54 protein-coding genes and 1 other annotated feature (2 of these 55 only partly in view) are annotated in these 57,671 nt (G+C 43.8%); of the genes, 44 read left to right on the top strand and 10 right to left on the bottom strand.

The annotated features are described in order from the left end of the window. The 6 genes from JOC33_RS20560 to JOC33_RS10140 form a co-directional block, all read left to right on the top strand. Positions 1–311: the 3' portion of a Na+/H+ antiporter NhaC family protein gene (locus tag JOC33_RS20560; protein WP_338054504.1), read on the top strand. The gene continues 628 nt to the left of window position 1, outside the view; 311 of the gene's 939 nt are visible here — the last part of the coding sequence; its start codon lies off the left edge, out of view; its stop codon occupies positions 309–311. 461 nt (positions 312–772) lie between these two features. Beyond that, positions 773–1,438, top strand: coding sequence for a reverse transcriptase-like protein (locus tag JOC33_RS10160; RefSeq protein ID WP_205092362.1), 666 nt, complete (start codon positions 773–775; stop codon positions 1,436–1,438). A gap of 94 nt (positions 1,439–1,532) precedes the next feature. Further along, on the top strand, positions 1,533–2,141 hold the full coding sequence (locus JOC33_RS10155) for a metallophosphoesterase family protein (protein WP_205092361.1): 609 nt from the start codon (positions 1,533–1,535) through the stop codon (positions 2,139–2,141). 111 nt (positions 2,142–2,252) lie between these two features. Then, the gene (locus JOC33_RS10150; RefSeq protein WP_205092360.1) at positions 2,253–2,450 is read left to right on the top strand and encodes a hypothetical protein; all 198 of its coding nucleotides are present in this window, start codon (positions 2,253–2,255) and stop codon (positions 2,448–2,450) included. Between the two features lie 251 nt (positions 2,451–2,701). After that, positions 2,702–3,820, top strand: a complete 1,119-nt coding sequence (locus JOC33_RS10145; protein WP_205092359.1) for a TolB-like translocation protein — start codon at positions 2,702–2,704, stop codon at positions 3,818–3,820. A 15-nt stretch (positions 3,821–3,835) separates the two neighbouring features. Continuing rightward, a complete protein-coding gene (locus JOC33_RS10140; protein WP_338054503.1) occupies positions 3,836–4,528 on the top strand; it encodes an alpha/beta hydrolase family protein in 693 nt (230 codons plus the stop codon). 199 nt (positions 4,529–4,727) lie between these two features. Here the strand turns inward: JOC33_RS10140 and JOC33_RS20555 are convergent, their stop codons facing one another. Continuing rightward, on the bottom strand, positions 4,728–7,151 hold the full coding sequence (locus JOC33_RS20555; protein ID WP_275576985.1) for an arabinan endo-1,5-alpha-L-arabinosidase AbnB: 2,424 nt from the start codon (positions 7,149–7,151) through the stop codon (positions 4,728–4,730). 376 nt (positions 7,152–7,527) lie between these two features. Here JOC33_RS20555 and JOC33_RS10130 point away from each other — a divergent pair, with 376 nt between their 5' ends. The 17 genes from JOC33_RS10130 to JOC33_RS10055 all read left to right on the top strand — a co-directional run bounded on the left by JOC33_RS10130 (position 7,528) and on the right by JOC33_RS10055 (position 29,152). Further along, positions 7,528–9,441, top strand: a complete 1,914-nt coding sequence (locus tag JOC33_RS10130) for a glycoside hydrolase family 127 protein (protein ID WP_205092502.1) — start codon at positions 7,528–7,530, stop codon at positions 9,439–9,441. Positions 9,442–9,526: 85 nt separating this feature from the next. Continuing rightward, positions 9,527–10,711: an MFS transporter gene (locus JOC33_RS10125; RefSeq protein WP_205092357.1), complete on the top strand. Its 1,185-nt coding sequence runs from the start codon at positions 9,527–9,529 to the stop codon at positions 10,709–10,711. A gap of 46 nt (positions 10,712–10,757) precedes the next feature. Next, on the top strand, positions 10,758–12,263 hold the full coding sequence (locus tag JOC33_RS10120) for an alpha-N-arabinofuranosidase (RefSeq protein WP_205092356.1): 1,506 nt from the start codon (positions 10,758–10,760) through the stop codon (positions 12,261–12,263). Continuing rightward, positions 12,260–12,520 (top strand): DUF6171 family protein, encoded by a 261-nt coding sequence (locus JOC33_RS20305; RefSeq protein ID WP_239534080.1) that lies wholly within the window; start codon positions 12,260–12,262, stop codon positions 12,518–12,520. The genes JOC33_RS10120 and JOC33_RS20305 overlap by 4 nt, the downstream gene beginning before the upstream one ends. Before the next feature lie 229 nt (positions 12,521–12,749). Beyond that, entirely contained in the window at positions 12,750–13,856 is a 1,107-nt protein-coding gene (locus JOC33_RS10115) for a GntR family transcriptional regulator (RefSeq protein WP_205092355.1), read from the top strand. A gap of 1,099 nt (positions 13,857–14,955) precedes the next feature. Continuing rightward, positions 14,956–16,467, top strand: a complete 1,512-nt coding sequence (gene arfA / locus JOC33_RS10110) for an arabinosylfuranosidase ArfA (protein WP_338054498.1) — start codon at positions 14,956–14,958, stop codon at positions 16,465–16,467. 134 nt (positions 16,468–16,601) lie between these two features. Beyond that, positions 16,602–17,549 carry a carbohydrate ABC transporter permease gene (locus JOC33_RS10105; RefSeq protein ID WP_205092500.1) on the top strand — a complete coding sequence of 316 codons (948 nt, stop codon included), beginning with the start codon at positions 16,602–16,604 and terminating at the stop codon, positions 17,547–17,549. After that, the gene (locus JOC33_RS10100; protein WP_205092354.1) at positions 17,549–18,388 is read left to right on the top strand and encodes a carbohydrate ABC transporter permease; all 840 of its coding nucleotides are present in this window, start codon (positions 17,549–17,551) and stop codon (positions 18,386–18,388) included. The genes JOC33_RS10105 and JOC33_RS10100 overlap by 1 nt, the downstream gene beginning before the upstream one ends. A 44-nt stretch (positions 18,389–18,432) precedes the next feature. Then, positions 18,433–19,077, top strand: a complete 645-nt coding sequence (locus JOC33_RS10095; protein WP_205092353.1) for a YesL family protein — start codon at positions 18,433–18,435, stop codon at positions 19,075–19,077. A 120-nt stretch (positions 19,078–19,197) separates the two neighbouring features. Continuing rightward, positions 19,198–20,538 (top strand): ABC transporter substrate-binding protein, encoded by a 1,341-nt coding sequence (locus JOC33_RS10090; RefSeq protein ID WP_205092352.1) that lies wholly within the window; start codon positions 19,198–19,200, stop codon positions 20,536–20,538. A gap of 101 nt (positions 20,539–20,639) precedes the next feature. Beyond that, entirely contained in the window at positions 20,640–21,353 is a 714-nt protein-coding gene (locus JOC33_RS10085; protein ID WP_205092351.1) for an HAD family hydrolase, read from the top strand. A 315-nt stretch (positions 21,354–21,668) separates the two neighbouring features. Then, positions 21,669–22,358, top strand: coding sequence for an L-ribulose-5-phosphate 4-epimerase (araD, locus tag JOC33_RS10080; protein WP_205092350.1), 690 nt, complete (start codon positions 21,669–21,671; stop codon positions 22,356–22,358). A 21-nt stretch (positions 22,359–22,379) separates the two neighbouring features. Then, a complete protein-coding gene (locus tag JOC33_RS10075; protein ID WP_205092349.1) occupies positions 22,380–24,071 on the top strand; it encodes a ribulokinase in 1,692 nt (563 codons plus the stop codon). Between the two features lie 29 nt (positions 24,072–24,100). Then, positions 24,101–25,594 carry an L-arabinose isomerase gene (araA, locus tag JOC33_RS10070; protein ID WP_205092348.1) on the top strand — a complete coding sequence of 498 codons (1,494 nt, stop codon included), beginning with the start codon at positions 24,101–24,103 and terminating at the stop codon, positions 25,592–25,594. A 96-nt stretch (positions 25,595–25,690) separates the two neighbouring features. Continuing rightward, entirely contained in the window at positions 25,691–26,830 is a 1,140-nt protein-coding gene (locus tag JOC33_RS10065; RefSeq protein WP_205092347.1) for a GntR family transcriptional regulator, read from the top strand. Between the two features lie 132 nt (positions 26,831–26,962). Further along, positions 26,963–27,946 carry a glycoside hydrolase family 43 protein gene (locus tag JOC33_RS10060; RefSeq protein ID WP_205092346.1) on the top strand — a complete coding sequence of 328 codons (984 nt, stop codon included), beginning with the start codon at positions 26,963–26,965 and terminating at the stop codon, positions 27,944–27,946. Between the two features lie 3 nt (positions 27,947–27,949). Further along, positions 27,950–29,152, top strand: coding sequence for a sn-glycerol-1-phosphate dehydrogenase (locus JOC33_RS10055; protein ID WP_338054497.1), 1,203 nt, complete (start codon positions 27,950–27,952; stop codon positions 29,150–29,152). A gap of 94 nt (positions 29,153–29,246) precedes the next feature. On the opposite strand, the gene guaC is transcribed toward JOC33_RS10055, so the two are convergent. After that, positions 29,247–30,230, bottom strand: coding sequence for a GMP reductase (guaC, locus tag JOC33_RS10050; protein ID WP_205092345.1), 984 nt, complete (start codon positions 30,228–30,230; stop codon positions 29,247–29,249). A 693-nt stretch (positions 30,231–30,923) separates the two neighbouring features. On the opposite strand from guaC, the gene nagA reads away from it, so the two are divergent. Beyond that, positions 30,924–32,102 carry an N-acetylglucosamine-6-phosphate deacetylase gene (gene nagA / locus JOC33_RS10045; protein WP_239534079.1) on the top strand — a complete coding sequence of 393 codons (1,179 nt, stop codon included), beginning with the start codon at positions 30,924–30,926 and terminating at the stop codon, positions 32,100–32,102. Positions 32,103–32,183: 81 nt separating this feature from the next. On the opposite strand, the gene JOC33_RS10040 is transcribed toward nagA, so the two are convergent. Further along, positions 32,184–32,939, bottom strand: a complete 756-nt coding sequence (locus JOC33_RS10040) for a GTP cyclohydrolase II (RefSeq protein ID WP_205092343.1) — start codon at positions 32,937–32,939, stop codon at positions 32,184–32,186. 312 nt (positions 32,940–33,251) lie between these two features. Between JOC33_RS10040 and JOC33_RS10035 the strand changes: the two genes are divergently transcribed. The 9 genes from JOC33_RS10035 to ddlA all read left to right on the top strand — a co-directional run bounded on the left by JOC33_RS10035 (position 33,252) and on the right by ddlA (position 42,313). Beyond that, positions 33,252–33,791: a helix-turn-helix domain-containing protein gene (locus JOC33_RS10035; RefSeq protein ID WP_205092342.1), complete on the top strand. Its 540-nt coding sequence runs from the start codon at positions 33,252–33,254 to the stop codon at positions 33,789–33,791. A gap of 153 nt (positions 33,792–33,944) precedes the next feature. Then, positions 33,945–35,012, top strand: a complete 1,068-nt coding sequence (locus tag JOC33_RS10030) for a branched-chain amino acid aminotransferase (protein WP_205092341.1) — start codon at positions 33,945–33,947, stop codon at positions 35,010–35,012. Positions 35,013–35,051: 39 nt separating this feature from the next. After that, a complete protein-coding gene (locus JOC33_RS10025) occupies positions 35,052–35,261 on the top strand; it encodes a hypothetical protein (protein ID WP_205092340.1) in 210 nt (69 codons plus the stop codon). Between the two features lie 23 nt (positions 35,262–35,284). Next, positions 35,285–35,872, top strand: a complete 588-nt coding sequence (locus JOC33_RS10020; RefSeq protein WP_239534078.1) for a TetR/AcrR family transcriptional regulator — start codon at positions 35,285–35,287, stop codon at positions 35,870–35,872. A 2-nt stretch (positions 35,873–35,874) separates the two neighbouring features. Next, a complete protein-coding gene (locus JOC33_RS10015) occupies positions 35,875–36,774 on the top strand; it encodes an ABC transporter ATP-binding protein (protein ID WP_205092339.1) in 900 nt (299 codons plus the stop codon). After that, positions 36,774–38,378 carry an ABC transporter permease gene (locus tag JOC33_RS10010; RefSeq protein WP_205092338.1) on the top strand — a complete coding sequence of 535 codons (1,605 nt, stop codon included), beginning with the start codon at positions 36,774–36,776 and terminating at the stop codon, positions 38,376–38,378. Before JOC33_RS10015 ends, JOC33_RS10010 begins: the two co-directional genes overlap by 1 nt. Before the next feature lie 121 nt (positions 38,379–38,499). Continuing rightward, positions 38,500–38,715, top strand: a binding site (T-box leader). Between the two features lie 120 nt (positions 38,716–38,835). Continuing rightward, positions 38,836–40,518: an arginine--tRNA ligase gene (gene argS / locus JOC33_RS10005; RefSeq protein WP_205092337.1), complete on the top strand. Its 1,683-nt coding sequence runs from the start codon at positions 38,836–38,838 to the stop codon at positions 40,516–40,518. A gap of 34 nt (positions 40,519–40,552) precedes the next feature. Further along, positions 40,553–40,975, top strand: a complete 423-nt coding sequence (locus tag JOC33_RS10000; protein ID WP_205092336.1) for a GNAT family N-acetyltransferase — start codon at positions 40,553–40,555, stop codon at positions 40,973–40,975. A 240-nt stretch (positions 40,976–41,215) separates the two neighbouring features. Further along, complete coding sequence (gene ddlA / locus JOC33_RS09995) at positions 41,216–42,313, top strand: D-alanine--D-alanine ligase (protein WP_205092335.1); 1,098 nt, start codon at positions 41,216–41,218, stop codon at positions 42,311–42,313. A 436-nt stretch (positions 42,314–42,749) separates the two neighbouring features. Here the strand turns inward: ddlA and JOC33_RS09990 are convergent, their stop codons facing one another. Then, entirely contained in the window at positions 42,750–43,061 is a 312-nt protein-coding gene (locus tag JOC33_RS09990) for a hypothetical protein (protein WP_205092334.1), read from the bottom strand. Between the two features lie 156 nt (positions 43,062–43,217). Here JOC33_RS09990 and JOC33_RS09985 point away from each other — a divergent pair, with 156 nt between their 5' ends. Beyond that, complete coding sequence (locus tag JOC33_RS09985; protein ID WP_205092333.1) at positions 43,218–43,658, top strand: YndM family protein; 441 nt, start codon at positions 43,218–43,220, stop codon at positions 43,656–43,658. Between the two features lie 209 nt (positions 43,659–43,867). Further along, entirely contained in the window at positions 43,868–44,224 is a 357-nt protein-coding gene (locus JOC33_RS09980; RefSeq protein WP_205092332.1) for a SpoIIAA family protein, read from the top strand. Position 44,225: 1 nt separating this feature from the next. On the opposite strand, the gene JOC33_RS09975 is transcribed toward JOC33_RS09980, so the two are convergent. The 4 genes from JOC33_RS09975 to JOC33_RS09960 all read right to left on the bottom strand — a co-directional run bounded on the left by JOC33_RS09975 (position 44,226) and on the right by JOC33_RS09960 (position 47,153). Then, positions 44,226–44,969: a YqjF family protein gene (locus tag JOC33_RS09975; protein WP_205092331.1), complete on the bottom strand. Its 744-nt coding sequence runs from the start codon at positions 44,967–44,969 to the stop codon at positions 44,226–44,228. Positions 44,970–45,051: 82 nt separating this feature from the next. Further along, complete coding sequence (locus JOC33_RS09970) at positions 45,052–45,234, bottom strand: YjzC family protein (protein WP_205092330.1); 183 nt, start codon at positions 45,232–45,234, stop codon at positions 45,052–45,054. Positions 45,235–45,582: 348 nt separating this feature from the next. Beyond that, entirely contained in the window at positions 45,583–45,957 is a 375-nt protein-coding gene (locus tag JOC33_RS09965) for a hypothetical protein (protein ID WP_239534077.1), read from the bottom strand. A gap of 2 nt (positions 45,958–45,959) precedes the next feature. After that, positions 45,960–47,153: a ParM/StbA family protein gene (locus JOC33_RS09960; RefSeq protein WP_205092328.1), complete on the bottom strand. Its 1,194-nt coding sequence runs from the start codon at positions 47,151–47,153 to the stop codon at positions 45,960–45,962. A 195-nt stretch (positions 47,154–47,348) separates the two neighbouring features. Between JOC33_RS09960 and JOC33_RS09955 the strand changes: the two genes are divergently transcribed. The 3 genes from JOC33_RS09955 to JOC33_RS09945 all read left to right on the top strand — a co-directional run bounded on the left by JOC33_RS09955 (position 47,349) and on the right by JOC33_RS09945 (position 50,355). After that, the gene (locus JOC33_RS09955; protein WP_205092327.1) at positions 47,349–48,122 is read left to right on the top strand and encodes a CsxC family protein; all 774 of its coding nucleotides are present in this window, start codon (positions 47,349–47,351) and stop codon (positions 48,120–48,122) included. A 253-nt stretch (positions 48,123–48,375) separates the two neighbouring features. Further along, on the top strand, positions 48,376–49,161 hold the full coding sequence (locus JOC33_RS09950) for a CsxC family protein (protein WP_205092326.1): 786 nt from the start codon (positions 48,376–48,378) through the stop codon (positions 49,159–49,161). A gap of 102 nt (positions 49,162–49,263) precedes the next feature. After that, positions 49,264–50,355, top strand: coding sequence for a hypothetical protein (locus JOC33_RS09945; RefSeq protein ID WP_205092325.1), 1,092 nt, complete (start codon positions 49,264–49,266; stop codon positions 50,353–50,355). Between the two features lie 47 nt (positions 50,356–50,402). Here JOC33_RS09945 and JOC33_RS09940 read toward each other — a convergent pair whose 3' ends face one another. After that, positions 50,403–51,191: a CsxC family protein gene (locus JOC33_RS09940; protein ID WP_205092324.1), complete on the bottom strand. Its 789-nt coding sequence runs from the start codon at positions 51,189–51,191 to the stop codon at positions 50,403–50,405. A gap of 407 nt (positions 51,192–51,598) precedes the next feature. Between JOC33_RS09940 and JOC33_RS09935 the strand changes: the two genes are divergently transcribed. Next, a complete protein-coding gene (locus tag JOC33_RS09935; RefSeq protein WP_205092323.1) occupies positions 51,599–52,750 on the top strand; it encodes a DEAD/DEAH box helicase in 1,152 nt (383 codons plus the stop codon). A gap of 3 nt (positions 52,751–52,753) precedes the next feature. Then, positions 52,754–54,106 (top strand): D-serine ammonia-lyase, encoded by a 1,353-nt coding sequence (locus JOC33_RS09930; protein ID WP_205092322.1) that lies wholly within the window; start codon positions 52,754–52,756, stop codon positions 54,104–54,106. 71 nt (positions 54,107–54,177) lie between these two features. On the opposite strand, the gene desB is transcribed toward JOC33_RS09930, so the two are convergent. Further along, positions 54,178–55,242 (bottom strand): Delta(10) desaturase DesB, encoded by a 1,065-nt coding sequence (desB, locus tag JOC33_RS09925; protein ID WP_205092321.1) that lies wholly within the window; start codon positions 55,240–55,242, stop codon positions 54,178–54,180. A gap of 264 nt (positions 55,243–55,506) precedes the next feature. Between desB and JOC33_RS09920 the strand changes: the two genes are divergently transcribed. The 4 genes from JOC33_RS09920 to JOC33_RS09905 all read left to right on the top strand — a co-directional run. Next, the gene (locus JOC33_RS09920) at positions 55,507–55,683 is read left to right on the top strand and encodes a hypothetical protein (protein WP_205092320.1); all 177 of its coding nucleotides are present in this window, start codon (positions 55,507–55,509) and stop codon (positions 55,681–55,683) included. Positions 55,684–55,743: 60 nt separating this feature from the next. Continuing rightward, positions 55,744–56,142: a secondary thiamine-phosphate synthase enzyme YjbQ gene (locus JOC33_RS09915; RefSeq protein WP_205092319.1), complete on the top strand. Its 399-nt coding sequence runs from the start codon at positions 55,744–55,746 to the stop codon at positions 56,140–56,142. A gap of 507 nt (positions 56,143–56,649) precedes the next feature. Further along, a complete protein-coding gene (locus tag JOC33_RS09910; protein WP_205092318.1) occupies positions 56,650–57,267 on the top strand; it encodes a DUF2651 family protein in 618 nt (205 codons plus the stop codon). A gap of 228 nt (positions 57,268–57,495) precedes the next feature. After that, positions 57,496–57,671 carry the beginning of an RNA polymerase sigma factor gene (locus tag JOC33_RS09905; protein ID WP_205092317.1) on the top strand. It continues 376 nt past the right edge of the window, so only the first 176 of its 552 coding nucleotides appear in the window; its start codon is at positions 57,496–57,498; the stop codon falls past the right edge of the window.

Genomic DNA, 57,671 nt, shown 5'->3' with positions numbered 1-57,671 from the left:
TCTCCGTGTTCCTGATCTCTGCTTTCGTTTCATTCTCCATCGGTACTTCTTTCGGTACTTGGGCAATCATGATGCCTATTGCTGTCTCCCTGATGCTCGCAACAGGTGGGGATCCGATCCTGGCTGCTGCGGCGGTATTATCCGGCGGGGCGTTTGGAGACCATTCCAGCCCAATTTCTGATACTAGCCTGATGTCGTCGATTGGTGCAGATGTAAAGCATATGGATCACATCAATACGCAGTTACCTTACGCATTGACTTCGGCTGGTATTGCGGCAGTTTGTTTCTTGATTGCAGGGTTTATTATTTAAGTAAGTTTTTTTGAGGCTGTCCCAAAGACCTCTTTGAATGAAATACCACGAAGAGTTGATTGAAGTTTTTTTCGTATATGATAAAGAAGAATTTTTGCATTGTTGTTTGCTAGCTTGGGCAGGGAAACGATGAGACTCCTGCATGAGAGACAAGGCTGACGAGGCCCGAGGAGACTTGTCGTCTTCCCTGCGGAAAGGGAATCGTTTCCCAGCCATACTTTTCCGGTATCAACAATTAGAAAAAACTTGGCTTATAGCCAATTTCTTATGGCGAAAGCCTTAGTTTTACTTATACTTTAATCCTTTAACAAAGTTAAACTTTTTAGAAGTGTGAAAAACAAAGGGCTGCCCATAAGTCTATTTAGATTTATGGGACAGCCCTGTTTTTATGTTTCAGAAAATGTGAATAATACATATTATGGTAGGCTTTAGACAACGAAAGGAAAAGGGGTGCAAGTGGAATGAAAGTGAGAATAGAGATGACATATAAAACGCCGAAAGGCACAGAAGCGTATTTCAAATCAGAAGATATACGTGCCGGGGAAGCAGTCCTGTTGGCGGAGGATTTTGAACGAACAGGTCGGATCAAGAATGTGGTCTTTCTTGATAAGTATGATACAACGTGGACGCTTAAAGATCTAAATGAATATATCAAAGGAATAGAAACCGAGCCTCACGATATCACGGTTTATTTTGATGGCGGCTATGATTTGAAAACAAGGGAGTCAGGGCTTGGCTGTGCGATTTATTATACGCAAAACGGAAAGTCCCTGCGTCTGAGGAAGAATGCACTGGTCGAGCAGCTCGGTTCCAACAATGAAGCAGAGTATGCTGCTCTTCTCCTTGCCCTGCAGGAGCTGGAGGATCTTGGCGTCCATCATCTCCCTGTCCGGATAGTCGGTGATTCCCAGGTGGTCATCAACCAGCTGAACGGAGAATGGCCTTGTCTGGAAGAAGAACTGTCCAATTGGGCTGATCGAGTGGAGACAAAGCTTGACCAGCTTGGTATCGAACCTGAATATAAAGTTGTTTCAAGAAAGAAGAACAGAGAAGCTGACCGGCTGGCGACGCAGGCATTGGAAGGAACTGAAATAACAAGCACCAGTGAAACAAAGCACGAAGGATAAATCACGGATATATTTTCCAGACATGCTATTGATGTTTTAACACCTATTAAAAAAGAAATAGTATATAGGAAGACTTCAATAGGGGGGAGCATCAATGAGACATTTAATCGTATCCGATATCCACGGGGAAATCGGCAAGCTCGAAAAGGTACTGGGTCAGGCCGATTATAATCCGGAAGAAGATTGCCTGGTTTTACTTGGCGATTATGTGGACCGCGGCCCCCATTCAAAAGAAGTGGTCGAAAAAGTGAAAGAGCTCGTTGAGAACGATGGAGCGATTGCCATAAAAGGGAACCATGACGACCTGTTCATTCGCTCACGAGAAGATGGGGAAGCTTTGGAGTTATGGAAAATGAACGGGGCAGCAAGGACATGGAAATCTTATGAAGATTCTCCTGAAAAACTGGAGGAGCACCGGCAGTGGATGAAGCAAAATTTAAGACTATACTATGAGTCGGATGATTATATCTTTGTCCATGCTGGTCTCGAACCGAAGATAGCAGTGGAAGACCAAAAGGAGGATACGATGCTGTGGACGAGACATATGGAGCCAATCGGGCTTGGCAAAACAGTCGTTCACGGCCATACGCCAGTGGAAGAGGTCGCTTATTACAATGACCAGATCGACATCGATACAGGTGCCGCATATGGCGGTAAGCTGTCCATGCTTGAGCTGCCTAGTCATGAAGTATATCGTGTATAGCTTATTGCTTGGAAACAATTTAACTTCAATAGTAAGGAAGGAGTGAAGTCTGTGATGGGCTTCGCTTTTTTGTGTTAAGAAACATAGTGCTTGCAGGGGGATTGCTCTACTGTGCGGGACTTACTCGCTGGAAAGCCGAATATGCTCGCACAACCGCCAAATATGCTCGCCGGTAAGCCGAATACGTTCCCCAAGCCGCAATTTATGTTTGCCAGTAAGCCGAATACGCTCGCCCAGCCACAAAATACGCTCGCCCGTCCGCTTATTATACTCACCATTGTGGTTAGCTTCACCCCTGATTATCTGTAAGGAAGTAAGGCTTATGGTACAATTATCTCAGAAATAATTCAGAAATTTCGGAAGTTATCATCTTTGTGCTGAATACCTTCATGGGAAAGGAGGCTTACTAATCATGTTTCTGTTATTAAATCTTAAAAAGTATAATTATCTGCTGCGTTTACATAAAATCACGCATTATCAAAAAATTGTTTCCATCTATTTTCGACACTCCTCTTTCGAATCAGAATTAGCATAAAAAAGTACCGGAAAGAGGGGAAAACATGAATAACCAGTTTAATGAAATCACGCTTGATCATTTAATGGATACAGAAAAAATTACGAATCATGTCTGGTCATATGATGATCGCTATGTGCTTTATTCGAGTGATAAGTCGGGATGTCTGAATGCTTACCGGATAGATGTCGCCACTGGAGAAAAGAAGCAATTAACATTCCAAACAGATAATGCTGTACAAATCGCTGCATCTTTTCCTAACGATTATCGGTTCTTGTTCCACAGTGATTTAGGCGGAAATGAGCGGAGCCATATTTACATGTGGGAGTCGGATGGTACCATTACGGATCTCACGCCTTGTGAAACGGAGACAGCGGAATTTTATGACTGGAACAAGGATGGAACCAAGTTTCTATATGGTTCCAATCGCAGAAACGCCAAATTCATGGATATCTATGAAATGGATATCGAGAACTTTCAATCTAAGCGAATCTATGAAAATGACCAGGCTTACCAATTTGGCTGTGCGTCGGATGATTTCCAATATCTTGCTTTTAATAAACTGTATTCCGTCAGTGATACGAATATCTTTTTGTTTGATCGTCAGTCAGAAACGGAAACCTGCCTCAGTCCCCATCAGGGTGACGTCTTTTTTGATGCGAAGACATTTTCTCCTGATAAACGGTATCTCTTTTACCGAACGGACGAAAACTCGGAATTCACTTATCTCAACAAATACGATTTGATTACCGGGCAGGCAGAACAGTTTCACCAGGAAGTATGGGATATTTGGTATGTCCAGTACTCTTCCAAAAGCAGGTATATGTATATGGGAATCAATGAAGATGCACAAACTGCAGTGAGACTATGGAATACCGTGACGGGGGACTGGGTGGAGCTGCCGGACTTTCCAAGCGCCCAAATGACCAATGTCAAAATCTCCCCATCAGAAAAATATTTCAGCTTTTTACTTAACGGCTCCACTTCGCCTAACCATTTATATATGGTGATGCTCGCTGATGGGCAAACGAAAAAAATGGTGGATACGCTTCATCACGCTGTGGCTTCCACCGATCTAATCGAGGCAGAAGTTATCCGCTACCCATCCAGAGATGGGGTGGACATACCAGCGATTTTCTATCGCCCAAAATCGTATGACATCTAACAAAAAGCCCCTGCAATCATTTGGGTGCATGGGGGGCCTGGCGACCAGACGCGAGTGGATTACAATGCACAGTTCCAGTATTTGGCTTTACACGGCTATGCAGTGTTGGCTGTCAATCACAGAGGAAGCTCCGGTTACGGCAAGACATTTTTCAAAGCTGCAGACTTAAGACACGGGGATTTGGACGTGGCGGATTGTATCGATGCCAAACGCTTCCTCGCAGATACCGGCATCATCGATGAACAGAAAATTGGCATCATGGGACACAGTTATGGCGGGTATATCGTGTTAGCAGCTCTCGCTTTTCAGCCGAATGCTTTTCAAGTCGGAATCGATATTTGCGGAGTTTCGAACTGGGTCCGGACTTTGAAAAGTCTGCCGCCATGGTTTGAAGTAATCAAAGAAGCATTTTACAGGAAAGTAGGTAATCCTTATACGGATGAAGCTTATTTGCGAAGTATTTCTCCACTTTTTCATGCGGAAAATATCTGCAAGCCGCTACTCGTTTTACAGGGAGAGAACGATCCGCGGGTATTACAAATTGAATCAGATGAAATAGTGAAGGTGGCAAGGGAAAATAATATCCCGGTAGAATATAAGGTGTTTGAAGGAGAAGGGCATGGGCTGAACAAGAAAAAGAGCCAATTGGAAGCAAACCAGGCAATCTTGGCATTTTTAAATAGACATTTGGGAGAGCATTCCCGTTAAGGGGAAACGAGGATAATAATATAAGAAGAATAAGAGGGAGATTTATTCCAATGATTCCTTGGGGAGGGCACAATTGAAGGATAAAATATCTCCCTCTTATAATTCATTACTTCTTATAGTTAATAATTTATCATTTTTCAAACTTGATTTCTTCCAACAAACGAAGGGGATTTGTTACGACTTTAGACGGAGATTTAGTTTATTCTTCCCCAGCCAGCTCGTTAACTTGTTTCTGAGAAAGCGCACCATTATACACACGTACTTCATCCATTAAGCCTTGATAAGGGGAATCCCACCAGTTTACCCCGAGAGTGAAAATTCCATCAGAAGTAGTAAAGACATCAGGGAATCCACTTCCGGAAAAAGCTGCGTCGCCATTGATATAGATGGTTATATCCCCGTTATCAACCGTAAAGGCTACGTGGGTCCATTTATCTGCAGGTATTTTAAGTCCAGCATTCGCATCATACCATCCATTGGCAGAGGCTGCCCAGACCATGGTATTGCCGTTAACACCACTATGTCCTTGTGGTAGCAGGCTTATCCAGTTATTACGATCCGATGCCCCAAAGAACGTAGTGGTATACGTTGAAAATTGTTCCGGTTTTAACCATAAAGCCACGGAGTAGCTGCCGCTAGAAATCAATCCATCGGGTAGCTGTACACCAGATGAACCATCGAACATAGCGGCCTGTCCGGCTGTTCCGTTCACGTAGGTGATATTCCCGCCTTTCTGATCAATCCGTTCCCCAATAACAGAGCCTGTTCCAGTATTACCAGTGATATCTGCCAGGTTACCATCGAAAGGAAAATGAGCGGTTAATCCAACGGGTTTTCTAGGTAATACGACGATGGAAAAGCTCTTCGTTGCGGTGACCTCTCCGTTTGTGATGGTAGCTGTCAGTGTCGCAGAAGCTTTTTCCTCACCAGCCTCCGGGCGAGTAACAATCCCATCTTCAGTAATCACACTTGGATCAGAAGTTTCCCAGGAAATTTGTGTTTGTCTCATGCCTTCTGTAGGCAGGGAAAGGTCGTTAACAACCTCATCTGTATCTTCGAGAGTTAAGTCCTCCTTAACTGCCGCTACGATTTCTTCTGGAGTTTTCTCTTTCATTCTGCTGCCCCAGATGGACACTCCTTTTTTTGATTGTGCTGTGAACGTCATGACAAAAGATTTGGAGGTCGGATTCCATTGCCGGAGGAACACCCCCGTATATCGTTCGCCGCCGTAAAACAGTTCGGCTTTGTTATGGCCGGTTTTTTTCCAGGTGCCGTTCACTGCACCGGTAATTTTATTGTTTTTTGTCAGTCGTATGGTTTCATCTTTTTTAATAGCGGCAGAAATATCTTTGCCATGGTTGATGTATTTATAGTCGCCAATTAAGTCTTTCCTGTATACTTTATCCAGACTTTCACCGGCATAGCGATAAGGAGCTGCCACAGGCCAGCCTTCTTCATTCATGAACATCTGATGCACACGAATCTCATGCATTTCGCCTTTTTGAGGGAAACGAGAATGAAATATCAGAAATTGCTGATCTGTCTCGGAATCATAATATACGGAGTTATGTCCTGGGGAAACTTTTCCGGATCCGATACCCGTTCCTGGCTCGCCTACTTTTCGTTCGAACAGATAGTTGCCCATCAGTTTCACCCCGTATGGTTCGATGGAACGGTCATCAAACAGCGGCAGGGAAGGGTCAGCTTTCACATTTATCATCGCATTTCCTTCGGCATCATAATATGGCCCATCAGGGTTTTTCGAACGGACGACTCTCATGTTATATCCACCATGGGCATCAAGTCCACCGAATGACAGATACATATAATAATAGTCTGTTTCTGGGTTATATTGAATGTACGGGCCCTCGATCCTGCTGTGGTTTCCCCCGATAAGCTTTTTGCCATATCCTTGCCCGGGAAGGGGCTTTCCTGTCTTCGGATCCATTTCTAAAATGAAGATACCTCCGGAGTAAGAACCGTATACCATCCACAGGACACCTTCTTCATCATAAAAAACGTGCGGATCTACTGTATTGGGATGCACTTTGGCATCATAGATGGTGCCATCAGGACTGGTTTCTCCCCACATCCCGGATTTCAGAATGATCCCCAGATCTTTATATGGCCCTTCAATGTTATCGGCGACAGCCACTCCTAACGCCGATCTCGGGGAATCTCCTTTACAAGCATTGTAATACATATAAAACTTACCGTTCTCCAGCTGTGTGACATCTGCTGCCCACAGTGTATCTGTCTGAGCCCAGTCAAATGTCTCCTCTAATGACTTGGTAACATCTTCAAACAGGGGATTCTCCTTATCTGCTCCCGTAGCGACAAGCTCCCATTGCATAAAGTCTTTTGTTTTTGCTGCGGCAAGGTGAGATCCGAAAACATAAAAGGTATCTTCTACTTTAATGACAGATGGATCGTGCACGGACGCATCTTTAAATACGGGCGGAGGTTCTTCTTGGGATGGTTGTGGTTTCTTGCCGGGGGGATCTTGATGGTTATCGGCTGCATAAACAAAAGTACCAGGAAAGTTTGTAAACATTACCAATGAAGCGATTACGAAAACAGCGGAAAAGTAACTCATGCACACTTGTAAGTTGTTTCGTTTCATATTATTCTATTTTCCCCTTTCTACGGTTAAACAGGGTTTGTTTCCATACCTGAAACAGAATACGACCGTACCAATTCTTAGAATAATAAAGTTAGAGAAATTTAATTTATTTCCTGCGCTATCCTCCTTTCCTTCATTGTAACCATTGGCTTATAGGGATATAACGATAGAATCAAACTACTATAAATATTCAAAATTATCAATAAATTAACGAAAATTTGTGGTAAAATAATTAAATGTACGTATATGTTGTTGGTTTTAGGCTCCGGAAAATAGGAGGATGATAGCTTTAAAGTCTTGCAGTTCGTTTTATGGATATTTATCAAAACAAATGGAGGGTGGAGGAATTCAATTGCAAAACGTCAGCACTTACAAAATGAAGGCTGCCGAAGTTACCGATCCATTTTGGCAGAAGTATATGGAAATTGTTCGTGAAGAGGTTATCCCCTACCAATGGAAAGCGTTAAATGACGATGTCCCAGATGCTTCTCCAAGCCATGCTATCGAGAATTTTCGAATTGCTGCAGGGGAAGCAAGCGGTGAATTTTATGGAATGGTCTTTCAGGATAGTGATGTCGCCAAGTGGCTGGAGGCGGTTGCCTACAGCTTAGAAAACCATCCCGATCCTTCCTTGGAGGAAACGGCGGATGAAGTGATCGATTTGCTGGAGAAAGCCCAGGGGGAAGACGGATATTTGAATACGTATTATACGATCAAAGAGCCGGAGAAAAGATGGACAAATTTGCGCGATAACCATGAACTATATTGCGCCGGCCATTTAATGGAAGCTGCGGTTGCGTATTACCATGCAACAGGTAAGCGGAAGTTTTTAGACATCATGTCCAAGTACGCCGATTATATCGATTCCGTTTTCGGGAGAGAAGGGGATAAAATACCGGGTTATCCTGGGCACCAGGAAATTGAACTTGCTCTGATAAGGTTATATCAAGCTACCGGGAAGGATAAATATTTGAAGCTGAGCCAGTTTTTTATTGAAGAAAGAGGGAAGACACCGCATTATTTTGACATAGAAAAAGAAGCACGGGGAGATACCAGCCGATTTTTCTGGGACAACAGCTATGGATACCATCAGGCCCACCTGCCTGTAACTGAACAGCAGTCTGCAGTAGGACATGCCGTAAGAGCTGTATATATGTATTCCGCAATGGCTGACTTGGCTGCGATTACAGGCAGCAGTGAACTTACGGACGCTTGCAAAACCTTATGGAAAAATGTTGTGCAGAAACAGATGTACATTACTGCTGGTATAGGTTCCATGGAGTTCGGCGAAGCATTTTCGTCTGACTATGACTTGCCCAATGATGCCTCTTATACCGAAACCTGTGCGTCCATCGGGTTAGTATTCTGGGCTAAGCGGATGCTTGGCGTGGAAGCCGATGCCCAATATGCGGATGTGATGGAAAGAGCCTTGTATAACGGGACCATCAGTGGCATGGATCTGGACGGCAAAAGATTCTTCTATGTCAACCCACTTGAAGTGACGCCTGAGATGAGTCGAAGAAAAGATAAACGGCATATAAAGCCTGTCAGGCAAAAGTGGTTTGGCTGCGCTTGCTGCCCGCCAAATTTGGCCAGATTAATCTCTTCCCTTGGCCATTATATCTACTCGCAAAAGAATGACATTGTCTATGTTCATTTGTATATCGGAAGTAAGCAGCAGGTAGATGTTCAGGGTCAGAAAGTAGATATTGTCCAGGAAACCAACTATCCATGGGATGGGGAGATTAATCTCACTGTAAATCCGGAACAAGAAGAAGTGTTTACGCTGGCATTACGACTCCCTGGCTGGTGTAACGATGCAAGCCTTACGGTGAACGGGGAAGAAATCAGGCAGGATGCTGTCCTTGAAAAAGGTTATTTCTATCTTCGCAGGGAGTGGAAAAGAGGAGATCATGTCCACCTGAAGCTGGCCATGCCAATCGAGCGTATCCAAGCTCATCCAAACGTAAGGGAAAATGTCGGGAAAATCGCCCTGCAGCGTGGCCCGTTGGTTTACTGTGTGGAAGAAGTGGATAATGGCGCCAATCTGCACAATCTTTTTCTTCCTAAGAACGCAAAGCTTTCAACTTCTTTTGATCCGGATCTTTTAGGAGGGATTACGGTCATCCATGGAGAAGCGGAAAGGCGTGATGAGGCATCCTGGGGTGAGGATCTTTACAGTAACACACATGCTTCCACCATACCCGCCCCCATAAAGGCAATCCCGTATTACTCGTGGTGTAACAGGGAGCCTGGAGAAATGCTGGTTTGGATGAACGAAACCATATGAATATAGTGTGTTTGCTTACCAAATGAATGTATAAGCGGAAAAAGGCCACCTGGATTGTTTTCTGGTGAGCAAAGGATGGAATCAGATGAAAGGGAATAAACAAATTGCCTTTCTCAAGGCATTGCAATTTATGCATTTTGGGGGAAAGGCAGTCATCCTGCCTTATCTTCCTCTATTTTTACGTGAGCAAAGTTTCTCTTCCGTGGAAATAGGAACAATTATGGGGGTCGCGCCGCTGATCAGTATCGTAGCCCAGCCATTTGTCGGCTTTGTCAGTGACAAATACAAAACCATAAAATACTTGCTCATTATTATGTATATGGGCGTGATAGCCGCCAGCTTTGGCGTTTTCTTTCAGGAGAATTTCTGGATCGTATTTCTTTCCTTCCTCTTGTTTCATTTTGCTTTGTCTCCTTGTACCCCGTTAATTGACAGCATGACGATAAAAACACTAGGTCCTGATCGGAAGCAATATGGAAAAATCAGGTTGTGGGGTTCCATTGGGTTTGCATTAACGGCGATCACATCCGGTCCGATTCTGATGTTGGCAGGTATCGGTAATCTCTATTTGCTGTTATGGGCGAGCACGTTATTGACTGTTTTTTTAGTCTTATTTTTAAAAAATACCAGACAGTCATCGAATAAGGTCAGTCTGAGAGGAATTGGTGAAATACTGCGAAACGCTCCGTTCCTTACGTTTTTACTATTGTGTTTGTTGATCATCATTCCGCATCGTACCAATGATACGATGCTTGTATTGCATTTGGAACATTTAGGTGCTGCAGCCACGATGATAGGTATGGCATGGGGATTTGCAGCAATCAGTGAGGTACCCGTTTTTTACTTTTTGTCCAAAAGGGTCATGGATTACCATCCTCTCCTTTTACTTGGAGTCATTGCTTCTCTCTACACGATACGCTGGCTCCTGTATGGTTTGATCGATTCCCCGGCTATCATTACACTGCTCCAGTTCTCCCAGGGAATCACGTTCGGACTTTTTTGGCTGGTGGCTCTGCAGACGACTGTCAGTTACATCCCGGATCACCTGAGAAGTACCGGCCAGGCTATTCTGACTTCCGTCTGTTTTGGACTTGGAGGGGCACTGGGTGGAACAGTCGGTGGAAGCATTTTCGATCATTTCGGCTCTTCGGTGTTGTATCAGCTGATGGCATTGGTGACCTTTGGAGCTGTTATATTAATTGTCTTTCACTACCGTGCCGCTGTTCGTCCGAAGACATCCATGAAAGTAAAACACATGCACCACCGGTGAATTATAAGTTTTAAAAATATAAACTTTGTGAATATGGAGGAGAAAAATGAAAAATACGGTTTATATTAATACGGATATCCGTAAAGGGAAAATAAACAAAAACATTTATGGACATTTCTCAGAACACTTAGGGCGATGTATATATGAAGGTATTTGGGTCGGAGAGGATTCTCCTATTCCAAATGAAAACGGAATACGGACAGATGTCTTAAACGCATTGAAGCAAATACAGGTGCCTGTCTTACGGTGGCCTGGAGGATGTTTTGCCGATGAATATCATTGGAAAGACGGAGTAGGACCAAGGGAAGACCGGAAAAGAATGGTCAATACACATTGGGGAGGCGTGGTGGAAAATAACCACTTTGGAACGCATGAATTCATGATGCTGTGTGAAATGCTCGGCTGTGAACCTTATATATGCGGAAATGTTGGAAGCGGGACCGTCCAGGAGATGTCAGAATGGGTCGAGTATATGACCTTTGATGGCGAGTCTCCTATGGCCGGCTGGCGGCAGGAAAATGGCAGAAAGGATCCATGGAACTTAACCTATTTTGGCGTTGGAAATGAGAACTGGGGCTGTGGGGGGAATATGCGGCCGGAATATTATGCCGATCTATACCGCCGCTACCAAACCTATGTACGTAATTATGGAGATAATAAGATTTATAAAATTGCCGGTGGACCAAACGTAGATAATTATCATTGGACCGAGGTACTAATGAAAGAAGCTGCACGATACATGGACGGTCTCAGTCTTCATTATTACACAATCCCCGGTGACTTTTGGGAAGAGAAAGGTTCAGCTACTGATTTTTCCGAAGATGAATGGTTCACGACTATGAAAAAGTCGCTTCATATGGATACGCTTATTACAAAGCACAGCACGATTATGGACAAGTATGACCCAGAACAGCGGGTCGGATTGATCATTGATGAATGGGGTACCTGGTTTGATGTGGAGGAAGGGACGAACCCAGGTTTCCTTTATCAGCAAAACACGATTCGGGATGCACTTGTTGCAGGTCTGCATTTTAATATTTTCCATAATCACTGTAACCGTGTCCAAATGGCGAACATCGCCCAAACAGTGAATGTCCTGCAATCGATGATTTTGACAGAAGGGGAAAAGATGCTGCTTACCCCTACGTATCACGTATTTGATATGTATAAAGTCCATCAGGATGCCGATCTATTATCTGTTGAAACGAATACGGACACTTTTGCAAATGACGGCGAAAAAATACCACAAGTCAGCATTTCCGCTTCCAGAGATAGCGACAATAACATCCATATCAGCCTATGCAACGTGGATAACAAAAGAGAAGCTGAAATAGAAATGGAGCTGCGCGGCTGGAGCAAGGAAATTGCTGAGATAGCAGGAAAGATCTTATATGCCGATGAAATGAGTGCCCATAATACCTTTGAACAGCCAAATGCTGTCCAACCGACAATGTTTGAAAACTTAACCGTCCAAGGAAATAAAGTAAAGGCTGAATTGCCGCCAATGTCAGTAGCCGTGTTGAAAATAGAAAATAGAGGCGAGTCACAATGACAGTCAAAAGTCCTTGTAAAGGCTGCTCAGAAAGCGTCAAGGTAACAGAAGAAAGCATCCAGCAATCTTTGTCAGATATACAAATAAAAAAATCACAGACTGTTTCTGAACATGTGTATCAGGAGAGATTAAGCAAATGCAATACTTGTTCTTCCCTTCAATATGGAACCACATGTATGCATTGCGGCTGTCTAGTTCGCTATCGTGCTAAATTTAAAAATAAAAGCTGCCCTTACCCCGGGGAAGCTAAATGGTAAAGCACCAGGAAACAGGATACTCGATCTAGCCTGATGATCGTCCCCCCAAACCAGTGTGTACCGCAGACTTACGGTACATACTGGGTTTTTTGATTTATACAATAGACTCAGACTTGGGATACCTGTAGGGAGGAGGAATGGAAAAGTGATCAGCCAAGATGCTATAATGGAGGAGTGTATCGTATTTTTTGTACGGATAAGTTGACCATACTTTCTACTGGGGGATTACATGGAAACGAAATACAATATTGTAAAACAAGCGATCATGTCAAAAATATTAGACGGAACTATACGCCCAAACCAAAAGATTAGTTCAGAAACAGAATTAATGAATGAATTCAATGTAAGCCGGCATACGGTCCGCTTAGCCATTGGAGACCTCGTGACCAGGGGGTGGCTTTACCGGACGCAGGGAGCAGGGACGTTTTGTGCCGATCGATTACATAACGAAAGTAACACAAACAGTGACAGCGCCAAAACGATTGCGATTATTACCACCTATATATCCGATTATATTTTTCCATCAATCATCAGGGGAGCAGAAGCATATTTGAGTGAAAATGGCTATCATGTCACCCTCTTCAGCACTAATAATAATCATGATGATGAAAGGAAGTTTCTTGAAAAAGTCATCTCCCGTCAATTTGACGGCGTTATTGTAGAGCCGACACGAAGTGCTTTTTCCAACCCGAATATTAAATACTACTTGAACCTGGAGCGCTTAAAGATCCCATATCTCATGATTAATGCCTATTATGATGAACTGGAACCAATCAGCCTGACAATGGATGATGAAAAAGGCGGCTTTCTGCAGACAGAACATCTAATTAAACAGGGTCATCGTAATATTGTCGGCTTTTTTAAGACCGATGATATTCAAGGGACAAAACGGATGAAAGGCTATTTGAAGGCACACCGGACTTATGAAGTTCCACTGAATCCTAATCATATTATCACTTATAACACCGCTGAAAAGAAGGACAAGCCAACAGAAGAACTAAGAAAACTATTGGCGAAAAACAATCAGGACACACCAACAGCTATTGTCTGCTACAATGATGAACTGGCCATCAATTTATTGGATGTAATTAGGGGTATGGGCCTGAAAGTACCGGATAACATTTCTATTGTAGGCTATGATGACTCCTTTTTATCCAATGTATCGGAAGTGAAGCTGACGACTGTGGAGCATCCGAAAAGCGAGATGGGAAAAGCAGCAGGCAAAGTTATCATAGATTTAATCAAGGACAAGAACAAAGCCGAAGGGAAAATTGAATCGATTGTCTATGAACCTAAACTTATCGTAAGGAATTCGACAAAAGAACTGAAAGAATAGAAAAAGGGCTGCCCCAAAAGTCCGCTTTGAAATAAAAAACCACGTAGAAATTGATTTTTCTTCGTGGTTTTTTTGTGGGGAAACTCCTGTTTCTCCGCAAGTTTTTTTCTTGCCGACAGGAGATAAAGCCCCTTCCCTTTCCGCGGACGTGCGCCCGAGCTTCCTCGCGAAACCCACGCTCGGCGATCTCGGCTCACTCGTTCTTCCGCAGGAGTGGAAGGGGCCTCGCTCCTTGGAATTTCTTTAAGATAGAAAAAGACTCTCCTTCACCTAGCTCACCCTGGCTAGATGGAGGATAATCTTTTTCATGTTTTGGCAGGCAGCCGTCATCAGCGGCTGTTCCTTCACTTTCTCTTTTCCACGCAAGCGGCAATAGCGCAGCTTATTTCCACTATGAAAACAGGCGATTCCGCTTTTGGTTTTATTTTTAAGGATTCTATGCCCTCTATACCTTCCTGAGGTTTTTTGTATTAGTATTGCAAAGGGTAATCACCTTTTTAAAATTGGCTGCAGTTAAAGTTTATAACTATATATGGTTATATCATGGTTGATTTCACGATGAGCGAGTGGCGGTGACGCCTGCGGGAACAGCGCGAGCCGAAGATCCACTTGGTCAAGTGATTTTCTTGACCAAGAAGGCTTGAGGCCGTGCCCGCGGCAAGCATCCGCCGACGAGCGATTCGTGACAGAAAAGGCTAACCCAATTAGTCTATTGCAGACTTGTGGGATAGCCCTTTTTCTTATGCGTGAAAACTCTTTAAAGATGAATCATTACCTATCAAATAGCAGACCATATTTTAATAGATCAAATATATTAAATATTCAAAAAACGATTGAAATATCGAAATTACTTATATATAATCAAATTATACAACTTATACGTACCATTTTTATTTAAATGGTTAAGTTATATGTTCGTACATAGGGGATAATGGTAACTCGTTGTGTTTATGTAATCAGCAAATCTTTTCATTATTTCTTTTTGAAAGCGTCTACATTAACGATTGTCAAGGGTCAGATGAAGAAGGGAACATATGAAAAGTTGTAGATTAGTTAAATGGGAAGTTATTGAAAAAGCTATTAATAAAGGAGTGGTTTTGTGGCTGAACAGTTGAAGGCCAACATGATCTTGGACAAAAACTATCAGATTGCCAAAGTTGATGACCGAATCTATGGATCGTTCATCGAACATTTAGGCCGAGCGGTTTATGGAGGTATTTATGAACCAGAACATCCGGAAGCAGACGAGCAAGGGTTTCGAAAAGACGTTATCGACCTTGTGAAAGAATTGCGGGTTCCTATCGTAAGGTACCCCGGTGGCAATATGGTTTCTGCTTATAATTGGGAGGATGGTGTTGGACCTAAAAAAGAACGGCCGAAGAGGTTAGAACTTGCCTGGCGGACAATAGAAACAAATGAAGTAGGCACGAATGAGTTTGCTGAATGGGCAAAAAAAGCAGGCGCTGATGTCATGATGGCTGTGAATTTAGGAACAAGGGGCATTGATGCAGCGAGAAACCTGCTGGAATATACCAACCATCCTGAAGGAACTTACTGGAGTGAACTTCGAAGATCCCACGGATATGAACAGCCGCATAACATCAAAACCTGGTGCCTTGGCAATGAGATGGATGGCCCGTGGCAGGTCGGACATAAGACCGCCTATGAATATGGAAGAATTGCGCAGGAGACCGGAAAAGCTATGAAGCTGGTCGACCCGACAATTGAATTGGTGGCATGTGGAAGCTCCAATACAGGGATGCCGACATTTCCGGAATACGAGGCGACAACACTCGATATCGCCTATGACCAGGTCGATTACATCTCACTCCATCAATACTATGGAAATTATGAAAATGATCCTGCAAACTATTTGGCGAAAAATATGGATATGGACCACTTTATTAAAACGGTTATCTCCACCTGCGATTACATAAAAGCAAAACACCGCAGCAAGAAGACAATAAACCTTAGTTTTGATGAATGGAATGTCTGGTATCATTCCAAAGAGTCAGACAAACAAATCGAACCATGGCAAGTAGCCCCTCCACAGCTTGAGGATCATTATAACTTCGAAGATGCCCTTTTAGTCGGAAGTATGCTGATAACATTTTTACAGCATGCCGATCGAGTGAAAATGGCTTGTATGGCTCAATTGGTGAATGTTATAGCGCCGATCATGACTGAAAATAACGGACGATCCTGGAAACAGACGATTTTCTACCCTTATATGCATGCATCAGTTTATGGAAGAGGAATTGCGCTGAAACCGATTCTCTCCTCACCGAAATATGACAGTAAGGAGTTCACTGATGTCCCTTATATCGATAGTGCAGCTGTTTACAATGAAGAAAAGGATGAAGTGACATTATTCATGGTGAACAAACACCTGGAAGAATCGATTACGGTGACGAGTGATGTAAGAAGCTTTGAAGAATACAGACTGCTGGAACATACCGTCCTTGAACATGACGATTTGAAAGCGGTGAATACAGCTGCCGAACAGGCGGTCCAACCGCACAAGGAAGGAACATCCACTTTAGACAACGGCATACTGGAAGCCAGACTGCCGAAAACATCCTGGAACGTCATTCGTCTTAAAAAGGCATAAATGTCTATCGGCAATATTATCTCAAGGGACATGGGTACCTCCCTTTGTTCCTTGAGAAATCCACATAATTGGAGGAGGTTCACATGTTACCAGCGTCTAAAAATGAAAGTCAGGATCACTATAAGCATCCACGTATGAATAGGAAAAATCAGCCCGGAAAACGCCCCCAACATGATTCTGCAAAGAAACCAAACAAAATCATAAATTTCCTGAATTCAAAGAAGGTAGTACCTTATGTTTTTGTCACCCCTTTTATTCTTTCGTTTTTGCTTCTGTCACTTTATCCAACGGTAAAAGCAATCATTATGAGTTTCCAAAGTGTTTTGCCAGGCCAGGTCACTTTCATCGGGTTAGAAAATTATTCACGTGTTTTTAATCCTACATTTATGAGGGCGCTATATAACACAAGCATTTATGTCCTTTTGACGGTAGTGATTTTAGTGATATGCCCAATTATATTATCTGTCCTCCTGGATTCTAAATTTGTCAAATTCAAAACGATTTTCCGAGCGTCTTTGTTTGTACCTGCACTGGCGTCTACGATTGTCGCAGGTATGGTCTTTAGGCTCATGTTTGGAGAAACAGATACCGCTGCAGCCAACCAGTTTCTTGGCTGGTTCGGGATTAGTCCGGTGGAATGGCGATACAATGCGTGGTCTGGGATGTTTTTGATGGTGCTTTTATGTTCGTGGAAATGGATGGGGGTCAATATATTATACTTCCTTGCCGGTTTACAGAACATTCCAAAAGAGTTATATGAAGCAGCAGAAATGGATGGTGCGACGATTTTTCAGAAATTCCGGTTTGTTACACTTCCATTTTTAAAGCCTGTTACTATATTTGTCACGACGATATCCATTATCAATGGCTTCCGGATGTTTGAAGAGAGCTTTGTCTTCTGGGAAGCGGGTTCGCCTGGGAATATCGGGTTGACCGTTGTCGGTTATCTCTATCAACAAGGGATCCAGCAAAATGATATGGGATTTGGTGCTGCAATCGGGGTCATTTTAATGCTGATCATTTTCATAATCAGTTTTATCCAATTAATCCTTACCGGAGCCTTTAAGAAGGGGGATGCCTGATGAAGCAGAAAAACCATACGGCGTTGAAATGGATCATTAACCTTGCCTTTGTTGTTATTTCCTTTATAGCTTTGTTTCCAATCCTGAGCTTATTGCTTTCATCATTCCGACCCTCTTCAGAATTGATGCGTAACGGTATCAGTCTGACGTTCGATCCTGCCAGTCTGAATCTCGATAACTACACATTTATCTTTACACAGGCAGGGGATTATTGGGGCTGGTATTGGAACAGTTTGGCAATATCTGCAATTACGATCGTGCTTTCCTTGTTTTTTTCCTCTATGGTCGGTTATGCCCTGGCACTCTACGACTTTAAGGGGAGGACGTTTTTCTTTACGCTCGTTCTGTTTATATTGATGGTTCCTTTTGAAATCCTGATGCTCCCATTGTTCCAGTTGATGATCACGATGCAGCTCGTGAATACCTACACAGCAGTAATACTGCCGGCAGTAGTTGCACCGATTGCTGTATTTTTCTTTAGGCAATATGCGCTTGGTCTGCCGAAGGAGCTGATGGATGCTGCCAGAATAGACGGATCTACAGAATATGGGATTTTCTTCAGAATCATGCTGCCATTGATGACCCCGTCCCTGGCAGCCATGGCGATTTTGCAAGGGCTTGGCAGCTGGAATAACTTTTTATGGCCATTAGTCGTGCTTCGTTCCAATGATATGTTCACATTACCTATCGGGTTGGCTACCTTGTTGACGCCTTATGGGAATAACTATGATCTATTGATTGCTGGTTCGGTCATGACTATTGTGCCAATTATCATTTTGTTTATTTTCTTCCAGCGATATTTCGTTGCGGGCCTTACGGTCGGCGGTGTCAAAGGGTGATTCACGTTTTACTAAGTCAATAAGAAAAGGGGGAGATGGCTGCCATGAATGGGAAGCAGATTGTGACAACGCTTGATTTGGTTCTTCATTGGATTATGCGTCTTGCTGTAGTGAATGGGTTGTGGTTTCTTTTCTCGCTTCGTGGTCTCTTAATCGGAGGCATTTTTCCGGCAACAGCAGCAGTGCTGGGTTTGGCTCGTAAGTGGCTGATGGGACAGGAGGAAGTCAAGCTTTGGAAAACCTTTAAGCAAATATACCGCCAGGAGTTTGTGATCGCCAACACGATCGGCTGGATATTAACCATTTTTGGCGGTCTGCTTTATTTGAACTACAAGGTGATTGCTGGTTCTGGCGGGGAAGTCCTGTTTATCGTACCATTTGCTTTTTATCTTTTGTTATTCTTTTACACGATTGTGGCCTTATGGGTGTTTCCGTTAATGGTTCATTACAAAACTGGCTGGAGACAATATTTGAAAAATGCTCTTATTATCGGTGTGACAAAACTCCATTATACCCTCGCCATTGCGGTCGTAGTTTTTGCGGTACTTTATTATTCTTTAGAATACCCGGGGATGATACCGTTTTTTACCATAAGTTTAATGGCAACGGGAAGTATGTGGCTGTCGATGTTGGTGTTTCGGCAGCTTGACCAGAAAGAATCCTCCGTCTACTACAGTAATTGTGCCTGACACGCTCTTATAAAGCCGGGCGTAAGTATTTTGATAAAGTCAACAAAAAATTAGGGGGTGAAATGTTGCTGGTTTCGTTCCGATAGGTTTTTACTTCTAAAATCATAAAGGGGGAGAACAATGAAAAAGTCGAGTTTACTAATTTTAGTATTTGGAATCCTATCAACACTGTTGATGGCTTGTAGTGGCGGAGCTTCGGGTTCAGGAGAAGGAGAAGCATCCGAGTCACAAGTGATTGGGTCTGATGAAGAAAATGCGACAGAACTGAAGTATTGGACATTTGTTGAACTGCACATGGACTTTTTCAAAGATGCTGTCGAGCGTTGGAACAAGAAATATCCAGACAGACCGATCAAGTTAGTTGCAGAAACGTATCCTTATGATCAAATGCATAACAACCTGTTGCTGGCACTTCAATCCGGGACAGGGGCGCCTGATATTGCGGACATTGAAATCAGTCGTTTCCCGAACTATCTGCAAGGGGAGCCGCAAATGCTTCCAATGAATGAGCATGTAGAGCCAGTCAAAGATAAGTTTGTCAGTTCTCGCTTTGAAATTTATGCGAAAGAAGGAAACTACTACGGTATGCCTACCCATGTTGGCGCCTCTGTCATGTATTACAACACAGAAATCATGGAAAAAGCAGGTGTAGATATCGATTCTATTAAAACATGGGAAGATTTCAATGAAGCCGGTAAAAAAGTAGTCGAAAATACAGACGCGGTCATGACCACTGTTGATACAGGAGATTATATCAATCTTTGGTCGATGATTTCCCAGCAGGGATCTGATTTTTTCAATAAAGAAGGGGAATTGACGGTTTACAACGAGACAAATGTGAAAACGCTGCAATTCTTGCAGGACCAGGTGTACAAAAGTAAAATTGCCGAGCTGACACCAGGCGGAGAGAAACATGCCGAAGAGTTCTATGCATTTATGAATGATGGTGGGGCTGCAGCTATTACCATGCCAATGTGGTATATGGGACGATTCCTTGACTATATGCCTGATTTGAAAGGTAAAATGGCCATCCGTCCAATGCCTGCCTGGGAAGAAGGCGGAAATCGTTCGGCTGGTATGGGTGGAACAGGAACGGTTGTGACGAATCAGACAGAACATCCTGAACTAGCAAAGGAATTCTTAGCGTTCGCCAAGCTTACCAAAGAAGCTAATATCCAATTATGGAAAGTACTAGGCTTTGACCCTCCTCGCTGGGATGTTTGGGATAGTGAAGCAATCAAGGAAGACAATAAATATTACCAGTATTTCGGCGACAATATATTCGATACCTTGCTAGATGTCAAAGATGAAATCAATGCGGTAAATATCACGCAGTATACCCCGGATGTAGCGACGGAAATTAATACAAATGTATTCAACAGTGTCATCCGACAGCAAACCCAGACTCCTGAGGAAGCACTGAAGCAGGCACAAGAAACGATTAAGAGCAGCATGAAGTAAGCATGAGGCAAGGTGCTTTTGCGCCTTGCCTTTTTGAAATGAAATATAGTCAGCTAAGGTGAACGATAAGGTGAAGATGGTTCAAAAGGGGATGAAGGAACATGAATCCAATAAGTCGTACTGGAGAGAAAGCTTACTTCTTTGACCTTGATGATACATTGTATGATCAATTACAGCCTTTCCGCGACGCTTTACTAAAACAGTTCGGCTCATTAACTGATCGGACGGTAAATAATATTTTTAAAGAAGTAAGACGTTATAGTGACATGCTTTGGCCTATATATAAAGCTGGAGAAATTACCCTCAAGCAACTTCGCATCAAAAGGCTGACCATGGCGCTAGGGGATTTTTCATTTGATTTGGGTGAAAAAGAAGCTGCTTTCATTCAAAACGAGTATGGGAACAATCAAAGCGCGATTGAATTATTTGATGGGGTAACGGAATGCCTGGAAAACATAAGAGAAAACGGACACGAAATCGGGATTATAACCAATGGACCTATCGATCATCAATGGAAAAAAATCAACAGACTTGGCCTGGATAAATTAATTTCCAGAGAGTGGGTTTTTATTTCAGACGGAACAGGCTATGCAAAACCGGACGCAAAGATTTTTAAGTACGTAAACGAGAAGACAGGCAAGAAAGCCGGTACTTGCTATTATATTGGGGATGCGTGGGGGAATGATGTTGTACCTTCTATCGAAGCTGGCTGGAAAACTATATGGATGAACCACCGTAACAAATTACCAGAAACAAAACATAAACCCTATGCCATCGTTCGCAACTATAAAGAACTTTACCAGTTGATTCCATAAAAACTATTGCAATTCAATAACTCTAATAAATCACTAAATATACGTATAAGTTATGGTATTTTGGCAGGAAAACTTTCAACTGGGGAAAAAGGGATTACCTCGTCCGTAGAACAGTTGTTATTACTTATTTTTACATATAATAGTTTATAGGAATGAGAGCTATTGGCAGGGAAGCTAAGCTGTTGTCGTACTGTGTGCATACAATATATCTATAAATAACAAATAAAATACGTACTAATTTTAATTAAAAATAATGAAATTATGTACGTACAAGTATATAATAGTTATATAAGTTGATTGAAGGGAGATGATGAGATGCTGGAAAGTTTGAAAGAGTCCGTTTTAAAAGCAAATCTAGCACTTCCTCAACATGGATTGATTACGCTTACATGGGGAAATGTCAGTGGAATTGACCGCGAGCAAGGGTTGGTCGTTATCAAACCAAGTGGAGTAGACTACACAGATATGAAAAGCGAGGATATGGTAGTGGTTGATCTGGATGGAAAAGTGATAGAAGGGAAATTAAAGCCTTCTTCTGATACGCCTACGCACCTGATTCTCTATAAAGCATTTAAATACATCGGCGGTGTTGTCCACACCCATTCTCCGTGGGCGACCAGCTGGGCACAGGCTGGAAAAGCGATTCCGGCTTATGGCACAACCCATGCGGATTATTTTTATGGAGAAATTCCTTGTACACGTAAAATGACGGAAAAGGAAATCAATGGGGCATATGAATTGGAAACAGGTAATGTCATTGTTGAACGTTTTCAATCGTTAGATCCTGCACAGGTTCCGGGGGTCCTTGTCGATTCTCACGCACCCTTTGTCTGGGGAAAAGATCCAGCCAACGCCGTATACAATGCGGTTGTATTAGAAGAAGTGGCAAAAATGGCATCACGGACACTTCAATTAGATCCATATGCCGTACCGATGGACAGGACCTTATTGGATCGTCACTTTTTGCGCAAGCATGGTGTAAACGCTTACTATGGCCAGAAATAAAGAATGAAAGGAGATAGGTGAATGGCGACAAAATATGCAATTGGAGTCGATTACGGAACAGAATCCGGCCGTGCTGTACTGATAGATCTAACAGATGGGGCAGAGGTTGCCGATCATGTAACTGAATATAGCCACGGAGTGATTGATGAAAAGCTGCCAGGATCGCAAGTGGAATTAGGAGCCGAATGGGCATTGCAGCACCCGCTGGACTATATAGAAGTATTGAAGGTTTCGGTGCCGGAAGTGCTAGCACAAGGGGGGGTCCATAAAGAGGATGTCATCGGTATTGGTATTGATTTTACCGCCTGTACAATGCTTCCAGTGGATGAAACCGGAACCCCGCTTTGTTTAAAAGAAGAGTTAAAGGAACGGCCCCATAGCTGGCTGAAATTGTGGAAGCATCATGCCGCTCAGAAGGAGGCAAATCTATTAAATGAAATTGCCGAAAAGAGAGGGGAGGATTTTCTTGCGAGGTACGGGGGCAAAATTTCGTCTGAATGGATGATCGCAAAAATATGGCAGGTATTAAACGAAGACTCGGAAATCTATGAAAGGACCGATCAATTTCTGGAAGCAACAGACTGGGTCGTCATGCAAATGACCGGTAATGTGAGAAAAAACAGCTGTACCGCGGGATATAAGGCCTTATGGCATAAAACGAACGGATATCCTTCCAGGGAATTTTTCAAAGCACTTGATCCGAGACTCGAAAACCTGACAGATACCAAGCTTCGGGGAGAGATCGCTCCCATTGGAACTAAAGCCGGGGAGCTTACAGAAAAAATGGCTGGGCTTATGGGCTTGAATCCGGGAATTGCCGTTGCTGTAGGAAATGTTGATGCCCATGCTGCAGTTCCTGGAGTGGGCGTGGTGACACCAGGAAAGTTGGTGATGGCAATGGGGACGTCGATCTGCCACATGCTGTTAGGAACAGAAGAAAAAACAGTAGAAGGAATGTGCGGAGTGGTTGAGGACGGTATCATCCCTGGCTACCTTGGTTATGAAGCAGGACAATCAGCCGTGGGAGATATCTTTGCCTGGTTCGTCGATCGTTCTGTCCCTGCCTATGTGAAAGAGGAGGCAGACAGAGAGGGATTACATATCCATGAATGGCTGGAAAGAAAAGCGACAGCCCTAAGGCCGGGAGAGTCAGGGTTGCTCGCATTGGATTGGTGGAACGGGAATCGTTCTGTCCTGGTCGATACGGACCTGGCCGGCATGATGTTGGGGTATACTCTGCAGACTAAGCCGGAAGAAGTTTATCGTGCGTTGCTGGAAGCGACTGCTTTTGGCACCAGGAAAATCGTAGAATCCTTTCATCAAAACGGTGTTTCCGTCGATGAATTATACGCATGTGGAGGATTGCCGCAAAAAAATAAACTGCTTATGCAAATCTATGCCGATGTAACAAACCGTGAAATCAAAGTAGCAGCTTCCAAGCAAACTCCTGCTCTTGGGGCAGCTATGTTCGGAGCCGTTGCCGCAGGTAGTGAAAAAGGCGGGTACGATTCGATTACAGCAGCGGCAAAGCAGATGGGGCATGTAAGAGAAGAAACGTACAGACCTATTCAGGAAAACGTGGCAATCTATGACAAACTCTATCAAGAATATACGAAGTTACATGACTACTTCGGCCGAGGAGAGAACGATGTAATGAAACGGCTGAAGACGATAAAGGAAAATAAACAAGAAGTCTTTACAAGCCTTTATTAATCATTATTTAGGGATAGGGGGAACATTGCATGTTAAAAACGCAGGATTTTGAATTTTGGTTTGTGACAGGAAGCCAGCATTTATATGGAGATGAGGCAATCCGGCAAGTGGAGGAGCATTCGCGGGAAATTGTAGAAACATGGAAGGAACAGGAGGACCTCCCGTTTAAGGTCGTATTAAAACCAGTTTTGACAACTTCAGATGCCATAAGAAGGTTATGCATCGAAGCTAATTCCAATGAACATTGCGCTGGCATCATTACCTGGATGCATACCTTTTCTCCGGCAAAAATGTGGATTCCCGGGCTTTCGGAAAATAAAAAACCTCTCCTTCATCTTCATACACAATTCAACCGTGACATCCCATGGGAAAGCATCGACATGGATTTTATGAATTTAAACCAATCGGCTCACGGAGACCGTGAATACGGATTTATTGGAGCGAGAATGAATATAGCCCGAAAAGTCGTGGTTGGCCATTGGCAGGATCCTACAGTCAACACTAAGATTTCTAATTGGATGGATACAGCAGCAGCTTTCACAAGCGGAAAAAATTTAAAAGTTGCCCGTTTTGGCGACAATATGCGGGATGTTGCTGTTACGGAAGGCGATAAAGTTGAAGCACAAATAAAGTTTGGCTGGTCTGTCTATGGATATGGGGTAGGGGATCTTGTAGAACATATAGAGGCAGTTTCCGATGGTGAAGTCAGCCGCCTTTATGAAGAGTACAACGACCATTACACGATAAGTGATGAAGCCCATCGTACACCGGAAATTCGTCGCTCCATCCAAAATCAGGCCAGGATTGAATTAGGGATGAAAGATTTTTTAACGGAAGGGAACTTTTCTGCATTTACCACCACCTTTGAGGACCTGCACGGCATGACACAATTGCCAGGGCTGGCTGTCCAAAGGCTGATGGAGCAAGGATATGGCTTTGGCGGGGAGGGCGATTGGAAGACAGCTGCCTTGCTGCGCATGGTAAAAATAATGGCCAGAAATCGAAGGACTTCTTTCATGGAGGATTACACCTACCACTTGGATCCGGAAAATGAACTTGTTCTCGGGTCCCATATGCTGGAAATCTGTCCTACCGTTGCGGCGACACGACCTGAAATTAAAGTTCATCCGTTGTCTATGGGGGGGAAGGAAGATCCGGCGAGGATGGTTTTTGATGGTGATGAAGGGGAGGCTATCAATGCAAGTCTGGTAGATTTAGGCGATCGTTTCCGGCTTGTGATCAATGAAGTAGAGGCGGTAAAACCATCTGTTGAGATGCCGAATTTACCCGTAGCAAAAGTTTTATGGAAACCGAAGCCTTCTTTAAGCGAATCTGCGGAAGCATGGATCCATGCGGGAGGCGCTCACCATACCGTTTTCTCCTTCCAGGTCACGCCAGAGCAGTTATATGACTGGTCTGTCATGGCAGGTATCGAATGTGTGATGATCAATGAGGAAACAAAAAGCATTCCCTTCCAAAATGAGCTGAAATGGAATGATATTGCATTTAAATTAAATAGTTAGCTCTCAGAGGTTATCCCTTAAGACTGAAAGGTCCAGGGATAACCTAGCTTTCTATTTGCTGATATGTCTATTAAAACCGGGAAGCGGGTTGATTGATTGCAAACGAAATATAATAGGGTAAAACAGACACTAAAATCGAAAATAGTAAATGGTACTTATACCCCACATCAGAAAATCAGTTCAGAAAACGAATTAATGAAAATTTTTGGCGTAAGCCGGCATACCATCCGTCTTGCGATTGGCAGCTTAGTGGAAGAAGGATGGTTATACCGGGAGCAAGGGGCAGGTACTTTTTGTGCGGAACGTACCAAGGTTCACAGCTCCCTTCGTAACCACGAGAAAAAAATCGCGATTATCACGACGTATCTTTCTGACTACATTTTTCCGTCGATCATCCGCGGGGCGGAATATTATTTAAGCCAGCACGATTACCAGGTAAGTGTTTACAGCACTAATAATAGTGTGGAAAGTGAAAGGAGAATTCTGGAAAATATTCTGACTCAGAAGGTGGATGGGGTCATTATTGAACCTACGAAAAGTGCTTTTTCCAATCCCAATTTGAAATACTACTTTAATCTGGAACGTTTGAACATTCCTTACATTATGATAAACGCCTTCTATAATGAGCTGGAACCTCCAAGCTTGATTGTAGATGATGAAAAAGGCGGTTATCTGCAAACAGAGCATCTGATTGAACACGGTCACCAGCAAATTCTGGGCTTCTTTAAGACCGATGATGTGCAAGGTGTCAAACGTATGAAAGGGTATATCAAAGCCCATCGGAATTATGGAATTCCAGTTGATCCTAATTTCATTATTACCTATGATTCTGAGGAAAAAGCGAGCACCCCTGTGAAAAAATTAGAAAGCATCATTTCTTTCCATCGGACTTTCAGCGCAGTTGTTTGTTACAATGATGAGCTGGCGATCAGACTGCTGGACGTGTTTCGTCAAAAGAACTTACACGTCCCAAATGACATTTCCGTAATTGGTTTTGATGATTCCTTTTTAACACAGGTTTCCGAGGTGAAATTAACTACGGTAACCCATCCAAAGTATGCGATGGGAGAAGATGCAGCGAAGATGATCGTGAATTTGATTGATGGGAGGCCTCTATCTCCTAAAAACAATTGGGCGAAAAGTGAATCAGTCATCTATGAGCCGGAGGTTGTCATCAATCAATCTACCAAAGAAATCGTCACACAGGAAAAAATGATTGGAAAAGCAAAGGTTTGAGTGGAAGCCTTTGCTAAGTTTTTTCGCACCTTTATCGTCCTCTCTAATGGACCGCTAAGCTGCGTTTCCAGTCTCCTGTTGTACGGATTCTCCAAAATATGAAAAAGTAATATTTTTAAAGGGAGGATAACCATGATTAATCAGTATAATAATCCAATTGTAGAGCAGCGGGCAGACCCCTGGGTATATAAGCATACGGATGGATATTATTATTTTACAGCATCTGTACCGGCCTATGACCTGATTGAACTACGAAGGTCAAAGACGATTGAAGGGCTCAGGGAAGCAACTCCTATCACCGCTTGGAGAAAATATGCCGGCCCCCTAAGCGCTAACATCTGGGCGCCGGAAATTCATTATATCGGGGGGAAGTGGTATATCTATTTTGCTGCAGCAAGAACTACTGAAACGAAAGATGGATTATTTGACCACCGGATGTATGTGCTTGAAAACACTTCTGAAAATCCTTTAGAAGGCGATTGGGAGGAAAAAGGGCAGATCAGAACCAAGTGGGAATCTTTCGCATTGGATGCGACAACTTTTGAACATAATGGCACGAGATACCTGGTGTGGCCGCAAAAAGACCCGGATATCCCAGGAAATTCTAATTTGTATCTGTCGGCTATGGCAAATCCATGGACACTGACAGGCGAGCAGGTGATGATCGCCGCCCCGGCATACGAATGGGAGAAAATCGGATTTCTGGTGAATGAGGGTCCAGCTGTCATTAAACGGAATGGAAGAATATTCATCACTTATTCTGCCAGTGCTACCGACCATAATTATTGCATGGGGTTGTTACATACATCGGAAGATAATCACCTGTTAGACCCGGGAGCATGGGTGAAACATCCTGATCCTGTTTTTCGGACGGATGAGGCGGCGGGCCAGTACGGCCCCGGCCACAACAGCTTTACTATTTCAGAAGACGGTAAGCAGGATGTGCTTATTTATCATGCGAGAAATTATAAAGAAATCGATGAAGATCCTTTATATGACCCTAACAGGCATACGAGAGCGCAAGTGTTTGGCTGGGATGAAGCAGGTTTTCCAGACTTCGGAGCTCCTGTTCCTGATAGCAGGAAAATGTTCCATACAGAAGGAAAGGAGAGGTGACGGGTGAATCATTTACTGGCCTCCATCAGGGAAAAAATGAAAAATTGTCACTGCGGCCACCAGCATAAAGATATACCGATCGAAGTCATTGAACTTGATCAGAACGTACTGGAACTAGTCCCTGGCTATCTTGAAGCAAAAAACTATCGGGCGATAACGGTGGTATGTGATGCCAACACGTATCTTGCAGCGGGGAAACACGTGAACAATCTGCTCGAAGAAGCTGGATTCAACACATATGTCTGCTGCGTGAAGCCGAATGATCGGGGAGAAGTTGCAGCGGATGAGAGGTCTTTGGTCCAGGTATTATTAGAAACTCCGGAGGAAACAGACGCCATCCTTGCAGTAGGAGCAGGGACGCTCCATGACATCACCAGGTTTGTCTGCTATCAGCGTAAGCTGCCGATGATTTCCGTACCAACAGCCGCTTCCGTCGATGGTTTTACTTCTGCCGGTGCCCCGTTAATCATAAGAGGGTTTAAGCAAACGATTCAGACAGTATGTCCCATAGCTGTTTTTGCCGATCTTGATGTCCTCCTTCAAGCTCAACAGAGTATGACAGCAGCGGGACTGGGGGATATGCTTGGAAAATTTACTTCGCTTGCAGATTGGAAAATATCCAATTTGCTCGGGAACGAACCTTACTGTTCACACGCTGCTGAAGTCACAAAAGAGGCCTTAGAAGGCTGTGTGGAAAATATAGAAGCAATCAGTCGTTCTGATCTGAACGGCATTAAAATTTTGATGGAAGCCTTAATAACCTCTGGAATTGTGATGGTAATGCTCGGCCACTCGAAACCTGCTTCCGGAGCAGAACACCATCTTTCCCATTACTGGGAAATGGAGTATCTTCGCCGAGGTAAGGCTGCTTTGCTCCACGGAGCGAAAGTTGGCGTAGCTACGATAATCATGTCGTCTATTTACCGGCAAATGGCTGATGGGAAACATGGTTTGACGGAAATGGAACATTGGGAGCAGGTGCGGAATATTTATGCAACATTGCCTGAACAAGAACAGCTGCAGAAGTGGCTTCGGTCGGTTAATGGCCCTGTAACAGCTAAAGAGCTGGGTATATCAGATGAGCTGCTGACCAAATCTCTCTATGAGGCGCATACACTCCGCGAACGATATACCGGTCTGAAGCTATTAAATAACAATGATGTGTCTCCTATTGAAATGTATTATGCAACAGGGGTATTCCATTGATTTAAGCGAAGAATTTATAATATCTAATAGAGGCGAGGCTGCTGAAATCAAAAAACACAGAAACTCTCCGGTTGGAAGGTTTCTGTGTTCCTGTTTAATAAACTTTATCACCATTGAAAATGGAATTCTTTACTACGACATAATCGACAGTCCGGATGGCGTCGAGCTTATTTCCGCCTGCATAGGAAATGGCTGACTGGAGATCCTGTTCCATTTCGAGCAGGGTTTCATCCAGGGAGCCTTTGTGCTCCACGTACATTCTCTTGCCTTCGACGTTTTTCTTTTCCCCTTTTTGGAATTCAGAGGCTGAGCCAAAGTATTCTTTATAAAGTTTGCCATCTTTCTCAACGGTTTCCCCTGGAGATTCCTCATGGCCGGCAAATAGAGAGCCGATCATGACCATGGTTGCACCGAAGCGGATGGATTTTGCGATATCGCCGTGGGTACGGATTCCGCCATCTGCAATAATCGGTTTGGTTGCTGCTTTCGCGCACCAGCGCAGGGCAGCCAGCTGCCAGCCGCCGGTTCCAAAACCAGTTTTGATTTTGGTGATGCATACCTTGCCTGGCCCGATGCCGACTTTCGTTGCGTCAGCGCCGGCATGCTCCAGCTCCCGAACGGCTTCCGGTGTACCGACATTACCGGCGATGACGAAGCTGTCCGGCAAGTTTTCTTTGATGTAGCGGATCATTTCGATGACAGAATTCGAATGGCCGTGGGCAATGTCGATCGTAATGAATTCGGGAGTCAGGTTCTCATCTGCCAGCTGACGCACGAAATCATATTCTTCAGGCTTGACCCCGACACTGATCGAAGCGATGAAACCACGCTCATGCATTTTTTTAATAAAGGCAGCTCGTGTTTCTGGCTCGAATCGATGCATGATATAGAAATAACCTTTTTCAGCCAGGGAGGTAGCGATATTTTCATCAATGATCGTCTGCATGTTGGCCGGGACGACAGGAAGCTTAAAGGTATACCCTCCAAGCTTGACTTTGGTATCGCATTCTGACCGACTGTTAACGACACATTTTGCAGGAATCAGTTGAATATCTTCATAATCAAACACATTATCCATGTTTTACACTCCTAAATACGAATGATTTATTAGGTTTAAATATTAATGTTCGTACATAGGTAATTTACCGTATTTGCTTGGCTTTGTCAAAGTGATTTATGTTAGGCGTTTATAATAAAAGAGCGTATTGAATTGATATCATGCTAACTGAAATTAAAATAAGATAGAAAAAAAACCCTAGGCATGCGCCCTAGGGTTCTTTTCTACTTTACCTGCAAAAATTTGTTTGTTTATAGATGTAATGGATTCGATTTGTAGAGTATAGTTATCGGGAAATAGATTTGTCGATTTAATGTGCTGGAGAAACTGTTGGGCTTTTTGACGAGTCGAGAAGATGCGTTCCTGGTTGTTAGAACAGAAAACCACCTGACACCCTTTTTCCATATTACTTACGACTCTGAATTTCATTAAATATAGCCTCAGTGTCACATTTTAAATTTATAAGATAACTCTTACCGAAGCAATTTACTATCTTATAATAATGCGACTATAATCAGCGTAACAAGAATGTAGTCTATTTAATACCCCTTTGCGAAAATTAGTGGTTAATAGACACTTTCTTTCGGGTGAATTAACAATTTAAGGGGAAATTCGGGTGCGTTTTCATGTGAAAGTGAAAATTTGCAGGAAAATATAAAACTTTATCGAAAATGTTATCCATAAATAGTGTTAATAGAAATGGGGTTTATACTGTTGTCATCAACAATCATACATAATGTAAAAGTGTTCTTTGGTGATGTGCCTAAGGATGCACTCGTTTCCATACATAATAAGCGTATTATAAGTGTGCAGCCAAGGGAAGAAATGTCACAGTGGCCAAGCGTGGACAGCAAAATCGACGGAAATGGCCAGTTGCTGATTCCAGGAATGATCGATGTCCATATCCATGGTGCAGATGGATACGACATGATGGATGGGAAAACTGAAAGCGTAGGTGCCGTTTCGAAAGCGTGCGCCCGGACGGGGTGTACATCCTTTCTTGCGACCTCCGTGTCTTCCTCGTTACAGGACTTGCTTACGATGGTTAACAAAGTTAAGCACTCACAAGGAAGAGAACCAGGCGCACGCATTGCGGGGATGCATATTGAAGGGCCGTATTTAAATGTGAAACGAAAAGGGATGCAGAAGGAAGGGCACCTCCGTCATCCGGATTTAGAAGAAATGGAAACGATTCTTAACGAAGCGGAAGGGCTGATCCGAATGGTGACGCTAGCGCCAGAACTTCCAGGTGGTATAGAGATGATTCATTTTCTGAAAACAAGGGAGATTATCCCGGCAATAGCTCATTCTGACGCTACCTATGAACAGGCGTTAGAAGCTTTCCACGAAGGGGCCACCCATGTGACCCATTGCTGTAATGGAATGAGGCCGATGCATCATCGTGATCCAGGACTTGTCATGGCCGCTTTTGAACAAGAAAAGGTAAGCGTACAGGCAATTGTTGACAATATCCATCTTCATCCGGCGATGGTCCGATTGATCCACCGCGAAAAAGGAGCAGATAAGACGGTGTTGATCACAGATGCTCTCCAGGCGATGGGGCTTGGGGACGGCACTTACACGTTCGGCGGCCATCAGGTTCAGGTCAAGAACGGAGTAGCGACATTAGCCGATGGAACGCTAGCTTCAAGCACCGTGACAATGAATGAAGCGCTGAAAAATGCAGTCGACGCGGGTATTCCGCTGCATGATGCTATCCAAATGGCGACACAGACTCCGGCAGATATTCTCGGAATGACGGAAAAAGGCAGGGTTGCTGCTGGATGCGATGCTGATTTAGTGCTATTAGATGAAAATTTCCAGGTTGTGTGGACGATGGTTGAAGGTGATGTTGTTTATAAAAGCCATGCTGATTCCCTGACTGTGAAGTAACTTTCGGAGACAGAAAACCCGAACAAATTTATGTTCGGGTTTTTCTCTGGTTGAATTTTTAAAATGCCCAATCCCCTCGGTTCAATCATTCGGACAAGTCGTATCCTCTTTCAAATGCCCGGAACGATCAATCTTAGTTTGAAGGTAATTGGCGTTATAATTGGAAATATCTCCCCAAAGTGACTTTCTGCCAGATACGGCTAATCCTGATTCTTCTAAAGCGGTGAGTTTCTTAGGATTATTCGTCAACAGAGTCACCGGGTTTGTGCGCAGTCTTTTCAGGACACGAATCGCATCACTATAGTCGCGTGCGTCATCGACAAACCCGAGACTTTCGTTGGCATCCACGGTGTCATAGCCGTTTTCCTGCAGTACATAGGCCATAGCCTTACTGAACAAGCCAATACCGCGTCCTTCATGATTTGCCAGATAAAATAAAGCACCTGATCCGTGTTCCATGATCATTTTCATCGACTGCTTCAATTGATAACCACAGTCACAACGTTTGCTTCCGAAAATATCTCCCGTATGGCAAATCGAATGCATGCGGATCAATGCGTCCTCACTATTTTCAAAATCGCCATATACCAGGACACTTGATTGCTGAAATTCCGCTAAATTAGCGGCTGATAATTTTTCTATGATCCGTTCATAATCCTCGGTAACTTCCTCGCAATTCAGCCAGCAATACCATTGGAAAACCACTGTTTCATCAAACAGCTGGACAGGCAGACGAATCGGTCCGACCAGGTAAATCGCACTTTCATCCGTTTCAATTAATTGGATTTTTTCCTTTAATACCGCAAAGGCGTTTGCGTCAATACCAGTCTTTATCATTAAAATTCCCCTTCCTTATTTTACTTGTACACTTATTTTGAACATTTAAACGAAAATCAGCGAACCCGATCATCTGGGATTTTCTGGTTCTCTCGGGGTGCCAACTCAAACTCCCCGCGAGAAACATTTATTTCCATCTGTATATCTCAACACCCCAGGAGAAACATTTATTTCCATTCCGCACACAACAAATATAGTTTCATAATATGAATATTAATTATCTATAGAGTAAATTAGGAGCTAGTCTGTCAACGTTTTATTTGGTAATATAGATATATATTTTCTATAAGAAAACTACAAAGGGTGAAGGAAATGGAAATCGGTATGAAAATACGCGCGATCCGAAACAGAAAAAAGCTGACGATTGCCCAAATGTCTGAGGGAACAGGACTCTCGAAAGGGTTTATCAGCAACGTCGAAAACAATAATACATCCCCATCGATCAATACACTCGGCACGATTGCTGAATTTTTGGGGGTGCCTTTGCCGTACTTGTTATTAGAAAAGAAGCAGCATATGCGCGTCGTGAAAAAGAAGGAAAGAGTCATTTCCTCCATGGATCAGCTCAAGGTGGCCCATCTCACTTCCAAAGGCGGGTTGAGAATGATGATCGTAGAATTTCCACCCGAAGCATCGATTGGTGAACCCCACGCTCATGAAGGGGAAGAGTGTCATCTGGTGCTGCAAGGAAAGGTTCTTGCTGAGCAGGGAGAGGACTCGGTAATTGTAGAGGAAGGCGACTCGTTCAGCTGGAATGCGAGTGTCCCTCATTACGTCAAAAATGTCGGAGAAGATAAAGCGCTTGTGTTGATATCCATTTATACGGAAACAGAGCTGAATGATGTTTTATAAAGTACGAGAGAGAAGATATAATTTTTCAGTTGCGAAAGCTTTAAATTGTCAGAAAAAAAGCGTACAATGAGTAATAATCTTTCCTGCCCTCTACTTGGAGGGTCGGTTTTTTTTACCCCACATACATTATCTAGCAAAGAAGGAGTCATGATTATGAGCAACCAGTTAACGATTGAAAAAAGCACCCACCAGCAGCCAAAGCCCGACACGGATCAGATTCCATTCGGCCGGACGTTTACAGATCACATGTTTGTCATGGATTATGAAAAAGGAACAGGATGGCATGAGCCGAGAATTGTGCCATACGAACCCTTGACACTTGATCCTGCGGCAATGATTTTCCATTACGGCCAGACGGTTTTTGAAGGATTGAAAGCTTATCGTGCGGATGATCGGATTCTTTTGTTCCGCCCGGAGAAAAATTTGGAGCGTCTGAACAGGTCGAGCGACCGTTTGAGCATCCCGCCGATTGATGAAGAGGAAGTGATGGAATATCTGAAAGAATTGATCCGACTGGAAAAAGACTGGGTTCCGTCCACTCCAGGAACTTCCTTGTATATCCGTCCGTTCATCATTTCAACAGAACCGAATCTGTCTGTAGCACCGTCCGCTACATATAAGTTGATGATTATTCTGTCTCCTGTCGGCTCTTATTTTTCCGGTGGTCTTACCCCTGTCAAAATTAATGTCGAAGATAAATACACCCGTGCCGTCAAAGGTGGAACAGGAATGGCAAAAACAGCCGGAAATTATTCCTCGGCTTATCAGGCACAGGCAAAAGCCTATGAACAAGGAAATGCGGATGTGCTCTGGCTGGATGGCATCGAAAAAAGATTCATTGAGGAAGTCGGCAGCATGAACATTTTTTTCAAAATCAACGGCGAAGTTGTGACCCCGTCCTTGTCCGGGAGTATCCTGCAAGGAATAACGCGGATGTCTGTTATTGAGCTGCTGGAAAAATGGGGCGTAACAGTCACCGAACGCCAGATTTCCATCGAAGAGCTATATCAGTTTTACGAAGAAGGCAGTCTTGAGGAAGCTTTCGGCACAGGGACTGCAGCAGTCATTTCACCGGTGGGTGAGCTGAATTGGCTCGGGAAAAAGATGGTCATCAACAACCATGAGATCGGAGAACTATCCCAGAAGCTGTACGATACAATCACCGGCATCCAGACAGGTAAGCTGGAAGATACCAACGGCTGGACCGTAGAAGTAAAATAAATTTAGTGCACAGACCCCTTATTTCAGGGGTCTTTTTTAATGGCCAGAATGACTGTGTACGGACGTAAGTTTCCAATATCTGTTTCTCCTGGGGTGGTAAAAAATGTTTCTCGCGGGGTGATAAAATTTGTAAAAATTGGTGTTGACCACATTGGTCGATTGGAATATAATGAAATCGACCAGGGTGGTCTAATGCTTGTTCCATGGAGAAAGGGTGAGCTGCCATCACGAAGAAATTTGAAAATCTAGAAGAAGAAAAAAAGCAGAAAATATTGAATGCGGCGTTTCGTGAATTCGCCGAGAATGGTTTCGAGCAGGCGTCAACGAATGCGATTGTCAAGGAAGCGGGGATCGGGAAAGGGATGCTGTTTTATTATTTTAAAAACAAACAGGGTTTGTTCTATTACCTGATTGACCACAGCCTTGATGTTGTTATTGATGAATACTTTCAGCGTATTGATGCAGATGAAGGGGATTTTATCGAAAGGTTGAACAAGGCAGCGAAGATAAAGATGGAAACTTTTCTTGCTCATCCTAATTTGTTTCGATTCGTCGGTGCGTTCATGCTGTTTGATGAAAAAGAAATCCCGGACAAATTCAAAGAAAGACTTGCGCAAATTCAGCGCTTGGGCTATGAGCTTATTTATGAAAATATTGATTACTCCTTGTTCCGAGATGATATTGATGTGAAAAAAGCATTCAACCTCATTCGCTGGTCGATGGATGGGTACCAGAATGAAATGAAAGCACGTTTAAAAGATCAGAATTTCGCCACTATTGACTTGGATCCGATTTGGGAGGAGTTCCACGAGTATTTGGAGATTTTGAAAAAAACGTTTTATGCCCAGGGGAGGGATTGAGCATGACTGTATTAAGAACATCCAATCTGACGAAACATTATGGAAAAGTGAAGGCGCTGAATGGGGTCGATATTGAGGTCAGGAAAGGGGAAGTATTCGGCTTTATAGGACCGAATGGTGCCGGTAAATCGACGACGCTCCGGATTCTCTTAGGCATCTTGAAGGCTACTAAAGGGGATGCGCAAATTTTTGGCAAAGACGTCTGGCATGATGCAGTGGAGCTTCATAAGCGAATCGCTTATGTCCCTGGGGACGTTAACCTTTGGCCGAATCTGACAGGCGGTGAGGTCATCGACTTGTTTGTGAAGATGCGCGGGGGCAGCCGGACAAAGAAGCGGGAGGAATTGATTCACAAGTTCCAATTTGATCCCTCCAAAAAATGCCGTTCCTATTCAAAAGGGAACAGGCAGAAAGTCGCGTTGATTGCTGCTTTCTCATCGGATGCTGACCTGTATATCCTCGATGAACCGACATCAGGGCTGGATCCATTAATGGAGCGCGTTTTCCAGGAATGTGTCATGGAAGTAAAACAGGAAGGGAAAAGCGTGCTCCTATCGAGTCATATTTTATCGGAAGTGGAGCGGCTTTGTGACAGGGTGGCGATCATCCGTGAAGGAAAAATCATTGAAACAGGCTCGTTAGCGGAAATGCGGCATTTGACCCGGACTACTTTAAATGTGGAAACGAAAGAACCTATGCCAGACCTTACTGGGCATGATGGAGTCCATAACGTTGAAGAAAAAGAAGGTGCCTACGTATTTCAAGTCGATTCGGAAAAATTGGATGAGGTCATTGCCTATATCAGCAGCTTCGGGGTCGTAAAAATAGAAAGTGCACCGCCGACATTGGAAGACTTGTTCATGCGCCATTATGAAGGAACAGGAGCGGGAGGTGTCGTCTGATGATTAGACATTTGTATGCCAATACAGGACTGCTGTCCAGGCTGGTGCTCCGTCAGGACCGGGTGAGACTGCCAATCTGGCTGTTAGCCTTGATCGGTGCAACACTTCTGGTTGTTAATGCATTCGCAACGTTATATTCTTCCCAGCCCAAACGTCAGTCAATGGCAGATACGATGATGAATCCAGCCATGACGGCTATGGTTGGACCTGCCTATGGAATAGAAAATTATACAATCGGTGCCATGCTTGCCCACCAAATGCTGCTGTTTACAGCAGTGGTTGTCGGCATAATGAATATATTGCTCATCACGAGGCATACCCGGGCGGAAGAAGAGGATGGCCGGGTGGAGCTCGTCCGGGCACTTCCCTCAGGTAAGCTTTCCAATGTGACTGCAGCCATAACGGTAATTTCCGGAGCGAATGTGCTGTTAGGGCTGCTGACTGCATTAGGACTGATTGCGATGGGTGTAGACAGTATCGGAGTGGAAGGGTCGTTTTTATACGGTCTGTCCCTTAGTGCAACAGGGATCTTTTTTGCCGGATTGACTGCTGTTTTTGCACAGTTGTGTGAGACTGCTCGCAGTGCCATCGGCTGGTCGATGGCGGTCCTGCTTATCGCCTACATGACTCGCGCGATTGGAGATGTCAGCAGTGAAGCATTATCCTGGACTTCTCCGTTTGGCTGGATTGTCCGTACAGAAACGTTTGTCAATAATATATGGGGACCGGTCCTGCTCACATTTGGAGCCGGAGTAGTCCTGATCGGTCTTACCTTTTATTTGAATAGTATCCGTGATGTAGAGGCTGGTTTCTTACCTTCCAAACCGGGTCGGAAGAAGGCATCCCCGCTTCTGCTTAGCCGGATAGGATTGCCTTTCAGACTTCAGCGTACGGCGCTTATTTCATGGGCGGTCGGCATGCTGGTGCTTGGGGCATCCTATGGATCAGTTCTCGGAGATTTAGAATCCTATTTCTCGGAAATCGAAATCATGCAGGAAATGCTTGCTCAAGTTAAAGGCGTATCCATGACGGAGCAATTTTTAACCATGCTGATGGCTGTACTAGCCATGATCAGCACGATCTTCCCAATGATGGCGGTGTTGAAGCTTAAAGGGGAAGAAAATAAGGGGCGGACGGAGCATGTGCTTGGCCGGGCAATTTCCCGGAATCGTCTTTTAGGAAGCTATTTAGTGTTAGCCGTTTTCTTCAGCTTCCTGATGGTTTCCCTTTCCGCCATCGGACTTGGAGGCGCTGGAATTTCCGTTATGGAAGACGGCCTTAGTTTCAGCACCTTCTACAATTCCGCCGTGGTTTATTTGCCAGCGATGTGGGTGATGCTCAGTGTCTGCGTGCTAATCATCGGTTGGGCTCCGCGTTTATCCGGTCTTGCCTGGCTGTATCTCATCTATTCTTTCATCGTTGTTTATCTGGGCAGTTTGTTCCAGTTTGAAGAATGGGTGGAAAAACTGACTCCATTCGGCCATATCCCAGATATGCCTGTCGAAGATGTTTCCTGGCCAGTGCTAGCTGCCCTTACGGCAATAGCAGTCGTAGTAACTACCATTGGCTTCATCGGATATAACAAACGAGACATCCACGGCTGATCACCCCGTGAGAACCAGATAATGGGAAAATAAAGAGCACCCCAGGAGAACCAGAAAATAACATATTTGCAAAAAAGGTATTGATGTTTTATTAAATAGGGGTATAATAGTTTGAAATACTTGAAAATCGATGATAAAGAGAGTAATTTCTTGCGGAAGCAGAAGCGAGTCAGGGGTGGTGGAAGCCTGATGCCGAGCAAGAGATGAACCGGACTTTGGAGATGCTTTTCCGAATAGAGTAGGAAAAGCCGGGGGTGACCTCGTTAGCAATGTTTGAGTGGTTTTACGATAAACAATTAGAGTGGTACCGCGAGAAAATCGAACTCTCGTCTCTTTTCCTAAAGAGGCGGGAGTTTTTTCATACTTTAAGAAAGTTTAACTTTAAGTATAAGTAAAACTAAGGCTTTCGCCAGAAGGACTTGGCGACAACCCAAGTTTTTCTAAATGGAGGGATAGTATGGATTATCAAATGGAATTTGCAGCTTTATTGGAAAAGGAACTTCATGAACACTCTCAGCAGGACATCTCAAAAATGATCGAAAAACCCCGTTATGATCAACAGGGAGATCTTGCTTTTCCGTGTTTTACGCTTGCTAAAATATACCGGAAATCGCCTGCAGCAATAGCGGAAGGGCTCGCTGGAAGAATCCAATCTTCCCACTTTGTAAAAGCAGAAGCTGTAAACGGCTATATCAACGTTTTTATCAATAAAACAGAAGCAGCTGCTAATGTTATCGCTGCGATTCTTAGAGAAGGAGGCGAATACGGAAAATCGGATATAGCTAAAGGAAGTGTCATAACGATTGATCTTTCCTCCCCGAACATCGCCAAGCCTTTTTCGATGGGGCATCTTCGCTCCACGGTCATCGGCAATTCTCTATCTTTGATAGCTGAAAAGTGCGGTTATCGCACGGTTAAGATCAATCATATCGGCGATTGGGGAACACAGTTTGGTAAATTGATTGTAGCCTATAAAAAATGGGGAGAAGAGGAGAAAGTCAGAGCAAATCCGATCAAGGAACTGCTTAACCTGTATGTCCGTTTTCACAAAGAAGCAGAAATACATCCTGAACTCAATGATGAGGGCAGGGAGTGGTTCAAGAAGCTCGAAAATGGTGAGGAAGAAGCACTAGAGTTATGGCATTGGTTCAAAGAGGAATCCTTGAAAGAGTTTGCTAAAGTCTATGAACTCCTTGGCATTTCGTTTAATTCCAATCATGGAGAAGCTTTTTATAACGATAAAATGGAGCAGGTCGCCGATGAATTGAAGGAAAAAGGGCTACTTCAGGAATCGGAGGGAGCACAAATTGTCCCACTTGGCGAGGATATGCCGCCATGCCTGATCAAAAAAAAGGATGGTACGACATTATACGCGACAAGGGATTTAGCAGCAGCAATCTACCGACAGAAAACGTACGGTTTTACGAAATCTTTATATGTGGTGGGTGCAGAGCAGACGGTCCATTTCAAGCAGCTGTTTGCCGTGCTGGAAAAAATGGGTTACCCGTGGCATAAGGGGATGACTCATGTGCCGTTTGGGATGATGCTAAAAGGTAATAAAAAAATGTCGACCCGTAAAGGAAAAGTGGTCCTTTTGGAAGAAGTGATTAAAGAGGCGATTATGCTTGCTGAGGAAAACATAACTGAGAAGAACCCTGATCTCGCAAATAAAAAGGAGGTTGCCCGCCAAGTCGGAACTGGCGCGGTCATTTTTCATGATTTAAAGAATTATCGTATGAACGATATCGAATTTTCCTTAACGGATATGCTTCGTTTTGAAGGCGAGACAGGACCGTACGTGCAGTATACCCATGCACGTGCTTCCTCGCTGCTCAAAAAAGGAAATTTCACCCATACTCCGGAACCATTTGTGAACGGTGAAGATGCCAACTGGCCACTGATTAAAAGCTTGGCGGCATTCCCGGAAGTCATCACACATGCGTTTGAAAAAAATGACCCTTCCCAGGTCGCCAAATATGTCCTCGAGCTGGCGAAAAAGTTCAACAAATATTACGCTGAGGTTCGCATTTTAGCAGATGACCCTTGTAAACAATCCCGTTTAACTTTGGTTGCAACAGTGAAAACAGTACTGGAAGAGGGGCTGCGCCTATTGGGAATCGCTGCGCCGGAGGAAATGTAGGATAACTTTTAAAATTATGGAGGAGGCGTGGTTAATGGACATTCGAATCAGAGATACCCATGTCATCAACGTCATCCAACTGAAAAAGCTGTACGAAGACGTCGGCTGGTCGGCTTATACAGAAGACATGCCAAGGTTAGAAAGAGGAATAAACAATTCCCTGAAAGTACTGTCCGCCTGGCACAACCAGGATCTGATCGGCTTGATCAGGGTGATTGGGGACGGTGAAACGATCATTTACATTCAGGATATCCTGGTGCAGGAGAAATACCAGAATAATGGAATCGGCTCCTTGCTGCTCGATGAAGTACTCAGCATATACAACGGCGTCCGCCAGATTGTCCTGCTTACGGATGATTCCGAATCCGTCCGCGCTTTCTATGAAAAACACGACTTCAAATCCTGCGATCAAGGCGATTTAGTCGCCTTCGTAAAATTAACCAACCTCCCCCGGTAATGAGCTTGCATAAATCAACCTTCATCCCGGGAGAACCAGATTTTAGGAGATAATCAACTCCTCCCCGGGAGAACCAGTTATTGACAGTTATCTTCTACACCCCAGGAGAACCAGATATTAACTGGTGACACGGTTCCTACGCGCACCCCAGGAGAACCAGATATTAGCAGTTGCTGCTGCATCAAACGGTGGCTGAAGAATACCTTTAAGAATAAATGAATTTTTGTAGGAGTGATCCAGATGAGCAATAAAAAGATTAGAGTTGGTATTATATTCGGTGGAAAGTCAGCAGAGCACGAGGTTTCGCTGCAATCAGCAAAAAATATTGTCGATGCCATTGATAAGGATACATATGAGGTCACCTTAATTGGAATCGATAAACAAGGGAAGTGGCATTTGAACAATACTTCTCAATACCTGATAAATGAGGAAGATCCTAAGCTGATTGCTTTAAATAAAACCAATCAGCACATTGCAGTTGTTCCTGGTACGGAGGAAGATCAGCTGGTGAAGCTTGATCAGGCACAGGCACTGGAACAGCTCGACGTCATTTTTCCGATTCTTCACGGCACCCTCGGCGAGGATGGGAGCATGCAAGGTATGCTTCGACTCGCCAACATCCCGTATGTCGGCGCGAACGTGCTTGGATCCGCTGTCTGTATGGATAAAGACATTGCCAAAAAGCTGTTGAAGGCAGCCGGTTTGAATGTGGCGAAATCGCTGACCTGTAAGTCCGGTGATACTGTATCTTTTCACGATGTGAAAAATAAGCTTGGAATTCCATTTTTCATCAAACCAGCGAGCCAGGGTTCTTCTGTCGGTGTTAGCAAGGTTTATGAAGAAAGCGATTTTGAAAAAGCACTATCCGATGCGTTTGCCTACGACAATAAAGTGCTGATTGAAGAAAATATCGATGGGCGTGAAATTGAATGTTCCGTGCTTGGCAATGAAGATCCGATCGCTTCCATGCCAGGAGAAATCCTGCCCCAAGGTGATTTTTATTCCTATGAAACCAAGTACATCGATGAAAGCGGAGCGATTTTAGAAATTCCTGCCAAAGTTTCGGAAGAAGAAGTGGACCTTATTCAGCGCACCGCCGTCCAGGTTTTCAAAGAACTGGAGTGTGAAGGGATGGCAAGGGTCGATTTCTTTATGAAAAAAGATGGTTCCCTGGTCGTCAACGAAGTGAACACATTACCGGGCTTTACGAAAATCAGCATGTATCCAAAGCTGTGGGAAATCAGCGGTATTTCCTATCCTGAGTTAATTCATCGCCTAATCAGTCTCGGCATTGAACGACACGAGCGCGACTCCAAATTGAAAAACACAGTAGAGTAATATGAGCCTGCCCTAATCCTGTTTAGGGCAGATTTTTTTATGGAAAAAGAAATATGCTCGTTCAATGGTTGTTTATGCTCGCCAAGAAGCAATTTGCGATCTCGGAGCGACAGTTTATGCTCGCCGGTCCTTATTTTATGATCGCCAAGCCATGCTTTATGTTCGTTCAAATTTACCATAATTAATGTACATGGATTCCGCAGCAGAAACTATGTGTGTACAGCAGCAAAAACGTTGCCATAGTGAGAAACTGCGTTTTTGCACTTACCATGAACACGCGTGAGCATAAACGCGTGTTCATCCAGCACCTTAATTCAAAAATTCCCACAGGCTCGTGGAATCTCTTTTCCTTTTAAGTGTTTGCTTATTACTTCTCGCATTTTGGAAAATAAATAAAAATAAACATCCCCCTTAAATACCCTAAGGGGGAAAAGAGTTAGGACATCTGCCCGTTATTTTTATTTGGCGCATCGTTGTAAGGGTCTTCGCTACCTTCCGTTTTGTCATCATGAGGCACGTGGGCCTGAGGAAACTGCCTCGGCATTCCTTCATGAAGGTTGCGGTTTTCAAATGTGCTGTTGCTGTAATATTGCTGGCCATCTTTCCATGGGGTATCTTTATTTTCAACCGGGACTTCCTTTCCTTTTTCTGCTCCGAACGGTCCTTCTGGGAACTCTTCTGCCGTCAGAAAATTACGCTGTGTTTCAACGTTGGAAAAGTCGGTATACTTCTGGTTTTTCTTTGCCATTCGTATGTTCACTCCTTTTAAGCTGCTTCATACGATCTTTATTATTTTGCGATGTCATGTGCTTGACCATACACAGCTTTAAGAAAAGGAAATATTTATCTTATGTATAGTTTGTCTTCCGTTACAAAAGATAAGTAAGTACAGGAGGTGTTTTTCATGGAGCATATGAAATTATTGGCAATCAAGTTTGTCATGACGCTCGCTGTCCTTCTTGTAATTTTAGGACTGGGTTACGACATGGCATTCAGAAACGTGTTTCTCATCACTGTTGTACTGGGGCTCTTATCATACGTAATCGGGGACAGAATGATATTGCCAAGAACCAACAATACAATGGCGAGCGTGGCAGACTTTGGTCTTGCGTTCGTAGTGATTTACTTTATGGGAGATGCGCTGACATTTGGAGGAGATCTGTTCACCGCAACAATTATTTCTTCTGCGGCTGTCACGATTGCAGAATATTTCTTCCATAAGAAAGTTGCTTCTACATTTGATGATGAACATGTAGAGAGAGGCGCCCGTAATATGGAAGTCAGTACGGAAACCTCTGAAGAATTATTCCCTTACGATGAAAACGATAAGAATGACGAATCCTAAAGTGAAAGCCCCCTTTGCAGAAGGGGCTTTTTTGTGTCTGGAAATTATAAAAATGAAATCCTTCTACAGAGGTCCCCTTCAGCTCCGTCACGCCGAGGCTTGGCTTAAGCTTGTCGGGGTGAGCAAGGTGCTTGCTCTCTTGTTCTTACGATTTTCCGTTTGCTTCCAGTTAAAAAAAGGAATGGAACAAGAAAAAGGAGGAGATAACCATGTTTCGATTCATACCAAGCCAGTACACATCTACCATTGCATTGGAAGTGACAGGGAAAATTACCGGGGAAGATGCAGCTAGACTTGATGAACATGTGAAAAACAATTTTCACTCCGACGAAAAATTCAATTTACTTGCCCATTATAACGACATAGAAGGAACGACTGTCAGGGGATTGATTGACGGGACGAAATTTGATGCGAAACGCTGGGAACAATTTGATAAATTTGCAGTTATCAGTGAACATGACTGGATGGACACCGCTGCTAAAGCAGGTGACAAGCTGCCCGGAATCCAGATGAGGCACTTTCATAAAGACGAAATCGACAAAGCATGGAGCTGGCTCAGTGAATGAGCTAGCCCATGCTTATGGTTTTTATCGGCCAAAAGAGTGCTCGACAAGATGGAGCATAATGAAACAATATATCTGCTGGCGTTAGTTGATGTTGACTAATCGGAAAAAGTTGACAGGCATGAATTTCAGCACGGGCTTCCGTGATTTTCCAGGGAAGGTGGTGGATCCCTCCATAAAACAACCTTCCTTTAATCCTTGAGTATAAATAGTATCTTTCCAAAAGCCAGAATGGAAGACTGTCCTGTTCAGGTGAAAAAGGTTTTGAAGAAGGTTGATAGCTTCCTTGGAAAACTGCCTCTTCCTTCGACCACCTGTCACTTTTAAAAGTGAAAGCTCCACCTTGGTTTTTCATTGTCATTTTCGCAGGAAAGTAAGGCAAAGTAGCAAACCTGGCACCGATGACTGCCATCAGCTTATCTGCATCCAGGCTGAAAAAATAGATCCCGGGGATACCATTTTTAATCACGTACGTCCTGACATTCAATTCGAGATAAGATTTCAGCCCCGGTATCGAAGGAAGCATTCGTAAACGCATATCACTGACCTGGAAAGGAATGATGGTAACCCAGGCCTGCTTGTGATAAGTATCAATTTCAAGTCCGTCCGGTACATAAGCGGATAACCATTCCTTTGATACAGGAACGTGCATAAACAAAAGATGCTTCCACTCCTGGGTCATTACCCAAGAACCTTTGGGTAGCGGAGTTGTCCGGTGATTTGTTGTTTGCAGGATTTCTTTGTACATGGAAGTGTGCCTCCTTATCCAGACAAAAAGAATGACCCCAGATTTCATCTGAGGCCATCCGTTCTTTTTTAGCTTGTACTTATTACGATACTTTTACCCAATATGCCGCTTCGTTGCTGGAAGGGGATGGTGGGAACGATTCGTCTTTTTCCACACGTACTTCCGTGTTGTCGTTACTGGAATCTCCACCGTTGACAAGACTATCTACCTTATACGTACCGGTTTCTGGTGCCTTTTCACCTGTCTTATAAGTTTTATCAGCCATGTTACTCCACCTCCATATAATATTGAGAAAAGATACTCTCTCTTTTCTCAAAGGTACGCTTCCCCGGGAGAAACAGAAATAAACATTTAAGTTATATATTTACATTATTGTAATATTATTGAAACCCCTAAATATGCGTACATCAATAGCCCACACGCGTGCCAGCCAAAGATGCACGCGTACATCAATAGCCCACACGCGTGCCAGCCAGATAAACTCGCGTACACATGAGCAGAACTCGCGTGCCTACCGAGACAGAAAACCCGCATCCCAGCAAAGAGAATTCCCCACGTAAACCGTGAGGAACAAAAATCCCACGGCTTCAATAAGCCGCGGGTTCTCATTTAATTACCCACCATAAGCCTCGATAACTTCTGCCACTTCCTCAAGATCGACTCCTTTTACTTGTTTACGTTCTCCAACCTGGAAGGACTGTCTTCCAGAATGCCCGACAGTAACATTACCGTTTTGCAGCATCCATTTGATGGCGCTCAACTCTTGTAAAACTGCCTGGTTGACGCCCGATGTACTGCCAGGCTTGAAATAGTGCTCTAATGCTGATAATAGCAGATGGATGAGTGTGTTGTTTTCCGCGTGGTAGGCTAGTTGTTCCTGTATTTTCTCAGAAACGACTCTGGCATCGCCGGTTTTGATATCGATATATTCCTCAGGGAGTGTGATAGCCACTTTATTTACATAATCGGTGTAGGTCTCTTCCATCATGTTCACCCTTCGGAAGCGACAAGGCCATTTGCTTCTTCTTCATGCTGTCTTTTTATCTGGTTCATTTTTGCAAGAATCAATAGGCCGATGACGTTCAATTTCTCTAAATTTTCCGGGAAGGTGAGCTCGATAGGACGCCCTCGTTCCCGCCATTTCACAGCAGCTTCCTGGATTTGTTTTTGGGCCAGCTTGGCTGCGCCTCCGACAGCGATATACCGTGCAGCCCCTTTGATTTCGTTCGAACTGCTGCGGACCCGGTCAAAAAGCTCCAAGTATTTGATCGCCATCGATCGCAGCTGTGGTGTGACATATTTGCTGATGTCTTTTCGAACTCCAGCGAAAGGTTCCACATACCATTCTGATTGCCCAGCGGCTAATTTTTCTTCAAGCTCTGAGCGGGAATCGAATTTGTACAGTTCATTTTTGCTGACCTTCTGAATGATGATGTCGAGAAATTGGTTGATGCCAAAAGGCTCTCCCTCGACAGAAGCGACTGGTTTATTGTTTTTGATCCCTACGAAATCGACCGAATCGCCGCCCAGGTCGCCGATGATGATCCCTTTTTTTGTGTCTTTGACTAAGGCGTCATCCTTAATTTCTAATGTATCGATATCACGTGTCATACCAAGATACGCACAGGCTCCTTCAGCTCCGATAATGACATCGTGTATTTTCAGCTTGATGGTGACTTCCTTCGGTTCAGCATGGCCTGGTACTTTATGGAAAATGATTGTGTGGGTACCTGTAAGACAGTCCCTCAAACGCCCCTTTCTCCGTTTGAACTGGGTGGTCGGAAGGGAAACCGCCAGCTGATCAATTTCGTAGTTTATTTCCGTGTCGTCCGGATTACCTAACATCGCGTGGTAAGCGGCGATTCCAAATAACAGGATGTAAGTCCGGTCTTCATCGACTTTTTGGTTATTGAACGAAGTCAGACTGACATTCCGCTGCCGGGCAGCTGCTTTTCCGGCATAATAGATCTCCCGTTTGTCTACAATTGCCTGGCTTTTTACTTCCACAATCAAATTTTCTTCCAGTTCCACATCTTCTTCCTCATAAGGCAATTCGTAAAATTCTTCGTCAAACAGCGCAATAGCGTTCGGCATCTGGTATTCGCTCAGAACCCCATCGTCCGAGGCAAGCACTTTATACCAACTATTGCCGATATCAACCGCCAGATAATTTTGTCTACCCATTTTATCTGCCTCCTCTGTAGAATCCTATGCAACAGGGAGGCAGACCTGTGCAAGTACCCAGTCTATTTTTTTTGCCTGGCTATGCTGGTCCATTCTCGTACCAAAATCCACGTATGTACTGCCTCATTCATCTATTCCATCTATGTTCCTGTGCATAGGATAAAGTGTACCTGAAATATAAAGGAGGATTATTCAATGAAAAAAGACAATAAATGCGTAGATGTGAACCAGTCCGCTTCGGTGGAACAATGTACAAACGTCGACGCAGATCCGGTGTTGACTCCGGCGAACCCAGAACTGATTGCAAGGCTTCCAGTTACATTGGCTGAGTTGACAGTCAATAGCAGCACGTCAGTGAACATTCATTTTCCTGATCCGGTGTTGGAAATCAAGGACATCAAAAAACGGGTGAAAATCGTTCAGTGCCGGCTGTTGCTTCCTGGGGTAGCAGAAGGAGAAGATCCTTTCGTTGCGGGTGACTATCAGCTCTTCCTGAAAGGGTTCATCCGTAAAAACATCCAGTATGCTACACCGACATATGACTCATCGGGAAGCTGCGTATCTTCTAAATTACGCTCGCTGACTGTTGATGTACCTTTCGAATGTGTGACAACTGTTTTGGAAGGAAGCTTCATCCAGCCGCCTCAATTACCAGTCACCAATTCACGTAATGAATTCGACTTCTTTCGTGCACAGAACTTAGGGCATGGATTCCCGGAAAAAGACCAGCTGCTCTCAAGCGACCTTTCCCAGTTCCATCAAGACAGTACACAGTTCTATAATCAATTCCCGTATTGTGAAATCATTTCCAGTGATATGACGGAATATGATGAAGCTATTGATCGTCAGCCGCTACCAGGCAACGCACCTTTTGAAGAAGGTTACTTCGAGGAAATTATCCAAAAGACTTTCCTGCAGTTTACCATCAAAATATTGCAAAACCAGCAAGTACGAATCGCAGCTTTATAAGCTGTCAATACTTCATCCAACTCTTATTGCTGATGAAGCATCTACAGGGCACTATCTCTTCCACTGCCGTTAGTGTAAGTGGAGGTAGTGCTTTTTCTATGTAATAAATTATTCTACATGGCTTAGAATGGTGACACAGAAGGTTTGCAGAAGGAAGCACCTTGAAAATTGCATGCTTGTATCTGGGCGTTTGCCTATACATAGGAGAGAAGCCTACATAGGATGGAACATCTTGAATTTGGGAGGGCCACGAATGTCAGATTTTAAAAAATGCCATGACCACCATGACCACCATGACCACCATGACCACCATGAATGTAAAGATCACCATGATCACCACAAGGTGTGCGAACACAAGCCCCATGTCTGTATCGGAAAAATTGTCACCAAGGTGCCGGTGGTGCTGGCAGAATTAAGCATCCAGGTCGATATGGATGCAGAAATAAATTTCCCGGAGCCGGTACTGGAGATAAAAGATATTAAAAAACGGGTGAAAATCACCCAATGCCGCTTGTTGCTGCCGACCAACAAATTGTTCATAAAAGGTTTCGTTCGTAAAAACATTCAATACGCGAGCCCGAGTACGGACATAGAAAACAACACATCTTCCTCGATAGCTTCAGATTTGCATTCCTACACGGTAGACATACCATTTGAAACGGTAACAGAAATCAAAAAGTATATTTCGAAGCCTGTCATGCCGAAAGTGAACAACCGGGAAGAATTCGACTTTTTCGTTTCAAGGCCGTTGCCGTCAGGATTCCCGGAAAAGGATGAGGTGCTGACGAGTGATCTCTCTCAGTTCCATCAGGAAAGCAAGCAATTTTATAATGAGCTTCCTTATTGCGAATTGATTTCCAGTAAAATCATTGAATGGGATGAAGCAATCGACAGGCAGCCATTACCGGGGCAGTCCCCAATTGATGAAGGCTACTTTACCACGATGGTCGAAAAGATGGTGCTTGATTTCACCGTCAAGGTACTTCAGGAACAGCAGTTACGGGTAGCTTCTACGACAAATGATGATGACTTGTTTTGACCGAATGAATTAATCCGTTTGTACCAGAGTTGGAGGAGGTGAACGGGGAACGGCGCTAGATAGCAGCTATTTCCCACGAATATGTTCTTTTCGGGTAAACAAATGAATCACCCCGTGCATTCGGAGGAGGCTGCCGCAGAACCAGACGTTTTCAAGCATAATAAACAAAAGTCACTCGCGAATCCGGTGATTTTTCCACCTCCGAAAACGAAGGGCAGGCAGATTGATGACCTGGAAGACAAAGAAAAGAAGCATGATCCCGATAGTGAATGGGATGAGATTCGCCTGGCTATCGCAGCAGATGAGTTAGAGGATGAACTTGAGCATGAAGAGGAGGAAGACCAGCAGTACCAGGAACACGAGCATGAGGAAGATCAGGAGGACGTCCAGGAATTCGTAGCATACCACGAATCTGAAGAAGAAGCGGATGAGGAAGAATTTTGTGATGAGGAAGAATGTGAAGAGGAATTTTGTGATGAGGACGATTATCCATGGGGGGCGGATGATGAAGATGATAAAAAGAAGTGCAAAGATAAAGAACCATGTCTTCCAGTCCCCTGCATCCATGAATGTCCTCCCCATGTTCCTGACTGTGAGCACAAAAAACCTTGCCCTGAACCGGTGTGTGACAAGAAACCGGATCCACCGATAATTTGCAAAACGACGGAAGTACAATTGCCGGTTAACCTGGCATCCGAGCCAGTCACTATTGATATACTCGAACGGCTTGATATAGGATTTCCAATTGCTCGGTTTATCGCCATTGACTGGTCGCTTAAATCATACAATGGAAAGGTTGTCCTGCCGTCCAATGTACTGTTTTTATGTCTCGTCTTGCTTGCTGACGTGCAATATGCAGATGCTGAGGGTGAAATGAAGTCCTTGAAAATGGAAATACCACTCGAAAAAACAGTATCACTTGAATGGATAAATGCTCCTGATATCCCGAGCCAGTATGATGCGGAATACACTTTCCGTACGCCGGGAAGCACGGATGTGATCACGCAGCGAGCGTCATGTACAGAACTTACGCATAAGCCATATTTTGAAGCGAAGGTCATCAATATTGTGTCTCATGAAGAGGCAGTGAAGTCAGACAGCGGCGATACCGTCATTTATGTTCAAGGAAGAGTTATTGCTGGTGTCGATGTATATCAAAAGCAATTTGTCCATGTAGTAACAGAACTGCCATAAAAAATAAGGGTGATCCGGGTATCCGGGTCACCCTTGCTAATGAAATCCTAATAAGGTTTACGGACAACGTGTTTGAAACGCTGGCTGGCTGTCGGCTTCTTACCGTGTTTATCGCCATCATCTGGTAATTCAGTGGAAATTTGCTGGGTTTGTAGAAGCTTGAATACAAGGACGACTTCCGCTTTTTCCGTAATGCGGCTGAAACGACCCCAGTTATCGAAATCTTTGTGAATGTCGAAGTCGTTGACTGCAGAAGCAATCAATTTACAGGAGATCGGCTCATTGTAGATTTCGAAGGATAGAGATCCATCTATGCAGCGATCAGCACCATGCCCATCTTTAGCAAGCTCTCTTCTTTCCAATACAGAGCTTTTGACACTGAACGGGAAGTCGAAAAGAGGGTATTGGATCGGATTATCCAATTCCACGGACTCGATACATGTAAAAGGTACATCAACGCTGTGGTCTCTGATTAAACCGCTGGCATCCTCGATATACTGGATGTTTTTATGAATTGTCCCGGTTACATAAATTTTCACTCGCAGGTTATCCGGATCCAATACGGAAGGAATAGCCTTGCATTGTTTCAATGAAACGTTTTTGCGTACCCATTTGATCTCCCGTGCGTGGGTAGGAAGATGGATATCCGCTTCCACATCAACCTGCAGCACAACATCGGAAAGTGGTACTGGAACATCGACAGCTGTAGGGATATCCCCTGCCAAGTCAAGGGATGTATCCTGCACCTCACAAAATACAGACTTCGTTTTAGCTTTGTCACTTGATGGTTGTGGCGGGCATTTATGTTTGCCATGAGCTCGTGTGTTTCTTTTCATTGATAATTTCACTCCTTTAACTAGTTGTCAAAAAACAGAAGTTTACACCACTTCTATTTTTTCGACTTACTATTGTATATGCTTCCTGTGTATATAAAGGATGGACTAGTGTAGCTGGACATTAGTGTATTTTTGGCCGTTTGGCAGAGATTATCGCAACTATAGTGCAGTGATTTCTACGGCGAGGCTAGTCTTAAACTTGTACTTTAAAAAAATATAAACTTTTTAAAGGATTAAAGTATAAGTAAATCTGAGGCTTTCGCCATAGGGACTTGGCGACAAGCCAAGTTTTTCTAATCGGGGGTGAGCAAGGCGCTTAAGCTTTTGTTCCTGGTTAAAAGTCGGTTAGAATGGTTATGGAATAACGATATGAGTAAACGTTACGAACCAGGAAAGGATATCATTATATGAGCGATAATAGAATGCATTTACCAGAGGAAATGAAACCGTTTATAAAAACTGCCTGGGACAAGGCCGGGTTCGACAGGGTGACTGATATACAGCGGGAAGCAGTTCCTCCCGTAATGGCAGGTAAGGATGTTCTTGCGACAGCCCCGACAGGCAGTGGCAAGACGCTGGCCTACTTGCTCCCGATTCTTAATAAAATAGATAGTGAGCAAAAAAATACCCAGGCCGTGATTTTGGCGTCCTCCCGTGAGCTGGTGATGCAAATTCATGAACAGCTCCAGACTTTTGGGGAAGGAAGCGGCATTTCGAGCACAACTTTGATAGGAGGGGCGAATATCAAACGCCAGCTCGAGAAAATGAAGAAACACCCCCGGATTGTAATCGGGACACCAGGCAGGGTATACGAATTGATTCAAAAGAAGAAACTGAAAATGCATGAAGTGAAAACAGTAGTCATGGATGAAGGTGACCAGCTGTTACTGCCGGAGCACAAGGCGACAGTGGAAAACATCATCAAAAGCACATTGGCCGATCGCCAGCTGCTGTTATTTTCCGCTACGTTGCCGGAAAAAAGTAAAGCCGAGGCATTGGAGATGATGAATACTCCTGTGGTCATCAAGCTTGATAAGGAACAGGGAAAGCCAGATGTCGCGCATGTTTATCTGACCGCAGAAAGCAGGAAGAAGACAGATATATTGAAAAAGCTATCAGGCATACCGGAGTTCCGCGGTCTTGTTTTTGTAAAAGATATCGGAACCCTGAATGTCGCAGCGGAAAAACTTGCTTACATGGGAGTCGATGCAGCAGTCATCCACGGTGATTCAAGAAAAGACGAACGGGAAAAAGCCTTGAAAGCCTTCAAGAAAGAGGAGGTTCCGCTCCTCCTTGCGACGGACGTCGCTGCACGCGGCATCGATATCAAGGACCTTCCTTTTGTCGTCAACTACGATATCCCGAAGGAAGTCAACAGCTATGTCCATCGTGCCGGACGTACAGGGCGCTTCGGCGCAGCTTCAGGGACTGTAGTGTCGATAGTTAATGAACAGGAGGAAAAGAGGCTGCGCAAATTTGCAAAAGAACTTGCCATAGAGCCTGTGGAAAAAGTGCTTTATAAAGGACGTTTGAATGATGTAAAGACTGGAAGGAGGTAAAGGATGATGGACCGAATGATTGCAGGGAAGCTGGAAAGTAAATGGCTGGAGGAATATCCGTTATTGAAGAAAGTCGTCCAAACAGAAGAAGTCTACTGGGAGAACCCATCCTGGAGGCCGTATCAGACTGTAGCAGATGCACTTCCCATCAAGCAGGGAGAAATTGACGAAGCAGCGGCGTTATTCCAGCGGTTCATTCCATTTTTTACAGAAGCATTCTCAGAAGCAGAGCTTCCAGGCGGTAAGATTATATCGCCATTAAAAGGGATTTCTGAAATGAAAAAAGAACTGGAAGCCTTTTACGGAATGGACTTTAATGGCGATCTTTGGCTGAAGTGTGACAATGAATTGCCCGTGGCCGGTTCAATCAAAGCCAGGGGTGGCTTTTATGAAATTCTGCAGCACGCGGAAAAACTGGCAATCGATCATGGGATGATCGAAAAAGATGGGAACTACGCCGCCTTTCATTCGGAAAAGTTCCAATCATTTTTTGCCAAGTATTCCATAGCCGTTGGATCAACAGGAAACCTTGGATTAAGCATCGGTATCATCAGTGCAAAACTCGGTTTTCGTGTCACTGTCCATATGTCCAGAGATGCCAAGGATTGGAAAAAGGAAAAGCTTCGCAGCTATGGTGTACAGGTGGTCGAACACCCGGCTGATTTCAGTGTGGCAGTGGAAAAAGGAAGAGAGGAATGTGCAGCGGATCCAGCATGCTATTTCGTCGACGATGAGGACTCCAAGGCACTATTTCTAGGTTATTCTGTTGCAGCACGGGAACTTGAAAAGCAGCTGAAGGAAAACAATATCCAGGTGGATGAACAGCATCCACTCATCGTTTATCTGCCATGCGGAGTCGGTGGTGGTCCTGGCGGCGTCACATATGGACTGAAACAGATCTTCGGAGATCATGCCCACTGTATATTTGCCGAACCGACCCATTCTCCTGCCATGTTGGTTGGCATGATGACGGGAATGCACGACAAAGTTTCTGTCCAGGATTTCGGCATCGACAACCTGACAGCTGCAGACGGACTGGCAGTAGGCCGACCGTCAGGATTCGCCGGTCCAATGGTGGAGCATTTGTTATCAGCCATCTATACGATTGGGGACGATGAATTATATAAACTATTGTATCTGTTGAACAGAAGTGAAGGGATCACTCTCGAGCCGTCAGCACTTGCCGGCATGTATGGCCCTTATCAGCTCACAGGAAATGGTCAAAAACTTAAAGAAACATTACGTAAAAGTAATGGCCGGGCGACCCATGTGGTCTGGGCGACGGGCGGACGTCTCGTACCAGAACAAGAAGCAAAGCAGTTCATCGCGGAAGGAAAAAGGTTAATGAATGAATAGCTATTAAAAAAATGTCCTCTTTCTGTATTACAGAAGGAGGACATTTTTTGTACATGGTGAAAGTATTGATATCACTTTTTCCAATGGAGACGTTTGACGCGGAAGCGGATGTTCTTCGGATCCAGACCGTTTCCCAGTGACCCGTAAACTTTCCCGTATTGAGGATCAGCCAGTTCGTTGTTTTTGAAGTAAACACGGGGCGTTCTCCATAAAGCTTTCAATGCCTGAGAAAGAGGCATTTCGTGATACCGCTCCGGCCATCTCTTTTTGATTTCTTCTTTTACAAGCGGGTAATATTTCGGATTCATGCCTGGAAACAGGTGATGCTCGGTGTGATAGGAAAAATTGAAATGCAGCACATCGACCCATTTAGGCACGGTTACCGTCAGGCTGTTCGCGAGCGGGTCGTTGACCGGTGTGAGCGGGTTCAGCCGATGGTTAGTCGAAATATATCCCATAACAATCAAGTTGGCAATCAATAGCGGAATCAGAAATGCAAACACCCACTTGGTAAACCCGATCACAAATAATAATCCGATCCAGGTTACCCATGGCAGTATAGCCTGCAGCCATACTTCCGGCTGCTTTTTTGGTTTGAATTCCTTGATGTAAGCCGTAAACATTTTGATCGAATGCAACGAGAACTGGACAGCAAGCGATGCAAAGCTGAATGTAGCACGAACCGGATGAGGCAGTTTATAGATCCACTGGAATATTTTTTTCTTAAACAATTTTTCCAATGTCGGCCATGCATCCGGGTCCATTTCGTCATGCTGGGTATGGCGATGATGGGTCAGGTTATGCCATTTTCGCCACAGCTTCGGCCCGGTGCTTAACGGGAAAAAAGCGATCGCTCCAAGAATATCACGGGCAAGCGGGTTACGAATTACGGTACCGTGCAGGATTTCGTGTCCGAGAAATCCCATTCCGGCAAAACTGAACCCGATTACGAGCGATATCATTATATTTACGATTATGTGCAGGTCAAAGATACTGATTGCCAGAAGTCCAGCAACCGTCACACATACATATGCCAACCCACCGAACAAGCGGGCAGGCACAGGCTTGAATGCTTCTTTCGGTAGGTCAGGCTTGATGCGTTTTGCATACCAGCCGAATGAGTGAAGGTCTTTCAAAGCGCAGCTCCTTTCGAAACACCAGTCGTGCTTCGGTTGATGGGGTTAAGCGTAACAATGCCTAAGTATCGTGTCAATGGAAATTTATTACCTGGTACTAAGGTCAGGTGGTAATCCAATGAGAACGTAATCAGTAATTAGTATTCACTTTTTCATAAAATCCTTTCCTATAATTTTTAAAGAAAAACTTATGATAATGGCTGTCCCATCATACAATCACTAATAGAAACACCTTTTTCAGGTGCCACGGAGGAGTGAGGCGATGTGGGCGAACTGATTTTCTTTCCACATGCTAGCATAAAGCTGACGGACGATGAGCTGGCCACCTATTGGAGAATAAGGAAGAATGTGAAAAAGGTTTCGTCACTTGAGGAAATTCACCGACTACAAAAAGAAGTAACAGCATTCCGTGCATACTTGGCAAAAAAATATGGAAGATAGTAACGGATAGGTTTGAGTCTGCTGTTAAATTGGAATAGGAATGAAAAAAGGGTGTTGTATATGTACAAGCAATTTCAGCTGAAAACAGATCATCATTCCCAGATGATTGACATTACCGAGGAACTGCAGCGTTTTATCGCAGAAAAAGGTATTGAAGAAGGCCTCATGGTCGTATCATCCATGCATACTACAGCGGGGGTCACCGTCAATGAAAATGCCGACCCTGATGTAAAAACGGACATGCTGATGCGGTTTGATGAGTTATATCCATGGAACCATCCGAAAGACAGGCACGGGGAAGGGAATACCGCTTCTCATATGAAAACGAGTACCGTCGGTCATGCCCAAACCTTGATTATTAATGAAGGAAAATTAGTATTGGGAACATGGCAGGGAGTCTATTTCTGTGAATTCGACGGGCCGAGAAATCGTAAGTATTCTGTCAAAATAATGACATGAAAAACTCTTCAAAACATTTCAAGCACTCTAATCCTATGTAGGAATTGGAGTGCTTTTATTGCAGTTGGAAAGGAGATAATTTCAAAATTCGTGGTAGAATACGACCAAAAGTCCTTATAGGATAATTGGCAACCATTATTGGGAGATGAGCAAATACCTACTGTTAAAAAGTTCTATTTATGCCTGATTTCTGACGTCATAACTTTTGGAATACCATTTTACATAAGGCATTTTTATAAAGATCCCAACAAGACAATGAAAATTTCCCTAGTCATCTTCCCGGTTATTCTTATAGTACTATCGTTCATTCTGCCTGCTTAAACAATAAAATTTAAGGAAACCGTTACTTCCTTATCGTGAATTCCTTTGCATTAGTGAACACATATATACGTGCCTTTGTTCTTCCCTTACAAAAATATTCAGGACTACTTTTACGTTTTGAAGTATTGTAACGTAATAAGTGTTGGTGTAATATTACACTAACGCACTTTTAAAAGGAAGGTATATATGTATCTGATTATTTTTGTAGTATTGTTTTTTCCAATCTATTCATTTTTGGCAGGTGCCCTTGGGGCTGTTTTTTTAAAAAGGGCGATTGTCGCGCCTACCCTTGTGTTCGTGATTTCTCTTATTGCTCATTTCACTTATTTTAATTCTTCTTTTTTCCTCTGGGTATGTATGTATACGCTTCTTGCTTACCTTGGAGGGCTGCTAACCAAGCTAATAACTAACAAAGTAATTAAAGTAAATATAAGGTTGAATAAGGTAATAACTATAGTAACAATATTAGCAGTGGCTATCGGGTTAGGTGTAGCCCTGGCAAAACCTATTAATGCAAAAATAATGGAAGCAGAAGTAAGAAATCACCTGGAGGAAAATGGATATAAAAAGCATGAAATTGAATCTATCGCCACACATTATAATGGTAAGCTTAATACGGAAAGAACCAAACCAATTATAGCTGTAGTAGTATTTAAAGATGATTTAGAACATAAGTATCGGTATATTGAATTAAGGGGAGAAGAGAAGATCGTTCAAATGTGTGAATATGAGAAAAGACCAAATTTTTTTGTAAATGAATTCACTGAAAAGCGACCTCATATGGTAAAGAGCTGTTATGAATAGAGGACCGAAGTTTATTAAAAGCGGCGTATAGCTAAGGAGAAAAACTTTGATAGTTTGTATTAAGAAAGTAAGGCTTTATTGCGATCTTGTACCAAGGTTGCTCTTTTTTTTTGTGCAATTATTGAAGATGAATCTTTTTAAAAAATCTAAAACTATTTCCTCTTTTGTTACGAATATACGGGTAGCTCAAGAAATAGACAGCTTGAAACGGATGTGATCGCTGACGATATGAACCAGGACATAAAATGGATAAAAGCGATTAAGAAGAAATCAGATGAGCGGGCTGCGGATAAGCTCATTCATAAATATTATCGGGAGATATTTGCTTTTGTATTTAAGAAAACAATGGATCAGGAGCTTGCAAAAGACCTCACGCAAGAAATTTTTATCAGTATGTTGCGTTC

The organism is Thalassobacillus pellis, from assembly GCF_016908295.1.
Lineage (GTDB): Bacteria > Bacillota > Bacilli > Bacillales > Halobacillaceae > Thalassobacillus > Thalassobacillus pellis.
This window is presented reverse-complemented; position numbering and strand designations above follow the sequence as displayed.

Bases quoted from the DNA above. Each gene is read 5' to 3' on its own strand.
- JOC33_RS10160 (WP_205092362.1), top strand. From the start codon at position 773: ATGAAAGTGAGAATAGAGATGACATATAAAACGCCGAAAGGCACAGAA.
- JOC33_RS10155 (WP_205092361.1), top strand. From the start codon at position 1,533: ATGAGACATTTAATCGTATCCGATATCCACGGGGAAATCGGCAAGCTC.
- JOC33_RS10145 (WP_205092359.1), top strand. From the start codon at position 2,702: ATGAATAACCAGTTTAATGAAATCACGCTTGATCATTTAATGGATACA.
- JOC33_RS20555 (WP_275576985.1), bottom strand. From the start codon at position 7,151: ATGAAACGAAACAACTTACAAGTGTGCATGAGTTACTTTTCCGCTGTT.
- JOC33_RS10130 (WP_205092502.1), top strand. From the start codon at position 7,528: ATGAAGGCTGCCGAAGTTACCGATCCATTTTGGCAGAAGTATATGGAA.
- JOC33_RS10125 (WP_205092357.1), top strand. From the start codon at position 9,527: ATGAAAGGGAATAAACAAATTGCCTTTCTCAAGGCATTGCAATTTATG.
- JOC33_RS10120 (WP_205092356.1), top strand. From the start codon at position 10,758: ATGAAAAATACGGTTTATATTAATACGGATATCCGTAAAGGGAAAATA.
- JOC33_RS20305 (WP_239534080.1), top strand. From the start codon at position 12,260: ATGACAGTCAAAAGTCCTTGTAAAGGCTGCTCAGAAAGCGTCAAGGTA.
- JOC33_RS10115 (WP_205092355.1), top strand. From the start codon at position 12,750: ATGGAAACGAAATACAATATTGTAAAACAAGCGATCATGTCAAAAATA.
- JOC33_RS10105 (WP_205092500.1), top strand. From the start codon at position 16,602: ATGAATAGGAAAAATCAGCCCGGAAAACGCCCCCAACATGATTCTGCA.
- JOC33_RS10100 (WP_205092354.1), top strand. From the start codon at position 17,549: ATGAAGCAGAAAAACCATACGGCGTTGAAATGGATCATTAACCTTGCC.
- JOC33_RS10095 (WP_205092353.1), top strand. From the start codon at position 18,433: ATGAATGGGAAGCAGATTGTGACAACGCTTGATTTGGTTCTTCATTGG.
- JOC33_RS10090 (WP_205092352.1), top strand. From the start codon at position 19,198: ATGAAAAAGTCGAGTTTACTAATTTTAGTATTTGGAATCCTATCAACA.
- JOC33_RS10085 (WP_205092351.1), top strand. From the start codon at position 20,640: ATGAATCCAATAAGTCGTACTGGAGAGAAAGCTTACTTCTTTGACCTT.
- araD (WP_205092350.1), top strand. From the start codon at position 21,669: ATGCTGGAAAGTTTGAAAGAGTCCGTTTTAAAAGCAAATCTAGCACTT.
- JOC33_RS10075 (WP_205092349.1), top strand. From the start codon at position 22,380: ATGGCGACAAAATATGCAATTGGAGTCGATTACGGAACAGAATCCGGC.
- araA (WP_205092348.1), top strand. From the start codon at position 24,101: ATGTTAAAAACGCAGGATTTTGAATTTTGGTTTGTGACAGGAAGCCAG.
- JOC33_RS10060 (WP_205092346.1), top strand. From the start codon at position 26,963: ATGATTAATCAGTATAATAATCCAATTGTAGAGCAGCGGGCAGACCCC.
- guaC (WP_205092345.1), bottom strand. From the start codon at position 30,230: ATGGATAATGTGTTTGATTATGAAGATATTCAACTGATTCCTGCAAAA.
- JOC33_RS10040 (WP_205092343.1), bottom strand. From the start codon at position 32,939: ATGATAAAGACTGGTATTGACGCAAACGCCTTTGCGGTATTAAAGGAA.
- JOC33_RS10035 (WP_205092342.1), top strand. From the start codon at position 33,252: ATGGAAATCGGTATGAAAATACGCGCGATCCGAAACAGAAAAAAGCTG.
- JOC33_RS10030 (WP_205092341.1), top strand. From the start codon at position 33,945: ATGAGCAACCAGTTAACGATTGAAAAAAGCACCCACCAGCAGCCAAAG.
- JOC33_RS10025 (WP_205092340.1), top strand. From the start codon at position 35,052: ATGGCCAGAATGACTGTGTACGGACGTAAGTTTCCAATATCTGTTTCT.
- JOC33_RS10015 (WP_205092339.1), top strand. From the start codon at position 35,875: ATGACTGTATTAAGAACATCCAATCTGACGAAACATTATGGAAAAGTG.
- JOC33_RS10010 (WP_205092338.1), top strand. From the start codon at position 36,774: ATGATTAGACATTTGTATGCCAATACAGGACTGCTGTCCAGGCTGGTG.
- argS (WP_205092337.1), top strand. From the start codon at position 38,836: ATGGATTATCAAATGGAATTTGCAGCTTTATTGGAAAAGGAACTTCAT.
- JOC33_RS10000 (WP_205092336.1), top strand. From the start codon at position 40,553: ATGGACATTCGAATCAGAGATACCCATGTCATCAACGTCATCCAACTG.
- ddlA (WP_205092335.1), top strand. From the start codon at position 41,216: ATGAGCAATAAAAAGATTAGAGTTGGTATTATATTCGGTGGAAAGTCA.
- JOC33_RS09990 (WP_205092334.1), bottom strand. From the start codon at position 43,061: ATGGCAAAGAAAAACCAGAAGTATACCGACTTTTCCAACGTTGAAACA.
- JOC33_RS09985 (WP_205092333.1), top strand. From the start codon at position 43,218: ATGGAGCATATGAAATTATTGGCAATCAAGTTTGTCATGACGCTCGCT.
- JOC33_RS09980 (WP_205092332.1), top strand. From the start codon at position 43,868: ATGTTTCGATTCATACCAAGCCAGTACACATCTACCATTGCATTGGAA.
- JOC33_RS09975 (WP_205092331.1), bottom strand. From the start codon at position 44,969: ATGTACAAAGAAATCCTGCAAACAACAAATCACCGGACAACTCCGCTA.
- JOC33_RS09970 (WP_205092330.1), bottom strand. From the start codon at position 45,234: ATGGCTGATAAAACTTATAAGACAGGTGAAAAGGCACCAGAAACCGGT.
- JOC33_RS09965 (WP_239534077.1), bottom strand. From the start codon at position 45,957: ATGATGGAAGAGACCTACACCGATTATGTAAATAAAGTGGCTATCACA.
- JOC33_RS09960 (WP_205092328.1), bottom strand. From the start codon at position 47,153: ATGGGTAGACAAAATTATCTGGCGGTTGATATCGGCAATAGTTGGTAT.
- JOC33_RS09955 (WP_205092327.1), top strand. From the start codon at position 47,349: ATGAAAAAAGACAATAAATGCGTAGATGTGAACCAGTCCGCTTCGGTG.
- JOC33_RS09950 (WP_205092326.1), top strand. From the start codon at position 48,376: ATGTCAGATTTTAAAAAATGCCATGACCACCATGACCACCATGACCAC.
- JOC33_RS09945 (WP_205092325.1), top strand. From the start codon at position 49,264: ATGAATCACCCCGTGCATTCGGAGGAGGCTGCCGCAGAACCAGACGTT.
- JOC33_RS09940 (WP_205092324.1), bottom strand. From the start codon at position 51,191: ATGAAAAGAAACACACGAGCTCATGGCAAACATAAATGCCCGCCACAA.
- JOC33_RS09935 (WP_205092323.1), top strand. From the start codon at position 51,599: ATGAGCGATAATAGAATGCATTTACCAGAGGAAATGAAACCGTTTATA.
- JOC33_RS09930 (WP_205092322.1), top strand. From the start codon at position 52,754: ATGATGGACCGAATGATTGCAGGGAAGCTGGAAAGTAAATGGCTGGAG.
- JOC33_RS09915 (WP_205092319.1), top strand. From the start codon at position 55,744: ATGTACAAGCAATTTCAGCTGAAAACAGATCATCATTCCCAGATGATT.
- JOC33_RS09910 (WP_205092318.1), top strand. From the start codon at position 56,650: ATGTATCTGATTATTTTTGTAGTATTGTTTTTTCCAATCTATTCATTT.